Raw genomic sequence first — 56,193 nt, forward strand, 5'->3', positions numbered from 1 at the left:
CAATTTCGCTTTCGCCATCGCCGCGCGCGTGCTTGGCCTGCGTGACATCGGCCCGGCGATTTCGCCGTTCAATGCCTTCCTGATCCTGACCGGGCTGGAGACCTTGCCACTCAGGATGCAGCGCCATTGCGACAATGCGATCACCGTAGCCGGCTGGCTGTCCAACCACCCCAAGGTCGCCTGGGTCAACTATCCCGGCCTGCCCAGCGACAAGAACAACGCGCTGCAGAAGAAATACTCGCCGCAAGGCGCCGGTGCTGTCTTCACCTTCGGCCTGAAGGGCGGCTACGACGCAGGCATCAAGTTCGTCGAGGCGCTCGAACTGTTCTCGCACCTCGCCAATGTCGGCGATACCAAGTCGCTGGTCATCCATCCGGCCTCGACCACGCATCGCCAGCTTTCCGACGAGCAGAAGGTCAAGGCGGGTGCCGGACCGGACACGGTCCGGCTTTCCGTCGGCATCGAGGATGTCAACGACATCGTCGCCGATCTGGAACAGGCTTTGACCAAGGTTTGATTTTGAGCGAGTAGTGAGTAGTGGTCGGTATTCACTAGTTAGCAGTGACTAGTGATTAGCCACCCGTTCGAGGGAGCGCTTTCCGCTCACTACTCACTACTCACTACTCACTGCACTACTCACTACTCACTAATCTGTTGGAGGCAAACCCTGTCCGCGCATTACTTGGCAATATCGACCGACAGCGTCGACGCCGAACATGGCGCCCCGGCGCCGGATCGTCTGATTGCGGGCGATCCGAAGTTCCGCACCTGGAATGTCGAGGAGCGCGATGGCCGCCTCTATGCCGGCATCTGGGAAGCGACGCCGGGCAAATGGCGCATCGAATATGACGAATGGGAGTTCTGCCACATCCTGTCCGGCGTCTCGGTGGTTGCCGAGGATGGCGGCGAGGCGCGCACGGTGCGCGCCGGCGACAGCTTCGTGCTCAGGCCAGGCTTCAGGGGCAGTTGGGAAGTGCTTGAAACGACCCGCAAGGAGTATGTGATCAAGCTCTGACCGCTCGGTCGCGCTTGGACTTCACAAAAGCCGATCGATGTCAGTGTCGGAAAAGCCGTATCCGCTCATCATCTCCCTGTGCCAGGGACTTCCAAGCAAATCACTGAGACATAAATCAACGCGCTGGAGCAGGGTGGCACTGCCTTTGGCGAGAGCGAAAGCGCCGGGCGCTGGCTGTTTTTCGACTGCCGGGACGTCGACGACGTCGAGAGGCGCGTCGGGTCGCCGGCTCAGATAGCCGCGATGCGCGAGCGCTACACTCGCATAGGCATGCACCACGCCGGCCGCGACGGCGTTAGCTGCTTCGGCCTGGGTGGCAAATATCCTTAGCCGTTCGGGCTGAATAGCGTTTTGCAGGGCCGTCCGGTGCTGGATCTGGCCCGATATGACGCCGATCAGCGCCGTCCGATCATTGGCGACGGACCGATAGCCATCAAAGGCGCGGGGATTGTCTTTCGCGACCAGCAATCCATCCGCCAGCATCCAGATCGGCCTTGTGAAGTCGACCAGCTTCCGGCGGTCTTCGGAAATGAACAGGCCGGTGGTCATGTCCCACCCCTTCGGCAAGCCCAGGCAGCAGCTCGGCAAACTCGGTCTCGATGGGCAAAAGTTCCAGCCCGAGCGTCAGGCAGACCCTCTTGGCCAGTTGGGCATCGCTGCCGCCCAGACGTCCCGATCCGTCGATAAAGCAGAAGGGTGGTTCCTGTAGAAAGGCGAATCTCATTTTCTCGGGCATGCGTCGGCTCCGCCGTCCTCACAAGCTCACAGTGAGCTTTTCCAGCCCATGGAAATGATAGGTGTCGCGGAAGCGCGGCTGCTCCGCAAGATGGAGTTGCGGCTGCCGCTCGAACAGGGTTTTCAGCGACACCTGCAACTCCAGCCGCGCCAGCGGCGCACCGATGCAGAAATGGATACCGGCGCCGAACGAGACATTCTTCTGGTCTAGTCGGCCGGGCCGGAAGGCGCCAGGTTCGGCAAAGGCAAGCGGATCATGATTGGCCATGCCGAGCAGCAGGCCGACCGTCTCGCCCGGTTGTACGACAACCCCCGATGTCACCTCGACCTCCTGATAGGCGTAGCGGGTGAACATGTGCAGCGGCGCGTCGAAGCGCAGGCACTCCTCGACCGTTGCAGCGGTTGCTTCCGGCGAGGTGAAGAAACGGCCGGGGTCGCCGCCTTGCGCCAGCAACGTGCGCACGGCGTTGCCGGTTTGATGGACGGTCGCCTCGTGGCCTGCATTGAGCAACAGGATGGCAGACGAGACCAACTCGTCTTCCGACAGCTTCTGGCCATCCTCTTGTGCCGCGATCAGCAGCGATAGCAGGTCGTCGCCAGGCTTCTTCCGCCGCTCGGTGACATAGCCGCGCAAAAAGTCGGAAAAATCGTGCGCGGCGCGATTGGCCGCTTCCTCGGTCTCGCGCGTCCGGCCATGCATGTACATGGCCACCATCCGGTGCGACCAGTCGAGCAGTTGCGGCCCCATTTCGACCGGCACACCGAGCATTTCGGCAATGATGGTGATCGGCAAAGGTGCGGCGAAGCTGGGCAATAGATCGACCTGGCGCGGTTCGAAACGGTCGATCAGCTCATTGGCCAGCGCCTCCACGCGCGGCCGCAGCCGCTCGACCTGGCGCGAGACGAAGGCGCGGTTGACCAGGGTTCTGAGCCTGGTGTGCACCGGCGGCTCCAGCTCCAGCATCGAATTGCTCTCGATGCCGTCGAAAGCGGCCAAATGCGAGCGATCCTCGCCGATGCCGCGGCTGTCGGGAATGCCGGCCGGGTTCTGGCGACCGAAGCGGCGGTCGCGCAACAGCCGGTTGACGTCGTCGAAGCCGCCAAAGCACCAGAAGCCGAATTCCTCCCAGAAGAAGGCATTCGATGCGCCATGCAGGACGGCATAGGCGTCGTAGGGGTTCTGGAAAAACGCCGGTTCGTGCGGATCGAGCCGCAGGCGGCGCGTGGCTGGATCAAAGGCGAGGTAGGGCGGCATGGATGTGGTCATGCCAGACCATTACCGCGGCTTGCCGGCTTGGTGCCAGACTGGATGTTGGCACCCGACGGCCCTATGGATTGAGCCAACCGAGGCGGACCTCGGCGAAGTACCGAAGTCTAATCCTCGCAATGCCTGGCAATATGCACGCGGCGCCAGCTGGTCGAGCCTTCCTGCACCACCACCCGGCGCGCCATCCTCTGGTATGACGGCGCTATCTGGGTGACGTGCCGCCGCTCGGGCCGCACCAGCACTTCATGGGCGACGCTCTCATATTCGGCCGGCAGCACAACCCGGCGGGTGCGCTCCGGTTCAACCACCATCGTTTCGGCCACATGCGCGTAGCGGGCCTTGCGCCACACCTTGCACAGCACCTTGCGGCCGTGGATGACGCGCCATTCCCAGGCATAGCCGCCATCGTCGACCTGGACCGTGCGGTAAACGGTGCGGGTTCTCGCCGGTACGATGTCATAGGTGACTCGGGGCGGCGCGATCTGCTCGACGCGCTCCATGGTGCCATAGATCGGCGGATCATAGTCGACCAACTGCCCGCCGGGACTGACCATGACGTCTTCATAGACGGTGTCATAGAGCGCCGGCCTGTGCACCGGCTCATAGCATTCGGCGGCCCGGCCGTCGGCAACCGCATCGGACACCATGCCGAGACCGGCAAGGCCGGAAATGGCGAGGCAAACAGTTTTCCTGATCATGGCACTCCCCCTGTTTGAACGCGAGAAGGTGAGGTTCAACGTTGAACTGTAGGGGATGGTTCTCCGGGGGAAAGCGGTTTCGCCGCGTTTCGTTAAGCGACGGGGTTAAGGAATTGCTACACCGCAAAAACGCCGTTGGCCGCCTTCGGGCTTCCCTTGCGCGGAAACCTTGATTCGACTTAACCAGATGGCTAGGAGAGGCGGCCTTGCGCTAGGGTGAGCCGGCATCCTATTTACATTCTAACCATCAAGAACCGATTCTGCCCGATTTCCCGGCGCCGGAATCCCCATCTCCAAAAAGGGTAGTCCATGAAGAACCCCGTCGAAACCTACATGAACCTCGTTCCGATGGTGGTCGAGCAGACCAATCGCGGCGAGCGGGCCTACGACATTTTCTCGCGCCTGCTGAAAGAGCGCATCATTTTCATCACCGGCCCGGTCGAAGACGGTATGGCGACTCTGGTTTGTGCACAGCTTTTGTTCCTCGAGGCCGAGAACCCGAAGAAAGAGATCAATCTCTACATCAACTCGCCGGGCGGCGTGGTGACCTCGGGCATGGCGATCTACGACACCATGCAGTTCATCAAGCCGGCGGTGTCGACGCTGTGCATCGGCCAGGCGGCGTCGATGGGCTCGCTGCTTCTGACCGCCGGCCACAAGGACATGCGTTTTGCCACGCCGAACGCCCGTATCATGGTTCACCAGCCTTCCGGCGGTTTCCAGGGCCAGGCCTCCGACATCGAGCGGCACGCGCAGGACATCATCAAGCTGAAGCGCCGCCTCAACGAGGTCTACGTCAAACACACCGGTAAGAGCTACGAAGACATTGAAAAGACGCTTGACCGCGACCATTTCATGACAGCCGACGAAGCCAAGGATTTCGGCCTCATCGACAAGGTCATTTCGTCGCGCGAGCCGGTCGAAGGCGCTGCGGCATAAGCGCTGCATGGCAGTTGCGTGGCTGGATAACGCGCTTTTGCTGGGATTTGCGGCATTTCGGCCACAATTGGCTGTTCCCTCGGTGGATGGGATTGCCTACGTTAAGGCTATGTTGATTTTCGACGGCTTAGCTTTGTGCAGGGTTGGCGCGAATCATTGCGACGTTTTCTGATTTGTGTTTCGTACGGAATGCGTTGCGGGAGCCGGGACACTGGCGGCGGCGAATTCCCGCGATAGATAGAATATGCGCCCTTTCAGCCAGACCATCGGCGGGCGGCCATGAAAGGACAGGAAAATGAGCAAAGTCGGCAACAACAGCGGTGATTCGAAGAACACGCTTTATTGCTCGTTTTGCGGCAAAAGCCAGCACGAAGTGCGCAAGCTGATCGCCGGCCCAACGGTGTTCATCTGCGACGAGTGCGTCGAGCTATGCATGGACATCATCCGCGAGGAGAACAAGACCTCGATGGTGAAGTCGCGCGAGGGCGTGCCGACCCCGCAGGAGATCCTGAAGGTTCTCGACGACTATGTCATCGGCCAGCCCTACGCCAAGCGCGTGCTGTCGGTGGCTGTCCACAACCACTACAAGCGCCTGGCGCATGCCGGCAAGAACAACGACGTCGAATTGGCGAAGTCCAACATCCTGCTGATCGGCCCGACCGGTTGCGGCAAGACGCTGCTTGCCCAGACGCTGGCCCGCATCATCGACGTGCCCTTCACCATGGCCGACGCGACGACGCTGACCGAAGCCGGTTACGTCGGCGAGGACGTCGAAAACATCATCCTGAAGCTGCTGCAGTCGGCCGACTACAATGTCGAGCGAGCCCAGCGCGGCATCGTCTACATCGATGAAATCGACAAGATCTCGCGCAAGTCCGACAACCCATCGATCACCCGCGACGTGTCGGGCGAGGGCGTGCAGCAGGCGCTTCTGAAGATCATGGAAGGCACCGTTGCCTCCGTGCCGCCGCAGGGCGGCCGCAAGCATCCGCAGCAGGAGTTCCTGCAGGTCGACACCGCCAACATCCTGTTCATCTGCGGCGGCGCCTTCGCCGGGCTGGACAAGATCATCTCGGATCGCGGCAGGAAGACTTCCATCGGCTTCGGCGCCATCGTCGCTTCGCCCGAGGATCGCCGCACCGGTGACGTGTTCCGCCTGGTCGAGCCCGAGGATCTCTTGAAGTTCGGCCTCATCCCCGAGTTTGTCGGCCGTCTGCCGGTCCTGGCGACGCTGGAAGACCTCGACGAGCCGGCGCTGATCCAGATCCTGACCGAGCCGAAAAACGCGCTGGTCAAACAGTATCAACGGCTGTTCGAGATGGAGAGTGTCGACCTGACCTTCCACGAGAATGCGTTGTCGGCGATCGCCAAGCGCGCCATCGAGCGCAAGACCGGCGCCCGTGGCCTGCGCTCGATCATGGAAGCAATCCTGCTCGACACCATGTTCGAACTGCCCGCTCTGGAAGGCGTGCGCGAAGTGGTGATTTCGGAAGAAGTGGTGACCGGCAGCGCCCGGCCGCTCTACATCTATTCCGAGCAGAAGGAAAAGAAGGGCAACGTCAGCGCCTGATCTGGCATCTGGCCTAACCTTTTTATGGAACGGCGCCCGCGGGGCGCCGTTTTGCTGTGGTGAGGTACCGATCCTTGTAACGGAGTGGATGAACGGACCGTGTCGACCCTTGATCTTTGCCCACCGTGCATCCAACTAACACTGGAAGGCCGAGGTGCCGAATTCTGTGCTGTAAAACTCCCGTCACAAACGGTGGTAGGCGGAACGATCCCCGGTCGTTAATATGAGATTCGCGGTTGGCTCAATTAGCGGCCGCGACATGAAAGGTTGGACAATGGCCAAAATATCCAAGGCTCCCAGCGACGGCGTCTTCGCAGTCCTCCCACTGCGCGACATCGTGGTGTTCCCGCACATGATCGTTCCGCTCTTTGTCGGGCGTGAAAAGTCGATCAAGGCGCTGGAAGAGGTTATGGGTCAGGAAAAGCAGATCCTGCTTGCCACCCAGATGAATGCCGCCGATGACGATCCCGAGCCCGATGGGATCTTCGACATCGGCACGCTCGCCAATGTGCTGCAATTGCTGAAGCTGCCCGACGGCACCGTCAAGGTGCTGGTCGAAGGCGCTTCGCGTGCCAAGATCGTCTCGTTCACCGACCGTCCGGACTTCCACGAAGCCACCGCCACGGCGCTGGTCGAGCCGGAGGAGGAAGAGGTCGAGGTCGAGGCGCTCGCCCGTTCGGTCGTCACCGACTTCGAAAACTACGTCAAGCTGAACAAGAAGATCTCGCCTGAAGTGGTGGGCGCCGCCAGCCAGATCGACGACTATTCCAAGCTCGCCGATACGGTTGCCTCGCACCTCGCCATCAAGATCCCCGAGAAGCAGGAGATGCTGGCCACGCTGTCCGTCAAGGAACGGCTGGAAAAGGCGATGGGTTTCATGGAAGCCGAAATCTCCGTCCTGCAGGTGGAGAAGCGCATCCGCTCGCGCGTCAAGCGCCAGATGGAGAAGACGCAGCGCGAATATTACCTCAACGAGCAGATGAAGGCGATCCAGAAGGAGCTCGGCGAAGGCGAGGACGGCCGCGACGAGGCCGCCGAGATCGAGGCGCGCATCAAAAAGACCAAGCTCTCCAAGGAGGCCCGCGAAAAGGCGGAAGCCGAGTTGAAGAAGCTGCGGACGATGTCGCCGATGTCGGCGGAATCGACCGTTGTGCGCAATTATCTCGACTGGATCCTGTCGATCCCGTGGGGCAAGAACTCCAAGGTCAAGCAGGACCTGGCGTTTGCGCAGAACGTGCTCGACACCGATCATTTCGGCCTCGACAAGGTCAAGGACCGCATCGTCGAGTATCTCGCCGTGCAAAGCCGCCAGAAGAAGCTGAAGGGGCCGATCCTGTGCCTCGTCGGCCCTCCCGGCGTCGGCAAGACCTCGCTCGGCAAGTCGATCGCCAAGGCGACCGGCCGCGAGTTCATCCGCATGGCGCTTGGCGGCGTGCGTGACGAGGCCGAGATCCGTGGCCACCGCCGCACCTATATCGGCTCGATGCCCGGCAAGGTCATCCAGTCGATGAAGAAGGCCAAGAAGTCCAACCCGCTCTTCCTGCTCGACGAGATCGACAAGATGGGCCAGGACTTCCGCGGCGATCCGTCATCGGCTTTGCTCGAGGTGCTCGATCCCGAGCAGAACTCGACGTTCATGGACCATTACCTCGAGGTCGAATACGACCTGTCGAGCGTGATGTTCGTGACGACGGCGAACACACTGAACATCCCTGCGCCCCTGATGGACCGCATGGAGATCATCCGTATCGCCGGCTACACCGAGGACGAGAAGATCGAGATCGCCAAGCGTCACCTGATGCCCAAGGTGATCCGCGATCATGCCCTGCAGCCGAAGGAATTCTCCGTCGGCGAGGACGCGATCCGCGGCATCATCCAGACCTACACCCGTGAAGCGGGCGTCAGAAGCCTGGAGCGCGAGCTGATGAAGCTCGGGCGCAAGGCGGTGACCGAGATCCTGAAGACGAAGAAGAAGACGGTGAGCATCACGGCGGCGAACCTCGCCGATTACCTCGGTGTTCCGCGCTTCCGCTTCGGCCAGGTCGAGGCTGACGATCAGGTCGGTGTCGTCACCGGTCTTGCCTGGACGGAAGTCGGCGGCGAGCTGCTGACGGTCGAAGGCGTCATGATGCCCGGCAAGGGCCGCATGACGGTGACCGGCAATCTGCGCGACGTGATGAAGGAATCGATCTCGGCGGCGGCCTCTTATGTCCGCTCGCGGGCCATCGATTTCGGCATCGAGCCGCCGCTGTTCGACAAACGTGACATCCACGTCCACTTGCCCGAAGGCGCCACGCCGAAGGACGGTCCGTCTGCAGGTGCTGCCATGGCGACAGCCATCGTGTCGGTCATGACGGGGATTCCGGTCCGGGCCGATGTGGCGATGACTGGCGAGATAACGCTTCGCGGCCGCATCTTGCCGATCGGCGGCCTCAAGGAGAAGCTGCTCGCAGCACTGCGCGGCGGCATCAAGAAGGTGCTGATCCCGGAAGACAACGCCAAGGATCTGGCGGAGATACCGGACAATGTGAAGAACGGTATGGATATCATTCCGGTCTCACGTGTCGGCGAGGTTCTGAGACACGCGCTGGTGCGCATGCCGGAGCCAATCGAGTGGGTCGAGCCAGTCAATCCGCCGGCTTCCACCGATACCGTTGACGATGCTGGAAAGTCGCTTGCACATTAGAAACTACTAAAGTTGCAGTGCACAAAGAGAGAGCCGGGCCTTGAGCCCGGCTTTTTCATGTGAAAAACCCACCTTTTCCGGGCTTTTTTCAACTTATTTCCGGCTTTTTGACTTGGGTTTGCGAGCGCTTCTTTCTAAAGTCCCTCTCCTGCCGGATGAGTCGAAAGTTCCGGTTTTCTCATGGAAGGGAATTTTTATGAACAAGAACGAACTGGTTTCCGCTGTCGCTGAATCCGCGAGCATTTCGAAGGGTGACGCACAGTCGGCGGTTGAGGCGGTGTTCTCCGTCATCACTGGCGAACTGAAGAAGGGCGGCGATGTACGGCTCGTCGGCTTCGGAAATTTCACCGTCTCCAAGCGTGCGGCATCGACTGGCCGCAACCCGCAGACTGGCGCGGAAGTGAAGATTCCGGCGCGTACCGTGCCGAAGTTCTCGGCCGGCAAAGGCCTCAAGGACGCGGTCAACTAAAAATTTTTCAGAGAATGTTGGAAAGCCGGGTTCGCCCGGCTTTTCTTTTGCCTCGATCGCGGCAAGCCGTCAGCCCGCTGAGGCGCGCCTTCAGCCCACCGGCGCATCCGCGCGCATCAGGCCTTCCTGCTTGAGGTCCGCCCACAGCGCCGCGGGCAGCTTGGCATCGAGCAGGGCGCGGTTGCTTTCGACTTCGCTCGGCCGCTGGCCGCCGGGGATGACCGACACCACGGAAGGGTGCAGCAGCGGAAACTGCAGCGCCGCCTCGATCAGCCTGACGCCATGGCGCTCGCAGACGGCCTCGATGCGCCCGACGCGATCCATGATGTCCCTTGGCGCCTCGGAGTAATTGTAATAGGCGCCTGGCTTCGGCCCGGTCGCCAGGATGCCGGAATTGTAAGGACCGCCGAGAACGATGCCGATGCCGCGTTGCTCACAGAGCGGCAGGAAGGTGGCAAGCGCTTCCTGTTCCAGCAGCGTGTAGCGCCCGGCCAGCAGGAACAGGTCGAAGTCGCCACGCTCCGCCAGCGTCTGGCAAACCTCCCATTCGTTGATGCCGCCGCCGAAGGCCTTGATCACGCCCTGGTCGCGCAGCGCAACCAGTCCGTTGTAGCCCGAGGCCATGAATTCCTCGATGCGCTGGTCTGACGCCTCCTTGCTACCATGGGTGAAGATGTCGAGGTCATGGACGAAAAGGATGTCGATGCGGTCGACGCCAAGCCGTTCCAGCGACGTCTCGAACGAGCGCATGACGCCGTCATAGCTGTAGTCGTAGACCTCCTTGCGCGTCGGTGTGTCGAAGAACTTGCCGATGCCGGTTCGTTCCTCCGGCGGGCAGGCGCGCAACAGGCGACCGACCTTGCTCGACAGCACATAATCGTCGCGCTTCCTGCCGCGCAGGAAGGCATTGAGCCGTGTTTCGGCAAGGCCCAGGCCATAGAGCGGCGCGGTGTCGTAGTAACGGCAGCCGGTCGCCCACGCCGCCTCCAGCGTGGCGTTGGCATCCGCGTCGGGGACGGCGCGGTAAAGGTTGCCGAGGGGCGCGCTGCCGAAGCCAAGCTCGGTGAAGTCGAGGCCGCCATTGCCGATGCGGTCGAAATGCCGTGTCTTCATGTCGTGCTGATTTCCTGGATTGATTGTCTGACATGACACTATCACGCCGCTGGCTCAGCAAAAGCCGCCATGGCCGTTGGACAGGCATTTTCGCGGTGATAGCATGAACAAAAACAAGCCTTTTTGCGAAAGCGCGCAACCCGAAATCACCGGCCACAAACCCAGCCGGACAGATGGGACTCTCATGACGAATGCCGGCTCGGATATGTTTTCGACCGCCCTGCAAGAGCTGGGCGCCGTACTGGCGCGCGTCGACGAAGCCGGCATCTACACCGCCTGCGAAACCCTGGCCCGCGCGCAAAAGATCGTCGTCTATGGCTGCGGCCGCGAGGCCTTGCAGCTCAAGGGTTTCGCCATGCGCCTCTATCACCTCGGGCTTGAGGTGTCGGTGGTCGGCGACATGAACACGCCACCGCTTGGCGCAGCCGATGTCTTCCTGGTCAGTTCCGGCCCGGGCGAGACGACGACGGTGCTCACCTTGATGCAAGTCGCCCGCAAGGCCGGCGCCACCGTGCTTTTGCTCACCGCCGAGGCAGGCAGCAGTGCGGTCGCGCTTGCCGACTTCACCTTGCTGATCCCGGCGCAGACCATGGCGCGCGACCAGGGGCCGCAAAAGACATCGCTGCTGCCGATGGGCTCGGTCTTCGAAGGGGCGCTGTTCCTGCTGTTCGAGGTCATGGTGCTGAAGCTCAAGGCGCTGACCGGCCAGTCGTCCGAGGCCATGCGCGCCCGCCACACCAACATGGAATAGATCATGCGCTACGAACTGATGCTGCCGCACCAGATCCGCAAGGCGATCGCCGAGAACTGGCCGGTCGCTCTCCCGCTCGGCGTGCTCGAATATCACGGCGAGCACATGGCTGTCGGCATGGACACGCTGGCCGTCATCAAGACGCTGGAGCTCTACGAGAAGGAGGCCGACATCGTCATTCTGCCGGCTTTCTACTACGGTGCGGCGAGCTATGTGGTGGCAGCACCCGAAGGCAACGGCTCGGTGCAGGTCGGCGGCAACCAGCTGGCGCCGTTCGCCGAAGAATTGTTCTACAGCCTGCTGCGCATCGGCTTTCGTAACATCAACGCCATCATCCACCACCAGACCGAGAACTTTGCCGCCGGCATGCCGACCGATCTCGCCTTCAAGGCCGCCGGCCGCCAGGCGATCTTCCGCTTCCTCGAGAAGCAGCGCGGCGAGGGCTGGTGGGGCTCAGACGGGATGGCCGATTATTATGCCGGGCACGCCGCCGGCGAGAATTTCTTCAACTGGGTGCAGGTGCACCCGCTAATGTCGGCTGCCATGAACGGGAAGTATCCGTTCGATCACGCCGGTGTTGGCGAGACATCATTGATGCTGGCACTGTGTCCGGAAGCGGTCGATGCCGGGCGTTTTGGCGAGAATACCGCGTGGTATACGGCCAGTGCGCCGGAGGCCTCGGCGGAGCTGGGGCGAAAGGGTGTGGCGATGATCATGGATCACCTGAGGGCGATATTGGGGCGCTAGCAGACAAAGTCGCTCTGTAGCGATCCTTCACACCCCCCTCTGTCCTGCCGGACATCTCCCCCGCAAGGGGGGAGATCAGATGTCATTTCCGCTTTCGCCAATCACCTACGTCGCAAGAAAAGCGATGCAGCCAAAGCTGCCGATCTCCCTCCTTGCGGGGGAGATGGCCGGCAGGCCAGAGGGGGGTGCTGTCCCGCCGAGGTCAACAGTAGAGGGGCACGCCGCCTCTCGCCTACTTCACCGCCCCCGCCGTCATGCCCATGATCAGATACCGCTCAAGCGCAATCCCGATGACCGCCAGCGGTGCGATCGCGGCGGTGGCAAGCGCCGCCATCGACCACCAGTTGATGCCTTGCGAGCCGGTCTGGCTCGCCACCATGACCGGGATGGTCTTGGCGTCGGTCGAGGTCAGCAGCGCGGCGAAAAAATACTCGTTCCAGCACAGCACCATCGCCAGGATGAAAGCGGCGACCATGCCCGGCAGCGCAATCGGCATGACGATGCGGAAAAAAGCGCCCCAGATCGACAGGCCGTCGACCAGCGCTGCCTCCTCCAGTTCGACAGGGATCGAATTGAACTGGTCGCGCATGATCCAGATGACGATCGGCAGCACCATGAGCGTGTAGAGCAGGATCAGGCCGATGCGTGTGTCGAGCAGGCCGACCTCGCGGTAGAGCACCAGGAAGGGCAGGGCGAGCACCACCGGCGGCAGGATCAGCTGCGACAGGAAGAAGAAGGAGATGTCCTCGTTCTTGAACCAGGCGAACTGATAGCGATACCGGGTCAGCCCATAGGCGGCGAGGCTGCCGATGACGATGGCGAGGCTCGATGCGCCGACCGAGGTGATGACCGAATTCATGAAGCGCTTGAAAAACTCCTCCCGCACCGTCGAGGTCTGGAAGATCGAATCCGGCGACAGGCCGAGCGAGCGCCAGCCCTTCCAGTCCGGTTGGAAGTCGACGAACGGGATGAGGTGTCCTTGCGTGACGTCGACCGCGGTCTTGAAAGAGGTGGTGATCGTCCAGTAGATCGGGAACAGGCAGATGAAGGCCCAGAACGCCAGCGCGCCATAGATGAAGATGCGATTGGCCAGAAAACCTAGCGGTGAGCGGATTTCCGAGGCAGTATAGTCGGTGGTCTGGACGCTCATTGTGCCTCGTCAGTTCACGTTGCGCACGAAGCGATTGGCGAATTTCAACAGCCAGGTCACGAACACGACGATGATGACGAGATAGGCCATCGCCAGCATGGTGCCGTAGCCGACATTCGAGCGGTCGCGGTATTCCCGGTAGATGAAGCTCGACACAGAATCCGTGGCGCCGCCGGGCCCGCCGGAGGTCACGGTGATGATGATGTCGGCAAGCTTCAGCTTGAAGATGATGCGCAGGATCACCGCCGTCACCGACACCGGCAGCATCAGCGGGAAGGTGACCTGCCAAAAAGTCTGCCATGGCGTGGCGCCGTCGACGCGCGCTGCCTCCAGCACGTCGCGCGACATAGCCTGCAGGCCGGCAAGCAGCATGATCATCATGAACGGGATGAAGGTCCAGGCGTCGAGCACCATGATCGAGATGCGGGCGGTGATCGGGTTGGAGAAGAAGGCGGGGTTCTCCCAGCCGAGATGGCGCGCCAGCGTCGCCGCCGGCCCGAAACGGTATTCCATCAGCGATTTGCCGATCATCCAGGATACCGCGACCGGCGACAGCATCAGCGGCATCAGGAAGACGACTCGGAAGAATTTGCGCGCCCGGATCTGCGCGTTGAGCAGCAGCGCCAGGCCGAAAGCGATGACATATTCGACCAGCACGGCGAGCACATAAAGCACCATGTTGAACAGCGCGTTGCGGTAGTAGGGATCGGCCAGCATCTGCCAGAAATTGTCGAGCCCGTTGAACTTGCGGCCGGAAAAGGACGACAGGTTCCAGTCGGTCAGCGCGATATAGAAGCCGAACAGCGTCGGGAAGATCACCATGGCGATGGTGAACAGCAGCGCCGGCAGCAGGAACAGCGCGCGCTGGCCGTCCTCGCCGCGCGTCAGCACCTGGCCGATGCCGAGCGCCACCCCCCACAGAACATAGGCATAGACGATGGGACGCCAGGTCTCGAAGCCGAGCGTGGTGATCTCGTTCTTGTAGAGGATCTCAAACGCGATCACCGCCAGCAGGCCAAGCGTGGCGGCCGCCATCAGGGCAAAACCCGCCCGCTTGCGGGCCGGCGAGATCAGATCGGCTGGGCCGGCGTTGGCCGGCCATGCATTGGTGGTCTGGTCAGCCACGCGTCCCCGTCCGTTTAAAAAATCAAGCCTGCGACCGGCCCGAGCCGGTCAGGTCCGGCGGCTTGCACCGCCGGACGTGTTGTCACGATAGGATCAGCCTACACGCCGAGCGAGGCCTTGTAGAGCTTGATCTGGTTTTCGCGGCCGATCTGGTCGGTCAGCTTCTCCCAGGCCGCGGCAATGGCGTCGGCGCCTTCCTGCGCCTTCATCTTGCCGGCGAATGTGTTGGCCAGAATGTCCTCGGCAGCCGAATAGTACTGGAAGATGCCGGGGATGCGCGGCTCGATCGCCGCGTTCGGATGGTTGTAGCTGTCGGCTTCCGACTTCAGATACGAGGTGATGAACGCCTCGTCGTAGCCTGCCGCCACCCATTCGGGAATGTCGAAATGCGAGTTGCGGTAGGGCTGGAAGCCGGACGGATACATCGCCGTCCAGATTGACAGGTCCTTGCCGCCGAGATGAGCGGCGGCCGACCATGCCGCTTTTTTCTTCTTTTCGTCCGTATCGACGCGGGCCATGACGTAGACGCCCCAGCCGAGATAGGCGCAGTTCGGCGCATAGTTCGGGCCGCTGGCGAGTTTGTCCCAAGCGCCGGTCTTGGCATTGTAGACGTCGTCGGACCCCGGCAGGATCGAGAAGCCGGTGACGTCGCCGATGACCGAGCTATCGTTGGTCTTGACGTTGGAGCCGACGTCGCCCCACCAGGTGACCATCGAACCGGTGCCGGCCAGGAACTGCTGGAAGGCTGTCGTGTTCGGGTCGGCGTTGATCTGGTCGGCGGGCTCCGACGGCAGCGCGTCGATGACGTCCTGGATGGCGCGCACCCAGGCCGGATTGTTGATGCGCGGCTTCATCGTGTCGGCATCGAACAGCCAGGCCTTGTCGTCGGGATGCTTGGCATAGGCGGTGGCACGGCTGCCGAGGAAGTAGAAGCCGAAACCGCCCCAGGCCTTAGGCGCATCGAGATAGCCAAAGACGTCCTGGCCCTTGAACTGCTTGCCCTTGAGGAATTTTGTGACGGCCTGGACTTCCTGCCAGGTCTTCGGCACGCCCCACTCGGTGGTCGCGCCGCCGTCCTTCCACGCCTTGGCGAGGTCGGCATCGGCAAACACGTCGGTGCGGTAATTGAAGTTATGCGCATCGCCGTCGACGGTGATCCGGTACTGCTTGCCGTCCCAGGTGCCGACCGGCGGCTGCAGATAGGCCACGACATCCTTCATGTCGATCTGCTCTTTGACCCAGTCGGGCATCTCGGACGTCAGGCCCTTGCCGCAGACATCGCCTTCGAAGGGCGCGCCCATCTCGATGATGTCGAAGTCGACGGTGCCGGTTGCGATCGACTGCTGCAGGCGGGCATTGTAGTCGGCCTGCGCCAGGTCGATCCAGCTGATCTTGGCGCCGGTATAGGCCTCCCACGGCTTCAGGAAGCCGCGGAACAGCACATTGTGCAGGTTCTGGTTGTTGAGGCCCATGAAGGTGAGCTCGACGCCGGCGAATTCGCCTTCCTTGACGTTGGCCTTGGTGGCTTCCAGGCAGAGTTCGCCGACCTTCTGGAAATCGGCATCCGTCGGCTGACCCTTGCCGACGCCGGGGATCTGAAGAATTTTGGAGCGTAGCTCGCTGGCGGCTTCAGCCGGGCGGGTGAAAGCGCCGAGCCCAGCGCCCGATGCGGCGGCGATCGCGGCCATTGAGGCCGCGCCCTTGAGTATGTCACGCCGGGTGGCACCCGCGCGGACGAGTTTTTCGTACAGACCGACTCTCATCTATTCCTCCCAGAACAACAGTCGTGAATTAAAATGCCAATCCCTCCGACGCCGAAACGTCGGCGGTTCTCCTTTATCATACGGGGACGTGGGACCCCACCCTGCGTCGCCTGGAGCTCCGATTTTCGGATAAAAATCCGACTGCCGGATTGGCAACAGCTAATATTTGCGTAATCGATTACCTTGTCAACACGAATGGCTTTTTATCGATAACATACCGACTTGCCCTTGCCGTTGGCAATGGCTAGCTTCACCGCGAGAAAAGGGGGGACGATGGCTCAAGTCGCGATCAGCAATGTGGCCAAGGCGTTCGGAACCGTCAAGGTCCTGCACGAGGTCAGCGTCGATATCGCCGATGGCCAGTTCGTGGTGTTGGTCGGCCCGTCGGGCTGCGGCAAGTCCACGCTGCTCAGGATGGTGGCCGGGCTGGAGACCGTCTCCGGCGGCACGATCGCCATTGGCGAGCGCATCGTCAACAATCTGCCGCCGGCCAAGCGCGACATCGCCATGGTGTTCCAGAACTACGCGCTCTATCCGCACAAGACGGTGGAGCAGAACATGGCGTTTGCGCTGAAGCTGCGCAAGACCGATCCAGCCGTGGTCGCCGAGCGGGTCAAGCGCGCCGCCGACATTCTCGACCTCAATCCGTACCTGAAACGTTATCCGCGCCAGCTATCCGGCGGCCAGCGCCAGCGCGTCGCCATGGGCCGCGCCATCGTGCGCAATCCGCAGGTCTTCCTGTTCGACGAGCCGCTCTCCAATCTCGACGCCAAGCTGCGCGTGCAGATGCGCACCGAGATCAAGGAACTGCACCAGCGGCTGAAGACCACCACCATCTACGTCACCCACGACCAGATCGAGGCCATGACCATGGCCGACAAGATCGTCGTCATGCGCGATGGCCGTATCGAGCAGGTCGGCGCGCCATTGGAATTGTTCGACCGGCCGGCCAATCTGTTTGTCGCCGGCTTCATCGGCTCGCCGTCGATGAACCTGCTCAAGGGCGTGGTGCGCAAGGGCGACAAGGTCGAGATAGCGGGCACGCTGTTCCCGATCGCGGCCGGCAGCGCCGCCAAGGAGGGCCAGGCCGTGGTCTATGGCGTGCGGCCCGAGCATCTCGAAATCCATGCCGACGGCGTGCCAGCAAAGATCTCGGTGGTCGAGCCGACCGGTTCCGAAACGCTGGTCTTCGTGCGTTTCGGCGAGGGCGAGATGGTGGCGCTGTTTCGCGAGCGCCACGACTTCAAGCCCGGCGACACGCTCAATCTCAAGCCGCGCCTCGACCAGGTCCATCTCTTCGACGCCGAGACCGGCAACCGGCTCTGATTTCCAATCGACTTTGACCAAACCTGTTTGACGAGGACTGCCATGCTCAAAGGGATCAACCCATTGCTCAATGCCGATGTGCTCCAGGCGCTCAGGGCAATGGGACACGGCGACGATCTGGTCATCGCCGACACCAATTTCCCCGCCGATTCGGTGGCAAAGCAGACCGTGCTCGGCAAGCTGCTGCGCATCGATGCCTCGGCGGCCGATGTCGCCAAGGCGGTGCTGTCGCTCTATCCGCTCGACACATTCGTCGACGATGCGGCCGCGCGCATGGAGATTGTCGGCAAGCCGGACGAGATTCCGCCGGTGCAAAAAGAGGTGCAGAAGGAGATCGACAAGGCCGAGGGCAAGGCCTGGCCGATGATCTCGGTCGAGCGCTATGCCTTCTACGAGCGCGCCAAGAAAGCCTATTGCGTCATCCAGACCGGGGAGCGCCGCTTCTATGGCTGCTTCGCCTTTCGCAAGGGCGTCGTGCCGCCGGATGCCGAGTAGGGCCATGGCGTCGGGCAAACCTGTCGTCATTCTGGGCGTTTTCGTCGCCGACACCGCTTACCGGGCCGATCGACAGCCGCGCATGGGTGAAACCATTCTTGGTAATTCCTTCAAGCTGGGACCTGGCGGCAAGGGCTCGAACCAGGCGGTGGCGGCAGGCAAGCTCGGCGCGGACGTCACCTTCCTGACCCGGCTTGGCGTCGATGCTTTCGCCGACATGGCCAAGGCGACCTGGGCAGAGGCGAGCGTTAAATCCCCCGTGATCGACACGCCGCAAAGCTATACCGGCGCGGCCTATATCTTCATCGAGGAGACAACCGGCAACAACGCCATCATCGTCAGCCCGGGTGCAGCGATGCTGATCTCGCCTGAAGACATCGAGGCCAACGCCGGCCTGATCGGCGGCGCCGGCGTCTTCGTCACCCAGCTCGAACAGCCGATCGACGCGGCACTGCGCGCACTCGAAATCGCGCGCGGTGCAGGGGTGACCACCATCCTCAATCCGGCGCCGGCGGCCAAGCTGCCGGACCGCATCTACACGCTGTGCGACTATGTGACCCCCAACGAAACCGAGGCCGAGGAACTGACCGGCATCAAGGTTTCTTCGATCGACGACGCTCGCCGCGCCGCCGACAGCCTGCTCAAAAAAGGCGTCGGCTCGGTCATCATCACGCTCGGCGAAAAAGGCGCGCTGCTGCACACGGCCGCTCGGTCCGACCATGTCCCGGTGGTCAATGCCGGCGCAGTGGTCGAAACTACCGGTGCGGGCGATGCCTTCAATGGCGGCCTGGCCGCCGCACTCGCCAAAGGCGTGGAGCCGCTGCAAGCCGTCCGCTTCGCCTGCGCCGTCGCCGGCATTTCGGTGACAAGGCCGGGTACGGCGCCATCCATGCCGACGCTGCAGGAGGTCGAGGCGCTGCTGGCCGAGGGGTGAGGTCGTTGCGGGAGAGATCGAGTTCAGATCCGACCGGATCTTAATTGCCTCATGCAAGACCATGATTCTAGACGATTATGTCACATTTCTCCTGAGGAGAAATGGCGCGAGTGACGGGGCTCGAACCCGCGACCTCCGGCGTGACAGGCCGGCGAAAACGCCTGATTAATCAACGACTGATTCAATTCCTTACGCTCTCGAATTTGCGGGAAAAAGCGCGAAATTGAAACTTGCCTATCAGAACTCCTCGTCAACTCCGCGAGGTATTCACTTTGATCGACGCCTCCGCTGCTGCCAGCCTAGCGGCTGGACCGGGACAGACTGCTCCCGGCGACTTCTGGATCGGCTGGAGACGGCAGATCGATGCGCTCGCTTCCGCCGGATTCCGGGTCATCGTTCCCGACCAGAGGGGCTACAACACCAGTGACAAGCCGAAAGCCATCCGTGAATACACGCTCCCCAAGCTCGTCGGCGTGTCGTTGCCATCGCCGACGCGCTCGGCATCGGAAGGTTTCACCTCCTCGGTCATGACTGGGGCGGTATCGTCGCCTGGGCGGCAGGCGCAAAGCTGCCGCACCGCCTGGAAAGGCTCGTCATCCTGAACGCGCCCCATCCCGAGGTGCTGCTTGCCCATTCCTTGCGATCTCCGACCCAGTTCCTGCGGAGCAGCTATGCGGCCTTTCTTCCAGTTCCCCTTGCTGCCGGAGGCTTTTCTGGGGGCGGGGCGCTCGGCTCTGCTGGCACGGGCGCTCATCAAATCCAGCCGAACAGATGCCTTCACGGCGGAGGAAATCGCAGAGTATCGGCAGGCCTGGGAACGGCCGGGGGCGCTGACCGGCATGCTCAACTGGTATCGGGCGCTGCGCTTCCGCCCAAGCCTGAAGGAGCGGATCACGACGCCGACCCTTGTACTGTGGGGGATGCAGGACCAAGCTCTGGAATATGGCCTGGCCGAGCGCAGTCTGGCCCTTTGCAACGATCGGGGCCTGCAGACGTTCGAGAAGGCGACGCATTGGGTACAGCGCGAAGAGGCCAGCGCGATGAATGCCGCGCTTCTGGCGTTCCTGGACGGCTGAGATGCCGTTCCGTTCTGCAGGTGGCCTGACTCGCCGTGATCTCCTGACCGTGCTCGCTGCCGCGGTCACAACCCACCACCTTACCTCCTCTGCTGATGCAGCATTGGCAGAGGCCTCAACGGAGCATCCGATGCCACACGTCGTCCTTCTCGGGGATTCGATCTTTGACAACGCTGCCTATGTCGCGCGCGGGCCCGACTTAGTGCGACAGCTGCGGGAGCGCTTGCCGGAGGGGTGGCGTGCAACGCTAAACGCCGTCGACGGCGCCGTCACAAGCGGCGTCGAGCGGCAGCTTGAACGGCTCCCCCAGGATGCTAGCCATCTTGTCGTCAGCGTCGGTGGCAATGATGCTCTTCGTCATGCAGGGATTCTGGAGCAGGGGGCCCGTTCGGTGGCCGAGGTTCTGGACAGGATCAGCGATGTCCGGGAGGAATTCGAGCACGACTACTGTACGATGCTCGAGGGGGCGCTGGGCCAAAACCTACCCACCGCTATCTGCACGATCTACCAGGCGCGCTTTCCCGACCCACAGCGTCGTAGACTTGCCGCAACTGCCCTGACGGTCCTCAACGACGTCATCACCCGGGCGGCGTTCTCGCGCGGTTTGCCGCTCGTCGACCTGCGCTTGGTATCGAATGAGGACGCGGACTTCGCCAATCCTATCGAACCGTCAGTGCAAGGCGGCGCGAAGATCGCGGCAGCCATCGCGGCACTTGTAGTCGAGCACGATTTAGCCGGACGTCGGTCGGTGGTCTTCGTCGGCTGAACGGCGTAATCCCGCCCGACCGTCTGCACTCTCGATGGTCGGGCGACTGAAAGCAACAATTCAGACGGCCAGCACGATCTTGCCTTGAATACTGCCGTCGGCGGCGCGCTCATGTGCGCGCGATGCCTCGGCCAGCGGTAATGTGCTGTCGATGACGACACGCACAAGGCCCTCGTCGAGCAGGCGGGCGGCTTTTGCCAACTGCGCGCCATTGGATCGAACCTGTGTGGATGAGACCGTGATCCCCAGCCTCTCTGTCTCTTCGTGACCAGCGAAGCCCAGTGGGTTGACCAGGAACAGCGCGCCGCCCGGCTTCAGAACATGGAAGAAGCGCTCCATGTCCGCGCCGCCCACCGCGTCGAGGACAAGGTCGACGTCTCGGACGACATCTTCCGCCGCGGTTGTCTTGTAGTCGATGAATTGATCCACGCCGAGATCGCGCATCAGCGCCTCGTTCTTGGCCGATGCCACCGCGATGACGCGAGCGCCCCGCCATTTCGCCAACTGGACGGCCAGATGCCCGACACCGCCTCCGGCACCATTGATGAGCACCGTCTTGCCGTCGAGGGGCACCGGCTCATGCGGTAAGGGCTGGAACGGATTCGGCTCGTCGTGGCCAAGTTCGATCAAGAACTGCCATGCCGTCAGAAGCGACATCGGCGCACCAGCCGCATGAATATGGTCGATGCCGGCTGGTTTCAACGCCACATGCGATGCCGGCACACTGACATAATGCGCGTAGGCATTGCTACCCGTCATCAAGTTATCGGGGAAGCGAACCATTGCGTAGACCTCGTCACCGATGCTGAAATCAGCGACGTGAGCGCCAACCGCTTCAATGACGCCCGACACGTCCGTGCCGAGAATCAGTGGGAAGGACGCGTTGGGTCGCCATTCTGGCGGCAGTGCGCGATAGCCATCCCGCAGATACCAGTCTGGCGGATTAAGCCCGGCCGCCTGGACTCGGACAAGCACCTCGCCGGGCTTCACACCCGGCCTAGGCGCGTCTTCGTACACCAGCATCTCGGGACCACCGAATGCGTGCAGACGGACTGCCTTCATCTTATCGCTCATTGGTGAAATCTCCGCTCATCCATGTCATTGGAGCGAATCTAGCGGCATGACCGCCGGTTGATAATCGGTGCCGATGGCGGTTAAGTAATGCCATGGCGGAACATATCACTTTGGATCGGCTCACTGGCATCATCGCCTTCGCGCGTGCGGGATCGCTGGGCAGCTACACGGCAGCGGCGCGCGCGCTGTCGATTTCCCCGTCGGCGGTCAGCAAGAGCGTCCAGCGGCTCGAGCGGCATTTAGGAGTGTCGCTGTTTACCCGTACAACGCGCTCGCTCACCTTCACGCCCGAAGGGCGCGACCTGCATGAGCGCGCGCTGCGTCTGCTACGCGAGGCGGAGGAAATAGAGCAGGCGGCAATGACCGCGCGCTCCGAACCATCGGGCACGTTGCGCGTGGCCGCGTCGCTGCCGATCGGACTGCATCTGATCGCTCCGGCTTTACCGGCTTTCCGTCGGCTCCATCCGAACCTGATCGTCGATCTCAGGCTGGGTGACCAGATGGTGGACATGATCGAGGAAGGGATCGATGTCGCCATACGCATCGGTGATCTGGCTGACACCCGGCTACTATCACGCAAGCTCGCACCCCATCGGCTTTGCTGCTTCGCCTCGCCAGCCTATCTCGAGGAACGCGGCACACCGACCCATCCCGATCACCTGGAAGGGCACGACACCGTCAACCTTCGATATCAGAGCACAGGCCAGGCCTTTCGCTGGCCCTTCCGGATTGGCGACCGTGAAATCGAGATCGTGCCCAATTCCGGTGTGGTCGCCGATGCCAGCGATGCCGTGCTCATCATGCTGGCAGCCGGCGGTGGGATAGGCATAGGCGCCTCCTTCATGGCGGCTCCCTATGTGAAGCGCGGCGAACTGGTCCCAGTGCTGTCCACGTTCGCGGTCGAGCGAAACAATGTCACCGTGCTCTGGCCGGCAAGCCGACGCGCCAACCCCGCCGTGCGCGCCTTTCTGACCATGCTCGACGCCGCTTTCACTCTGCGAATGGCAGCTTCAAGCATCGACTGATCTGGCGCGGAAGGGTCGCTAAAGGGCGAAAGCGGTCAATCACTGCTGATTGGCTGAACGGCAGCTATTCTGGGCACAACGTCCAAAAGCTGCTATTCCGTTTCGGCCCCACTACAGGCCGCCCCTCCTCGTCGAATAGCATTAGACTAGTTGATCGGCTACAACGACCTAGAGTGCTAGCACGGGGAGGGCACATGTCGGCGAGTGCTTACGCATTGACTGGCTTCATCTCGTGGGCGCTGGCCCTGCTGATCGTGATGGAAGTTATCCGGAGCTACCTGGTGATCTCTGGGCAAGTCCCGGCAAACGGCTTTACGCCAGATAACGGAGCCCTCTCCCCGTTTATGCGGAGGTTAGCCCGTGCCCACGCCAACTGCATTGAAGGGCTTCCAATCTTCGGAGGTCTGCTCGGAGTCGCGATCATCATTTCAAAGACAGATGTCACGGATCCCTTGGCCTCCACGATGTTAGGCGCACGTATAGTGCAGTCGGTGATCCACCTCGTCTCAACCAGCCAACTCGCGGTCAGTCTCAGGTTCACCGCGTTCGCTGTGCAAATGGTGATTGGTGCGTATTGGTGCTGGTTGCTGTTGATCTGAAGAGTGGCGGAGCCCCGACGCAAAAGTGGGCCACCTCGATTCCGGGAGCCTTGGCAAACCCACTCCGGATCGTGACCCGAAAGACTGTCCCTTTTGACAGGCGAGCGAACCGCAAAACTGGCAGTGGCAAAACCGCCGTTGAGGCATGATATTGCCGTTGGATTTTGGGGCTACTCCCCAGCTTCGGAGAAGGATCGGCGTTCAGAGAGCAATTTGCACGCCTGGGCGCTGCGGCGCTCCCCAGCTTTTGGCCACACGCACGCCCTGCAAACGCTCGGGCTCAAGAGCGCCTGGCAGCGGAGCAGAGAATTGTTGGACTTTGTGAGTGTTAGAGGGAGAGGAACTGAGATTCAACCTTCTCCACCTGCACTTGTTCCTTGCACGCTGGCCTCAGCAGCACCTAATCCTGCCACCCAACCTGGAGGAGCAAGCCAGTGCTACCGAGCTGTGTAGACACCGATCGGCTCGCGCTGTAGCCATAGGCCTCCGCCCGTCGGGGTTCACCGGCGCCGGGGTGGGGGGCCGGCCTAGTGGGGGCCCAGCAACGCGCACGTCAGCCTGGCTATCTTTCGAGTCGCCGGGTCCGGTGACCGCCAGATCGTCAGGCTGGATTATACCCGACAAATCTTGATAGTCTGCCGTTCTGGGGGTCGCACGATGAACGAGGTTGAAAAGCTGGCCGTCGAGGTTGTCGCGACCGGCCTTGGCTGGCCCGAGGGCCCGACGGTGCTGCCCGATGGCCGAATTGTCATCGTCGAAAGCTATCGCAGCCAGCTGACGGCCATAGATCGCGACGGAAGTGCTCGCCAGTTCGCGTATGTTGCCGGAGCGCCCAACGCCTGCGTTCTCGGATCGGATGACCTGCTCTATGTCTGCCAGAACGGCGGCACGACCGGACCTTGGCGGGCCGCGGACATGACGACGCCATCGATCCAGCGGGTTGCCGAAGGCGGAAAGCCGGAAATCCTGCTGAGCGAAGTCGCGGGCATTCGGCTCAATGGGCCAAACGATCTTGTATTTGCTGCTGACGGTCGGCTCATCTTCAGCGATCCCGGCACATACAACCCGGGGAATCCGGACCCAAGCTACATCTTTGCCGTCAACCCCGACGGCAGTGCGTACCTTGCTCTCGGCTTCGACAAGCCGACCTTCCCCAATGGTGTGGCGATCGAAGCCGACGGCTCGATCATTTGGGGGGAGTCCTATACGGGGCGCGTCAAGCGGCAGCGTCCGGATGGTTGCGTCGAAGACCTGGGCCGCTTGCCTGGGCCCAATCCGATTCCGGACGGGCTGAAGGTCGGAGCCGATGGCCGCCTTTATGTCACGGATATTGCCGCCAACGGCATTCACGTTCTGAAGCCCAACGGCACAGCGGAAGGTTTCTTCGTCTGCGGCAAGGCAACGACCAACTGCGTCTTCTCGGGCGAGATGCTTTGGGTGACAAATGCCGGCGTGCTGGCGACCGGCAGCGATCCCTCCTTTGAGGGAACACTCTCCTGCGTGCGTGTTCCGGGAGGCGGTGGACCGACGCATCATGGTCGCATCGGCGGAAAGCAACCGTGAGTAGCTCCTCGTCCGCCTCAAACACAGGCGATGACCGCGGTGCCGGCGGTGCGGCATCGTCTGCTCCGATGGCGGCGTTGAAGCGCCTGTACAGCGTGGCCGCGGTCCGCGTCGCCGCGCGGCGGACTTTGCCACGCCCGGTGTTCGACTTCGCCGATGGCGGTGCCGAGGATGAGCGAACGCTGCGCCGGAACGAGCAAGCTTTCAACGAGGTTGCCATTCTGCCGCGACCACTCAACGGTGCAACGACGCGAGACCTTTCCCTTGACCTCTTCGGCGCGAAACTTGCCATCCCGCTGGGCATCGCGCCAACCGGCCTGGCTGGGCTGTTCTGGCCCGACGGCGAGCGCGCAGCCGCCCGAGCCGCAGCGGCCGCAGGGACATTCTACTGCGCCAGCCACGGATCGGTCTGCACGCTGGAGGATATAGCAGCCACCGGAAGTAGCCCACGGTGGATGCAGGTGTTCGTCTATACCGATCGCGGCTTCACCCGAGAAATGGTGGATCGGGCGCGTGCCTCAAGCTACGACGCGCTGGTGCTCACCATTGATAACCAGATGCTTGGCAACCGTGAACGCGACATCCGCAACGGTTTTGCCATCCCGCCGCGCTTCGGTGTGGCCGGAACCCTCGCGGCCGCCACCAAGGCGGCGTGGCTTCTTCGTATGCGCACCCGACTCCCGAAACTGACTTTCGGCAACTACGCGCGCCCCGGCGAGACGGCGACGGTCGGTGCACTGGCGGGCCGAATGGCCGCAATGCTCGATCCCGGACTCTCCTGGGCCGATGTCGACTGGCTGCGCACTGTCTGGTCCGGACCGTTGTTGCTGAAAGGCGTCCTGCATCCCAGCGAAGCCGCCGAGGCTGTAGCCCGAGGAATCGACGGCATCATCGTATCCAATCATGGGGGACGTCAGCTTGACGGCGCCGCCGCATCCCTGGACGCGTTGACGGCGGTTGTCGCGGCTGTCGCCGGCCGCGTACCAGTGCTTATCGACGGCGGCATCAGGCGAGGCTCTGACGTCGTCAAGGCCCTGGCGCTCGGCGCCTCGTGCTGTCTGATTGGGCGGCCGCAGTTGTGGGGGCTCGCGGTCGCCGGCGAGGAGGGGGTACGCCACGTGCTCGAACTCTACCGCAAGGAGATCGACCGCGTCATGGGACTGATGGGCGCGCGGAGCCTGCGCGACCTCGGGCCGGACTGTATTTCGTTCGTTCAGGGAATGGGGCCGCTACATGATTGAAGACCCACCACTGCTCACCATCAAGCGCCGTTTCGAACGGCCCGCAGCAGAAATCATCAGTGCTTTTGCGGGCGTGCCGGTTAGCCAGGTCGTAGACGCGATGGGGGGACGCGGCGCCTTGCATTATGCGATCAAGCCACTGTCGCCAGCTACTGCGACGATGGTCGGCGTCGCCGTGACCTGTCACTGCGGTCCCGCCGACAACCTCGCCCTGTTTGGAGCACTGGATGCCGCAGCAAGTGGCGATGTCATCGTCGCGGCCACCGACAGCTTTGCCGGTACCGCGGTAACTGGCGATCTCGTGCTCGGCATGGCGCGCAACAAGGGGGTCGCCGGCTTCATCACTGACGGCCTGGTGCGCGACGTTGTCGGGATCGAGGCGGTCGGGTTGCCGGTTTACTGTGCCGGGGTCATTGCGAATTCGCCTGCGCGAAATGGTCCAGGCACGGTCGGATTCCCGGTGGTGGTGGGAGGAGTGACTATCTCGCCGGGAGACATACTGGTCGGCGACCGCGACGGTGTCGCCGTGGTGCCTCGCCTGGAGGCTGAGACTGTGCTGGCCCGGCTCTCCGCCATCAGGGCGGCTGAGAAAACTCTTGATGGCCTGGTGCGGCAAGGTCTCGAGATGCCCGACTTCGCCAAGGTCGTCCTCAAATCGAACAGGGCGCGCTTCGTTGACTGAGATGTGAGCTTCTCTAGCTGCGGGACATATGAAGCGCAACACGATTTCGTCCTTCCGATTTGGCACGAAACAGAGCCAAATCGGCGGCATTGACGAAATCGTTTGGCGTCTCGTTCTCGGTGGGCACCGCTGTTGCGACGCCGACGCTGATGGTCACGCGATCCGGGCCGTGGGGTATGTTCAACTCTCGCACGCTCTGGACGAGCCGCTCGGCGATCGCACTGGATTGTTCCAGTATGGTGTCGACCAGCACGATGACGAACTCTTCGCCTCCGTACCGCGCAGCGAGATCGGTGGAGCGGCCGGAACCGCTCTGGATTACGCGGGCGATTTGCTTCAGCACATCGTCGCCGGCCATATGGCCATAGGTATCGTTGTATCGTTTGAAGTTATCGGCATCGATCATCAACAGCGACAGTGGGGACTGTGCGCGAAAAGCGCGTTTCCATTCAGCCGCCAGATATTCGTCAAAATAGCGCCTGTTACCGAGACCTGTCAGGCCATCGATCCGCGTCAGACGTTCAAGCTCTAGATTTGCACTGATCAGCTGTCGCTGGCTTTCCCTCAGCGCTCGGTGTGCCGAGTCTCGCTGGACGTGATCCAGATAGGCCCGCGTGTGATATCGAATGCGTGCAATCAACTCGATACGATCCGGCAGTTTGACGAGATAGTCGTTCGCGCCCGCAGCGAAGGCTTCGCCCTTGGTGGCTGGATCTTCCTTGCTCGACAGCACAATGACTGGAACCGCGCGTGTCGACGCATGCTTCCTGTATTCTCGCACCAGATGTAGCCCATCCACCCCGGGCATGACGAGATCCTGCAGGATGACGGTTGGCTTTACCTCATCCGCGACCGTCATCGCTCTCAACGGGTCGGTGCAGAAGTGTAAGGAAATATCGGGCTCGTTGGCTAGGGCGCGCCTGACCGCCTCGCAAACCATGATCTGATCATCGATGAGCAGAACCATGGATGAATAGTTATCTGCGAGTGGCGGGACCAACTCTGGTTCTTGCGTCATCGGAAGGGGCCTTTCACGTGGAGCGCTCGCAGGCTTCGATTATACGTGAGCCGATCGCACCCAAAGGAAGAATATCAACAGCCGCGCCGATGTCGGCGGCGGCCTTCGGCATGCCATAGACGGCACTGGTTGCTCTATCCTGCGCGATTGTGAGATGTCCCTTGTCACGGAGCTGTCTCAGCCCGCGCGCACCATCTCTGCCCATGCCTGTGAGCAGAACACCAATCACCGAGCCAGGCCACCATTGCGCCGCACTTTCGAAGAACACATCTACCGACGGCCGATAAACATTGTCCTTGGGGCTGGGCGTATAGCCAAGTTGCTGAGCTGACTTGAAAACCAGATGATCCGCAGAACTGGCAACGAGAACGGTGCCCGCTTGTGGACTATCCCTTTCCCCCGCCGGACGGATCGGGAGACGCGTATGCTGCCCTAGCCAATCAACAAGGCCTGGAACGAACTGAGCATCGAGATGCTGGACGAGCACAATCGCGCCGCGAAAATCAACGGGAAACGCGCTCAGGACTGCGGCAACGGCAGCCGGCCCGCCCGCAGAGGCGCCGATTGCTATCACGTGTCGAGTTGACGGCTCAGCCGCACGTGACATCCGCCTTTTTGCCTGGGTAGGCGCATCGCCGATCAACTTGCCTATCGTTCGTATCTTGTTCGTCAAAAGCCGGGCGGATTGCGAGGACGCGTTGCCTTCGATGCCCACTGACGGAATATCGACTGCGTCAAGCGCGCCATGACCCATTGCTTCGTAGACGCCGGCGAGGTTGGCTTCGATACTGGCGGTCACCAGCAAGATTGAGCACGGGGTTTCCGCCATGATTCTGCGGGTCGCTTCCACGCCGTCCATCTCTGGCATCGCTAGATCCATGAGTATCAGATCCGGCAGATCACGTCTGCAGACCTCGACCGCCTCACGCCCATTAGTCGCGATCCACGCGACCTGATGTTCGCCGGTCAACAGAACCAGTCGACGCAGAAGTTCAACCGCCATCGGCATGTCGTTAACTACGCCGATTCTCATTCGCTGGCTTCCAATCTCGATCTCATTCAGCCGCCTCGCCAATCATGTCCACGACGGCATGGATCAGCGCCTCGTCCTGAAAACTACTCTTGGTCAGATAATAGTCCGCACCTGCGTCGAGCCCGCGCGCGCGATCTTCTTCCCGATCCTTGTATGAAACGATCATAATGGGTGTGTTCTTGAGATCAGCGTCCTTTCTGATCAAACTCACCAGCTCGATGCCATCCATGCGAGGCATGTCGATGTCGGTGACGACGAGATCGAAAGGACCAGACCGGACGGCATTCCACCCGTCCATGCCGTCTACCGCCACTTCGACCTCATAACCGTAATTGCCGAGCATCTTGCGCTGGAGTTCGCGAACCGTCAGTGAATCGTCAATCACGAGCACGCGCTTGCGCCTGCTCGCTTCGGGACCGCCCGCGGCGCGCCGAAGAGCTCGAAATCCGCTGGACGATGCAAGCTTTTCCACCGATCGGATCAGATCGTCGACGTCGAAGATCAGAACAGGCGAACCGTCTTCCATCAGGGCCGCTGCGCTGATGTCCTTGATCTTGGCAAACCGTGGATCGAGAGGTCTGATCACTAACTCGCGTTCCCCGAGAAAACGGTCAACGATCAGGCCGTACGCATCGCCCCGACCCGCATCCACGACGACGACCGATAGTTCGTTCGGTTCCGATCCGGGCTCACCTCGATCGAGCACCTCGCGAGCGGTGACCAGCCCGATCTGTCGATCGTTCAATCGAAAATGCGGCCGGCCCTGCAGGACGTTGATCTCCGTCCGCTGCAGTTTCAAAGTCTTGGAAATGGCAGCGAGTGGAAAAGCATAGGGCTCTCCATCGACATCGACGAGCAGCGTGCGCAGGACCGACAATGTCAGCGGCAATTGCAGTTGAAATCGGGTTCCGTGGCCAAATTCTGAGGAGACGCTTGCGACTCCCCGGACTTCCTTCGTCATGGCTTGCACTGCATCGAGCCCCACACCGCGACCTGAGACGTCGGTAAGGCCCGCTTTCATGGAAAAGCCTGGCAGAAACAGAAATGCGAGCAATTCGCTTTCGCTGAGTGTTTCAGCACTTTCCCTGGTTGCAAGTTGCCGGGCGACGACGGTCTCGCGCAGCTTCGAGAGCTCTATCCCCCTGCCGTCGTCCACCACGGCTATCTGCAGCAGCCCGGCATTGTGCCTCGCTTCGAGCCTGATGAGCCCCTCTTCGGGTTTGCCCATCGCGAGGCGCTCCTCAGGCGGTTCAAGCCCATGGTCTACAGCGTTGCGCAGAAGGTGCCCCAAAGGGGCATCGAGCTGCTCGAGGATATCGCGGTCGATGCCGGTCGAGCCGCCTACGATCTCCAGTCGCACCCGCTTGCCAAGGGTACGGCCGAGGTCGCGGATCATTCTCGCATAGTGTCGCACGCCGTCCTCAAAAGGCCGCATCCGGCTCGCCAACGTTTCGTCGTACAATCTGTTGGCAAGATCGGTCGCTTTCCGATCCACTGAATCCAACTCATCGAAACGCTCCGCCAGGAACGCTTGGCTCAACCGAAGCTTTCGCTGCGCTTCAGCCAGCGCCTCCACCACCGCCGCATCGTTTGAAACCGGCGGCAGCACTGCATGAAGATTGTCGAATGCACTTGCGAGGTCCGATTGAAGTCGCTTCAGCCGTAGCAGCCCGTCAGCGAATGGCCTGAGCCGCCGAGCTTCCATCAGCGACTCGCCAGCCAGCCCGAGCAATCGGTTCAGGCTGTCTGCCGTCACCCGAACCATTCTATCAGAGCTGATGCTGCCGTGGGCTTGCGGCACCGCCCCAACGAGGAGGTTCGCTGAAGAGGTCGTCGCCAGTTGCTCCTGGGCATGATCTGGAGTTGCGAAATCAGCTGCAGAATCTTGGGGCCCGGGCTTTGCCTGGGGGAGGGACAACCCCTCGAACTTCGCGAGAAAGGTTTCGACTTCTGAGTTGGCGCTCTCGCTCGATGATCCCGATGCGATCAATTTCAAAAGGTCAGAACCTTGCAGAAGCGCGTCTATATGCTCCCGTCGCACCCTCAGATGCCCGCGTTGCGCTGCGACCAGGCAGTCTTCCATCGCATTTGCAACTTTGACTGCGGGCATCAGGTCGATGATGCGGGCAGCTCCTTTCAGGGAATGCGCGGCACGCATGCATGCTTCCAGGGCGTCGGCGGCGATAGGATCGCGTTCGAGTGCCAGAAGTCCAGAGGTCAGAGCCCGTGACTGCGTCTCCAGTTCGGCCTGGAAGAGGCTGAGCATCGAAACCTGGCTGAAGTCTTCATCTGTCATGCGATGCTCCGATCCAGCATCGTGAGCAGTTGTCGTGGATCGAGACAGCCAACGGCTCGTCCTTGCCATGGCAGCACGGCAACCGTAGCGGCAGACAGTGCCTTCCCAATCATGGCCGGAACAGCGAGAGTGTCGCGTTCCTGGTACCGATGTAAGCCGTGGATCTCATCAACCATAAAAGCAACCCGCTTGTCGCGCTCGCCTACCACGACAAGGCGGCGAAATACCTTGGTTCGCGTGCCTTGTTCCCCTTCCTTGCGCTCGTCTATCCCGAGCAATTCGGCCAGGGAAAGGCAAATGAGCAATTCACCACGGACATTCGCAATGCCGAGCAGTGCACTGTTCCTGCGATGTGGAAGTGAATGAACGCGACGAGACTCAGCCACTTCATGAAAAATACCGACTGGAAGTGCCAGCCATTCCTCCCCCAAACGGAAGAGAACGGCCGTCTGCAGCGCGTCGTTGTCTGCCGAATCGATCCCTGCACGACCAGCGTTGTCAGGCCATTCGTCGCGAGATGCCGAGGGAGCTGCACGGTCGAGGAGGCGTCGTGCGATCTTCTTGTAGGTCGGGCAATTGCGGCAGTGGAGATGCTGCTCTAGTAGCGGACATGACTTGTCACCCCGTACGCCTATTTGCCGCCAGCAGTCGTTGATTTCGATCTGCTCCACCGGCTGAGCGATCCTTGTCGAAGCCGCCATCAACTGCCGCTCCTTTTCTGGACCCGACCCAGCCGGCCGGCCAGCGCCTCGGCGCCGTTATGGTCGCCTTGCTTGCTAAGCAGCAAGGCCAGATGGACAAGAGCTTCTCGATGATTTGGCGCGAGATAGAGCGCCTTGCGATAACTTTGCGCGGCTTCGGGTGCAGAACCATCCGCATCCTGGACGAGGCCCAGCAGGTAGAAGATTTCTGCGGAAGGACCGAACTCCCTGAGATGCGCCAGGGCGACCTCCTGTGCCTCCTTTACGCGTCCTGCATTGGCGATCCGTTCAACCGCGATGAGGCTTTCCGAGGCGCGTGCAAGCGGCTTGGCCGGAGCCTGCCCGCGGCGTTCATTGCCAATTGTCGGTCGGAACGGACGAAGAGGCTCGTTCTTGTTGACCTTAGGGCTTGGCGTCCGCACCGGGACGGCGGCCGAAACCTTCGGTGCCGTGGTCTTGACGGGCTCCGATTTCAGAAAGGCGAAGGCCAATGGCCATTCAGCGGAAAGAAAGCCATGCACCCTTGGAAGAGCTGCTTCCGCCGGACCGACCAGAAGAAGTCCGTCTTTGGCCAGCAGGTCCTTCAGGCAGATCAATGCGCGATCCTGCAGCTCTCGATTGAAATAGATCAGCAAATTGCGGCAAAGCAGGATGTCATAGACCTCTTGCCCGAAAGGCGCGTGAGAACCGAACAGGTTTCCTACCATGAACCGAACCTGTTTCAGCACCCCAGCAACAGGCCGCAACCCGCCCTCGGCCGCTTCGAAATAGCGATCCTTGAATTCTAAATGGCTGCCGCGAAACGAATTGCGGCCATAGATGGCGTGTTCAGCCGTCGCGATATTGCGGCTGCTGACGTCCACGCCATCGATCTTGAACTCATGCGCCTCAAAGCCGGCATCGAACATGGCCATGGCGACCGAGTAAGCCTCTTCGCCGGTTGAACATGGCAGGCTCAGGATTCTTATCGGCTGAGCAGGCTTGTGCGCGCGCGCATGCCGCGCCAGCATCGTGAACGCTTCTCGGTCGCGAAAGAACCAGGTCTCTGGGATCACCACCGCATTGATCAGCTCCTGCAGCTCCTGCGAGGAACCGGCCAAGTGTTGCCTATAGGCCTGAGGGTTGGTTATCCGGCATGCTTCCATCCGTTCTCTGACCGCCTGACGAACCACTGTCGGACCAACGCTGGCACTGTCCAGTCCAATGGTTTCCGTCAGGAGCTTTTCTATTGCTCCGGTCATTGATCACCTATTGCCGCCTGGCGGAGCAAAGCGGTACGAATCTCTTCCGAAAGCAGCGCTTCCACTTTGACCCACTGAATGATCTCCAAACCATCGGAAGCCACCGGCCCAAGATAGGGCGGGGTTCCTGGTTCCAGTCCGAACGGCGCGAAATCGGCCGGGTCTCGCTCGATCGTATCCGTCACCCGTTCCGCGATCAGCCCCAGCAGGCGTCGCTCGCCATCATCCGCCGGATAGCGCGTCACAACGATCCGGGTGCTCAACAGGCGCTCCGATGGTCGGCCAAGCGCAAGAAGGGTGACATCGATCAGGGGGATGGGTATTCCGTTATAGCTGACCAAACCCACCACACCAGTTGGCGCACCCGGAAGAACTTTCACGTCGATATAGGGCAGCACCTCTTCAATTTTGTGGACATCGATCAAGTAGCGATCCGGACCCATGCTGAAGGCGAGGAATAGCATTGTCACCTCCTACTGCCGGCTCGCTATGCTCGTAGCTTGAACCTCGATATGCTACTTCGCATGCCGCCTGAGACTTGATTGAGCTCGTCGATCGCGAGCGTCGATTGCTGAAGGGACTCGACTGTTTGCTGAGCTGCCTCGCTTAGCTGGGTTAGCGTGTCGCTGATCTGCCCCGCGCCGGTCGCCTGTGCTTGCATGCCTTCATTGGCGACTTCGAAACGTGGCACCAGCCCCTGAACCTGCTGAATGATCTCGAAGAGTTGCCCGCCGACCTGCTGGATGTCCTGCATACCCCGACGGACCTGCTCGGAAAACTTGTCCATGCCCATCACCCCGGCCGCGACTGCCGACTGGATGTCCTTGACCATTTGCTCGATATCGTAGGTGGAGACAGCTGTCTGGTCCGCGAGCCTTCGGATTTCCGTCGCCACCACTGCAAAACCCCGGCCATACTGGCCTGCCTTCTCCGCCTCGATGGAAGCGTTGAGCGACAACAGGTTCGTCTGATCGGCCACTTTGGTGATGGTCGTCACCACCTGATTGATGCTGCCGGCTTTCTCGCTCAGGATCGCCAGTTTGGAATTGATCGCGCCAGCCGCTTCCATGACCTGCTGCATGGTTTCTTCCATACGGGTCAGCCCCGCTTGCCCCCCGCCAGCCACGGCAGCGGTTTGTTCGGCAACTGTGGAGACCTCGTTCATCGTGCGGACCAGTTCGTTTGATGTGGCGGAGATTTCCTTGGCTGTCGCTCGGATTTCTGTTGTGGTCGCTGCGATTTCAGTCGCAGTTGCCTGCTGTTGCTTGGAGGTGGCGGCGATCTCAGTTATCGACGTGCCGACCTGTATGCTGGACCTTTGAACCTGACCAATGAGGGTTGTGAGATCGTCCGCCATTGCGTTGAAGCCGTCGGCAAGCACGCTGAATTCGTCTCGGCGCCTCAGATCGAGCCGTTCGCTGAAGTCGCCTTGCCGCATCAATTGAACCGCGTCGACCAAACGGGTGAGCGGACCTGTAATGGCGCGAAACAGCTGGTAACCCAAAAGAAGGGCTAGCCCGAGGGCTATCAACAAGCCAACGCTCAAACCGACTTCGGCCGTTCTGACGATCGAGCTGATCCGCTGCGTCGCGCTGTTTGCCTCGCCTCTGTGATCCTCAACCATGGCCTGCAGAGCGGACTGCAATTTTACAAAGATCGGCTCTACTTCGTTCTTGATAGCTGGGCTTTCATTGGGAGTTTCACCTTTCGACAAGGCAGCCCGGCTTGTTTCCAGCACAGCAGTTTCAGCCAGACGGAATTGGTTGGCGAGTTGTTTGACGGCTGCATAATTCTGCTTGTCGATATCGGAGACGATCGTTGCCTCATAGTCGTCCATCGACCGCTGCACCTGGTTGCGATTGGTCGTGATCGCGTTTTCAACCGTGCTTCTGTCTGACGGGTTGTCCTGAAGGGCATATTCCTGAAGCAGACTATGGGCCGCCATCTGGCCCGTCATGATCTCGGTACTGTGATAAAGGTCCGGAAGGATGCCCTTCTCGACCTCAGTCGCCTCCTCCCCCGCCTGAAGAAACCAGGCGTACGCGATGAGGGCTATCACGGACATGACCACCAGAACGGCTGCGAAACTGACGAGGATGCGGTGGCGTATTGTCAGACTCTTCATGGAACCGGTTCACCAATGGGGGGCATCGTGGGCTGCGCGACAAGCGCTCGTTCCGACATATTCGAAAAGGTGCGTCGAAAAGCGGTAGTCTGATGCTGAATGGTTTCTTTTCCGTTCCATAGCTAATGATGGCGAGGCGGCTCGCCAATCGGCGCCGCCAGAAGCGGTGGTCAAAGGACGACTGCCGTCCACGCACATCAGCCCGAGATCGGCTGGATGGCACGCCGCGTCAGGAGGAGCGTGGACGAGCTGCTTGAGGCCACGAATTGAATGACTGCTTAGGCCAGGTCGAGGCAAGAAAGCCGACGTCCTGCTTGCTGCCCCTAAGCTGCCAGGCGGGAACGCGCCTCATATCAGCCGTCCAGCATGATCGTCGCACTGAAAGCGGATCGCCGAAACCACATGTCGCAAACTGGCCAGCGCGTAGATTGGCGCCGAGTACGGGTTCGACATGCGCAGGTGACGATAACTAAATGGCAAGCGCCCCCGCCTGAGGCCCCTCAGGACTAAAATGATCTTGAGACAGTTTCAAATGCGCATCCTCAAGCGGCGGCCGCCAACCGCACAAGGATGAGCACAACGTGACGAGCGCTCTGGAGCGTAGAGGGGACTAACCCGACAATCCCTTCCTTTGCGACATTGCGGCGGGGAAAAAGATTACGAGATGGAGCAGGCGTATTGCCAAAGGGGTCCAGCAGCGAGAGTTCGCGTTTTCCGCCTCGGCTGTGAACCCGCTTCCATTCGCTGATCTTGCTCAGGTCGAGGTCTACTTGCCATCGAGGGCTCATGTCCCAGCTCATAAGCAGGCGGTTGGGTAGGTCTCGGCCAGCACACGGCCCGGTGGCACTCCTGGGGTCCACACCGCAGGTTCAAACTGACCACCGACCCAGGGTTCGAAGACGTTCCCGATCGGAACACCGAGCAGATTGTGCTCGCTCTCCCTCAAGTTACTGAAATCTTCGTGAAGACATTGAAGGCGTCGCAAAGGACGCCTCGACAACGACGGAGTCGCTTTAAGGGCCCGGCCACCGGATGCTTAGATCTCGTTGACAAGGGGTGCTATGGGATCATAACGTACCTAATTGGTATAACAGGTATGCCACATGATCGGAGTTCTGATCAAACAGCGGAAGCTTTCGGACGAGGTGGCAGCGCACCTCGAGCGGATGATCCGAGAGGGAGAGTTGGCCGAAGCCGACCGTCTCCCATCTGAACGGGAACTCATGCGGCAGTTCGGGGTAGGGCGGCCTTCCATCCGTGAGGCCCTGCTGCATCTGAGCAAAATGGGCCTTGTCGAGATAAAATCGGGGGAGCGTGCCCGCGTCACTCGACCCACTCCTCAATTCGTGATCGACGCCCTTTCAGGGCCGGCTCGGCACATGATTTCGGCGCCGGGAGGGGTTCACGACTTCCAGAGCGCGCGGCTGTTTTTCGAGGTCGGTCTTGCCCGCAACGCCGCTGTGCATGCTACCCCGGAAGACGTTGAAAGCCTCAAGGAGGCGCTCGAACTCAACCGGCAGTCGATCGGCGATCTGGCGCGCTTCGAGCGCACGGACGTAGACTTCCATTACGTGCTGGCGGTAATCACCCGCAATCGGATCTTTACAGCTATTCACGCGGCCTTAGCTGAATGGTTGCTCGAACAGCGTCGCACCACATTGGCCAAGGGTGAAGACCGCAAGGCTTACCAGGCTCATCGCGAAATCTTCGAGGCCGTCGCCGCGCGCGATCCAGACGCGTCAGAGGCGGCCATGCGCAGCCATCTCGAATATGTGGCCAAGCGGTATCTGCAACTTGCGAGGCCCAAGTGATGACCGGATTTGTCGTCTGGGTCGATTTCCGCCTGAGGCCTGGTGCCCGGGACAGATTCCGAGAACTTGTCGACGCCAATGCGACCGCCTCGATGCGCACCGAGGCCGGCTGCCGCCGCTTTGACGTGACGGAGGCGCGCGGCGAACTGGATCGGGTCCTGCTCTATGAGATTTACGATAGCGAGGCCGCATTCGAGGACCACTGCCGCACCGCTCATTTCGACGAATTCAATACGCAGAGCGCGCCGCTCGTCGTGACCAAGTTGGTGACGACCTGCGACCTCGTTCTTGAAGCCACGCATTGAGGCGAACATAGGCGGATTGGCCCATTGGGGCGAACGGGAGGAAGTGCATGTCGGAGCCAAGTCTCAGGGCGTTAGTTTCTCACAGGCGGGTCAAGCTCGGCACGCTCGTCGCCGAGTTCGCCACGCCGGGAATCGGTCACATCCTGAAGTCCGCTGGCTGCGATTTCGTCTTTTTCGACATGGAGCATTCGGGATTTAGCTTGGAAACGCTGAAGAGTGCGATCCGTTATTTCGAGGCGGCCGATCTGCCGGTCATGGTGCGTGTGCCGTCGCAGGACTACCATTTCCTCGCCCGCGCCATGGACATGGGCGCCGAAGGCCTGATCGCGCCGATGGTGAGCAGCGTCGAACAGGCGCAGCACATCATCAACTCCATGAAGTACCACCCTGCCGGCGCCCGCGGTGTGGCGCTGCAGATCGCTCATGACCGCTACCGCCCAGGCTCGGTCGCTGATAAATTCGAGGCCGCCAACAAGCGCTCCACGTTCATCTGCCTGATCGAGACCGCCGACGGCGTCAAGAACATTGACGGCATCGCGGGACTGGACGGGGTTGATTGTCTTTGGGTCGGACATTTCGATCTGTCCGTCTCGCTCGGCATTCCTGGCGACTTCGCCCACCCCACTTTCACTGCTGCAATGGCCAAAATCGTTGCCGCCGCCAAGAAGCACAACAAATCGCTTGGACGCTTGGTGCCCAACGTCGCCCAGGGACACGAGTTCTACGCACAGGGCTTCGATTTCATTTGTTATTCAGGCGACGTTTGGGTCCTGCACGACGCGATCGCCGACGCGGTTTCCAAGATCCGGGCCGGGTGCCAATAGGAGCGGAGGAGACGATGGACAGCGTGAAATTCAGGGTGGCGCTTTCCGGTGATTTCCGCAGGCCGGACGGCTCGCCGACCTACCCAGATTTCGATCTGGAACCGCTGCGCAATGCGACAGGTGTCGAGATGGTGTTCCTCGAGTCAAACAGTCCGCTTCGCGCCGACCAACTTGAGGATTTCGATGCGCTGATCCTCCTCGCCCATCGTTTCGATGCCACGAGTGTCCCCAGGAGCGGCCGCCTGGCCGTCGTTGCCCGCTTCGGGGTCGGCTACGACACTGTCGACGTTGAGGCATGCACCGCAGCCGGTATTGCCTTGGTCATCACGCCCGATGGCGTGCGACGGCCCGTCGCCGTATCCGTCATCACCTTCATGCTGGCGCTGACCGGCAAGCTGCTGACAAAGGACGCGCTCACCCGCAAAGGGTCTGTTGGTTTTGAGAAGCGCTCCGAACATATGGGGGTCGGCCTCGTCGGGCGTATGCTTGGGTCGCTGGGCATCGGCAACATCGGTGCCGAGGTCTTCCGCTTGGCGAAGCCCTTTGACATGCAATTCATTGCCCATGACCCGTTTGCCGACAAGGGGGTCGCTGCCGACCTGGGCGTCGAGCTGGTCGGGCTGGAGGATCTGTTTCGCTGCGCCGACGTGCTGTCGGTGAGTTGCCCCCTGTCGCCCCAGACCCACCACATCGTCAATGCGGAGCGGATCGCGCTGATGAAGCCGACAGCTTACCTGATCAACACCGCGCGCGGCCCGATCGTCGACCAGAAAGCGCTGACGCAAGCGCTGCAGGAGCGCCGCATCGCCGGCGCCGGTCTCGACGTGCTGGAACAAGAGCCTCCCGAGGCAGACGATGCGATCCTCAAACTCGACAATGTCATCCTGGCGCCGCACGCGCTTTGCTGGACCGACCAGTGCTTTGCCGGCAACGGTGCCGCCGACGTCAAAGCGGTAATGGAGGTGCAGCGTGGTCGCGAGCCGCGCGGCGTGGTCAATCGCGAGGTGCTTTCGAGCGAGCTGTGGAAGACCAGGCTGTCTGGGCTCGCCGCCCGCTTTGGAACCTAGGAGGACACTGATTTTCGGCGCGCCGCCGCGGCCTGTTTGCGGCGACCTTACGGGAGGAAATGCTTGACCGCTGCGCCGGCGGACGAGTGAAGCAAAAGGAAAATGGGAGGACCAAGCACTATGAACGATCGTGAAAAACGTGACTTTCAGGCAGGTCTCGAAGCAGAGGTCGACGCCTTCATGCGCGGCGAAACCACCCGCCGAACTTTCATCACCCGCTTCGGTCAGATGACCGGCATGTTGGCCGTGTCCGGCCCGCTGCTGGGGATGATGACCGATTGGGCGCTGGCGCAGCAAACATTGGAATTGGCGGACGGCACGTCGCCGCTCGGCCAGGCGCAGGCCGCAGCCCTGAAAGCATCGAAGGAAGGGCCTGCGGACGGTTCCGCCTTTCGCGCGGCGGAGGCGGCCAAGGCGCATTCGGGCGTCACCCTCAACATGACCTACGAGGCTGGCCTGCAGGCACTCGACCCGCGCAATTTCAGTGGGCCGATGTGGGAGCAGCTTACCGGGATGAAGTCGAATGTCGTCGAGCTGTCGAACCCGGACCAGTACTCCAAGGCGGTCGCCGAGCACATCGCCGGCTCGGGTGCCTATGACGTCCTCGACATCTCGCCGGCCTGGACGCCGTCGCTTGCCGATGGCGGCGTCATCGCCCCTCTAGACGACTACATCGCCAAATACATGAACCCGGCAGACCTCGAGGACTATCATCCCCTGTACAAGGCGCTGCCGACCTACAAGGGTAAGATCTGGGGGTTCTTCGACGACGGCGACATGTTCGCTCTCTACTACCGCAAGGACATTTTCGAGGACCCTAAAATGGTGGAGGCTTACCAGGCGAAGTTCAACGCCAAGCTTGGACCGCCCAAGACATGGGAAGAATATGCCCAGATCGCCCAGTTCATCACCGACCAGATGGCGCCAAAGGTCTATGGCGCGGGACATTTCCGCAAGGCGGGCAGCCCCGGCAATCAGTTCGACTTTCTGCAGCAGTACCGGGCCAACGGCGGAAAACTCTTCGGCGACGACATGAAGGCAGGTTTGGTTTCGGATGCCGGCGTCAAGACGCTGACAAACATGCTCGCCGCAAACAAGGCCTCGATCCCCGGCAACAACGAGCTCGACGCCGTCTCCTTGTGGGCGGCTTTCCTGACCGGCAAAGTCGCGATGATCTATTCCTGGCCTCCTAGCGGCCGTATGGCGGCCAACTATTCGCAGTCGGCCACGGCAATCAACTTCATTCCGCAGTCCCAAATCGCCGGCAAGGTCGGCTATGCCGTGGTTCCGGGAAATCCGGAACATGCCACCGGCTACAACAAGGCACTGTCGGCCGACTCGCCCAACGCTGAGGCGGCGTATCTGTTCATGCAGTGGGTATGCTCGCCACCCGTCTCGCTGGCACGTTGCATGCTGCCCTACGCGCTACGCGACCCGTACCGCATCTCGCACTTCAAGTCCGAGCTCTACGGCGCGCTCTTCCCGAGTGCCAAGGAGTACCTTGCCAACCTCAACAACTCGGCAAATGTCGGTCTGCTCGACCCGATCATGCCAGGCGCGCAGGACTACTTCTTGAGCATCGATCGCATGTGCACGGCGGTGTGGGCTGGTGCGGATCCGAAGGCGTCGCTTGAAACGGCGGCCGCCGAGTGGAACGAGACGACCGACCGACTGGGTGTGGATTCGCAGAAGGGCTTCTACACCGAGTTCTTGAAACTGCCTGGCGCCACCGCCGACAACACGGTGGAAAAACTTGGCATGGCGGTCACCCTCTGAAGGGAGGCGGACTCTCTGGAGCAATTGGTGTTGCGGGCGCTTGGCTCGCAACACCTCCCCGCTAAGCGGCGATTGGATACGCCTATGCAGCCCACAGCCACGATCCGCCATTTGAAGGCCGCCGGCGCACCGCCCCGGCTGTCTGCCTTTGCCCAATGGGCTGACCGTCATTTCAAGTGGCTGCTGGTCGCCCCCGCTGTGCTGCTGATATTGGCACTGTCGATCTATCCGCTTCTGTTCTCGCTGGTGGTATCCTTCATCAACTACGACTTCCAGGTGCCGGGCCACGCCTTTGTCGGATTGAAGAACTTCGAGCGGGTCGTGTTCGATCCCGTAGCACGTTGGTCCCTGTTGCTGACAGCATCGCTGTCGGGCATCAGCGTCGCTATAGAATTCGTTCTCGGCCTCTTGGTGGCGCTGACAATGGTGCGCAGCTTTCCGGGCCGCGGTGTGATCATGTCGATCCTGATCGTGCCGCTGTTCATCAGTCCGGTCATCGTCGGCCAAGCCTGGACGCTGCTTTTACAGCGGCCTTTCGGACCGACGAACTATATCCTGACGCAACTATTGGGGCAGGAGGTTACGATCGGCTGGATGACGGAGCGCCCGTGGCTCTACGTCTCGCTGATCATCGCCGATGTCTGGCAGTGGACGCCGTTCATGTTCGTCATCCTGCTCGCCGGGCTGACCGCAATCCCACCCAATCTCTATGAGGCGGCAGAACTCGACGGCGTCAACGCCTGGCAGGTTTTTTGGGCGATCACGCTCCCGCATCTCGGGCCGATGATGCTGCTGGCGCTGACCTTCCGTCTGCTCGACGCAATCCGTATGTTCGACACCATTTTCATCATGACAGGGGGTGGCCCGGGAACACAAACCTACACGGCCTCCTATTATCTTTATACCATCGGCTTCACACAGTTTCATCTGTCGCAGGCAACAGCAGGAAGTTGGCTGTTCCTGATCTTTACGGCGCTCATCGTGACGTTGCTGGTGCGTCGGCTCTTGAAGGTAGAACCGGTCTGATGGCCGCCGTCGCGCCCGCCCGCCGCAGGAAACGCCGGTCGTTGCCGATCGGCCGAATTCTGCTGCTGGGGTTCTTCCTGGTGTTCGTGCTGTGGCCGCTCTACTGGATGTTCAACACCTCCATCAAGCCCAGCGACGACTACCTCACCGTACCGCCTGTCTGGTTCCCCGCCGCTCCGACGCTTGTCCACTACAAAGCTGCGCTGTTCGCCTATCGTGGTCTCGACGGGCTCATCAACAGCCTGATTATTTCGCTTTCGGCCACGGTGCTTTCGGCGCTGCTCGGCACGCTGATGGCCTATAGCCTGGCGCGCTACGACACCGGCGGCAAGCATCTGTCTTTCTGGGTGCTGTCGCAGCGCTTTTTGCCGCCGATCGGGATCGTGCTGCCGGTGTTCCTGATCTATCGCCAGGTCGGGCTCTACGACACTCATGTCGGCCTGATCATCGCCTATACGGTCTTCACGCTGCCGGTCTCGGTGTGGATGATGTTCGCCTATTTCCGCGGCATGCCGAAGTCGATGGAGGAGGCGGCCCTCGTCGATGGCTGCACGAGATGGGAGGCGTTCTGGCGCGTTGCCGTGCCGCTCGCAGCACCGGGCATCGTCGCGGCGGCTGTGTTCGCCTTCATTGCATGCTGGACGGAGTTCTTCTTCGCTCTGATCTTGACCAGCCGAACTGCCTTTACACTGCCAACGGTCTTCCGCGCCTTCATCGGCTTCCAGGGCGCGCAATATGGCGAAGCCGCGGCCCTTGCCATCGTCTCCCTTGTGCCATCGATCGCCCTTGGGGTCCTTGCTCAACGTCATCTGGTGCGCGGGCTGACGCTCGGCGCCGTTCGCGGTTAGGAAAGCTCCCGCATGGCCGAAGTCAGAATTACCGGCTTGCACAAGCGCTACGGCGCATTCCATGCCGTGCGCGGCATTGACCTCCACATCCGCGACGGCGAGTTCACGGTCCTGGTTGGGCCCTCCGGTTGCGGCAAGAGCACTCTGCTGAGGACCATCGCAGGACTGGAGGAGAGCTCACAAGGCACGATCGAGATTGGCGGCGAGGTGGTTAATGATTTCCGGCCGCGCGATCGCGACGTGGCAATGGTGTTTCAAGATTATGCGCTCTATCCGCATATGAGCGTGGCCAAGAACATTGGCTTTGGCCTCAAGGCTCGCAAGATGCCGAAGCCAGAGGTCGAGTTGCGCGTCGCCGAGGCGGCACGCATGCTTGGCATCACTCCGTTGCTGGGGCGTTTTCCGCGCCAATTGTCAGGTGGCCAGCGCCAGCGCGTCGCCATCGGCCGCGCCATAGTCCGCAACCCCCGCATTTTTTTGTTCGACGAGCCGCTGTCCAACCTCGACGCACAACTTCGCGACGAAATGCGCGGCGAAATCAAACGCCTTCACCAGGACATTGCGACAACGATGATCTACGTCACCCATGACCAGATCGAAGCGATGACGTTGGCTGACCGCATCGTGCTGATGCGCGACGGGTTGATAGAGCAGCAGGGCGCGCCACTCGAGTTGTTCGAGCACCCGGCCTCAACGTTCGTCGCTGGGTTCCTGGGTTCGCCGCGGATGAGCTTCCTGCCAGGTACCCTTGCCTTGGACGCAGGCGCCGCTGCCATCCGGCTCGCGGATGCACTGCTGCCTTTAGCGCCCGGCAGGGGGCTGAAGGGCGTCGCGGACGGACAGCAGGTGCTGCTCGGGTTGAGGCCAGAACACCTCACTCGTGCGCACACTGCAACGCCGGAGCAGGGCACGTTTCGCTATGAGGCAACGATCGACCTGCTGCAGCCGACCGGCTCGCGCAGTTACGCGACATTCCGACTGGCCGGCGCGCCGGTGATGGCTGAGCTGCAGGCGCACGATGTCAGCCGTCCGGGCGAGAAGCTTGCGATCGACATCAACATGAACCGGGCCTCGATCTTCGACGCCACGACGGAGCGCGCAATTTGACCTCGGCAGCTTCCCTGGCAGTCCGCTTGTGTGGCACCGAAGAGCTCGAGGCACCGCTGCGCACGCTGCGCGCCGGATCCTTGTCGGTCGCGTTCGACAATGGGGCGTTGCGTTACATCCACGTTGGGACGATCGAGGTTTTGCGCGGAATCTCGTTTCTTGTACGGGACGAAAACTGGGGAACATGTACCACCGTTCTCGATGATCTGCGGATCGACGAGAGGCCGGATGCGTTCGCCATTGAATACCGTGCAACATGTGCTGCAACATCCGGCCGCCTGATTTACCGGGCGCGCGTCTCAGGCCGTGGCGATGGTGCGCTGTCGTTTGTGGCGGAGGCAGAGCCCGAGACTGACCTTTTGACGAATCGGACCGGCTTCGTCGTCCTTCATCCGATCGAGGGCTTAGCCGGCAAGCCGATAAAGGTGCTGCATGAGGATGGTCACGACGAGCTATCGTTCTTTCCGGACCACATCGATCCAAAATGTCCGTTCACCGACATCCGGGCGTTGTCGCACGAGATCGCGCCTGGGATCTGGGCGACATGCACCATGGAGGGTGATGCCTTTGAGATGGAGGACCAACGCAATTGGTCTGACGCCTCGTATAAAACATATGTCCGCCCTCTGCGTCGCCCGTGGCCTTACAGACTGCCCAAGGGCCAGAAATTCACGCAGGCCGTCCGGCTTCACGTGTCAGGAACGCTCCCTGCCGGGACGTCTGAAAATCGCAATCCACTCATCAACCTGACGATCGGCGGACCGGTCGGCCGAGTGCCCCGCACTGGCGTCGGCGTCGCCGCCGACGAGGCAAAGCACGCGCTCGAAGCCCCCGAGCTCCTACGACGAATGTCTCCCCAGTGGATGGTCTGCCAGGTCGATCTCCGGATCGCACACGGCCAGGACGAACTAGAAAGCTACGCCGCGCTCGCACGGCTGACCGGCGCTGGAGTGGTCCTCGAGATTATCACCAAGGGCACGCGCGATCCATTCGGCGAATTGGCGCCGGTCGCGGATGCTGTCCACTCACTCGGCCTCAAACTAGAAGCTGTCTCCGTCTTTCCGGCGCAGGACATGACATCCGTACAGCCGGGAGCACCGTGGCCGACTATGCCCAGCTTCCACGAAAGCTACTCCGCCGCTCGCCGGGCTTTCCCGGGCATCGCGCTGGGCGGCGGCATGGCCGCTTACTTCACCGAACTCAACCGCAAGCGTCCGCCAGCCGAAGCGCTCGACTACGTGACCTTCACCACCTGTCCCAGCGTGCACGCCGCAGATGATGTCTCGGTGATGGAGACACTTCAGGCAATCCCCCATCTAATCCGCTCCGCGCATGCTTTCATGGGGGAACGCTTGCCACTGCGTATCGGTCCCATCCAGCTCGGCTGCCGTGAGAACCCATACGGAAAATCCACTACGCCGAATGAAGCGAACGCTCGCGTCTGTCTATCGCGCATTGATCCTCGTCAGCGCGGGCTGTTCAATGCGGCTTGGACTGTCGGATATTTCGCGGCCTGCGCTCGCGAAGGAATCGAGGCCGTCGCGTTCGGTGACTTCGCCGGCCCCTTTGGCCAAATCCATAGGAAGGCTGATTTCGTGCAGCCATGGTATGATCAGCAGGATGGCCCAACGGTCTATCCCGCTTTCCATGTCTTGGCTGGTCTCTCAAAGCTCGGCGGAGCCACCTTGCTGTCCGTAGGAACTTCCGGCGCTGACGGCGTCGCCACGATCGCGGCTGAAAAAGATCGCCGCGTGACCCTGTGGGTCGCTAACCTTACCGCCAAGACGCAATCTGTGCGGCTTTCGGATTCGCCGAGCAGCGCCCGCATTGCTCTTCTCGGCGCCGAGCAGTTCGAGCGGGCGGCAACCGATCCCGACTTCATGGAAAGTTCCGCAAGACCGCTGGATGATCAAAGCATCTCGCTTGGCGCCTACGCCGTCGCGCGAGTCGACCTCGATCGATCGTCTTAGGCCTAGCCGATGTTCGCTGTTTGGCCAAACCCCCGTCAAAGATGAGGGTGGTAGTTCCATACTCTAAGGCAGCGCGTGGAATCCATCTCGCTTATACGTTCTACTATCGCCACGGCGACCAGGCTCGCTAGGTTCCGCCTGCCGAGACGCCAAGTTTTGAGGCCGCTCGCGCCGAAGCGATCCGTTGCGGAATCGGCCTGTTGGCTGATCTGGGCGATGACGATATGACCGGATGGTTAGTGCGCATGCGCGATCAGGCAGGCAACGAGCTTCGCACGATCAACGTCTGCGAGGCCGAAGCCGCACCGCAAACGGAAACAAGCCGGTTAGGCAGCACCGCTCACGTCTGTGTCGATACGCCAGCCCTTATTCAATTAGATCGTCGCCAGTCGGAACTTTTGTGATGTTGAGCCCTTGTCCATTGAACAGTGGAGGTACCAATGGCTAACCTGGGAAAATTGGCGATCGCGATGCTCGGCGTCTTGGCATACCAAAATCGCGACAAGATCGGCGACATGATCCGTGGAGCGGGTGATCGCAACCCAAATGATCCGCAAGGCGGGATTCTGGATCAGCTTTCAAAAGGCGTTTCGGGGACCGCGCTTGGCGATATTCTCGACCGGTTCAGAGGGGCAGGCGCCGGATCGAAGGTCGATTCGTGGGTAGGCACCGGGCCGAACGAGCCGATCCAGCCAAGCGAGGTGGAAGCAGCCATAGACGAAGACACCCTGACTTCCCTCTCGATGCAGACCGGCCTTTCGCGCGAGGAGCTCATAAGCCGGATCACGCGAGATTTGCCTGAGGCCGTCAGCAAAATGACGCCTACTGGTGAATTGCCCGTTGAGGCGCCGAAAAGCTCCGGTGAGACGACCTTGCTCGACGACGTGCCATCGCACAGGACGCAAGCGAATTCAGGCGGCCAAAGCGATATCTAAGGTGACGGCTATCCATCAGGGAGAGATACTAAATCGTACTGGCGCGCGAGTTGGCATGATCGGGCAGGGCGGTCACGGTGGTCATACAGCAAACGTACTTGCCGAGTTGGATCTATTGGCCGCGCTACTCGATTCCCGCTGGCGCATTCCAGGCACATCAATTCGTTTTGGACTGGATGCGCTCGTAGGTCTGGTCCCCGTACTCGGAGATGCGGCAACGGGCATTGTCTCGGCCTACATCGTCTTGCGAGCTCGAAACGTCGGTGCCGGAAATGGGTTGGTCGCCCGCATGCTAGGCAACGTGCTGCTGGATACGCTCGTAGGAAGTGTCCCAATTCTCGGCTCGATCTTCGACGTCTATTTTAAGGCGAACAATCGCAACATCACTCTGCTGCGCCGCCACATCAACAAGTGAGGCGGATAACCAATCGTCGCGATGCAATTCTTCTAAAAGGCTCGGAACCGACAGGGGCGCTGGGGCTTGAGTCGCGATTCCTGGAGTCGCGAGCATATGACCAGTGCCATTGACCGGCTTTCGTTCATTGAGTTCCAATCGCCCACACTGGTCGAGAAAGCTCCCGAAGGCGGAGATTGGCTTCACGAGATCAAATATGACGGCTACAGGACGCAGCTGGTCGTTGAAGGCGGAAAGGCGCGAGCATTCACGCGTCGCGGCTACGATTGGTCCCACCGTTACAAGAGGATTGTTCAGGCCGCGGCAAGCTTGCCGGTCAAATCCGCTATCATCGATGGTGAAGCTGTCGTCCTGGGCGACACCGGCCTGCCGGACTATCAAGCCCTGGAACGTGAGCTGGGCAACCCAAGTTCGCTGCGGATGACTCTCTACGCTTTCGACCTCCTGTACCTCGATGGCCGTGATCTACGGGAACAACCGTTAGTGAAGCGCAAGGCTGCGCTGAAGAAGCTGCTGACCGAAACCGAGCCAACCCTGACTTATGCCGAGCATCTGGAGGTGAACGGCAAGGATATGTTCGACCATGCCTGCCGGATGGGCATAGAGGGAATCGTATCGAAGCGAGCGGATGCTCACTACCGCTCGGGCGTCCAGACCAGTTGGGTCAAGGTCAAATGTGTCAAGAGCGACACTTTTCCAATCGTGGCTTTCGTCGAGAAACTTGGCGCGCAGCCGCGCCGCATCGCATCGTTGTACATCGGCAGGCGAGAGGGCGACCGGCTGCTTTATGCCGGGAAGGCCCAGACCGGCTATACGCTGGACGCAGCCCGGCGCGTTAGGGAGCGGCTTAATCCGCTTGTTGTCGCCAAGTCACCGCTGTCGGAGCCGATCAAGAAGCCCAAGGCGACATGGGTCAAACCAGACGTTCTTGCCGAGGTACAATTCAGTGGCGTGTCTGACCGCGGCATCTTGCGGGAGGCGGTCTTCAAGGGACTACGCGAGGATCTTAAGGCAATCCCGCCCAAGCCTCCATCGCCCTCCAAGCGGAGGTCGGAAGGACAACACGGCGTCCCGCGCGAGAACATTCTCCAGCTGCTACCCGATGCGGTTGCACCTTCCAAGGAAGAGCTGGCAGACTATTGGCGCCGGGTCGCTGATCAAGCTCTAGTTCATCTGGTTCGGCGACCGCTGAAGCTGGTCCGCCACGCCTCCGGCGCAACCTTCTATCACAAGGGACCGCTACCTCGGATACCGTCGTCCGTGCACCAGCTCCGCGTTCAAAAGCGCGAAGGCGGCGAAGGCATTCGGGTATGGATAGATGACATGGATGGTCTGCTTGGCTTGGTCGAGATGGATGCCGTTGAGCTTCATCCTTGGAACGCGACGATTGAAGACATCGAACATGCGGACCGGCTCGTCCTCGACCTCGATCCCGGAGAAGGCGTGCCATGGGACGCTGTGATCGAGGCCACGCTGGCGCTACGGGGCATCTTGGAAGCGGCAGGCTTGGAGAGCTGGCCAAAGGTCACTGGCGGCAAAGGCATCCACTTGATGGCCCCGCTCGTTGCGAAGATGACCCATGACAGCGCCCGGAAACTGGCCAAGTCGCTCGCCCACCGTCTGGTTGATACCGATCCTGACCGATACCTGTTGTCAGCTGACCCCGCAGCCCGAGGAGGCCGGATCTTTCTCGACTATCTCCGCAACGGACGGGGCAATACCGCAATAGGCGCTTTTTCCCCGCGAGCGCGGCCCGGCTTCCCAATTGCCCACCCGGTCACATGGAAGCAAGTCGAGGCGGGCATCCGGCCAGACGTTTTCACGCTCGCGCAGCCTTTCAGACCCGCTCGTCGAAAAGCCGCGTGATGCGTCGCGACCATCAGCCGATATCAGCCCGTTTTCTTGCCTCGCGTTCGAGCCTCTTCCGGTCGTTGCCGTGTTCTCTGATTAGCTCGCGGACCTGTTCTGGCGTGATACGATGCTGTTTGGCGAAATAGCGAACCTCATAATCTTCATCGACTGGTACACGATTGCGATCTCGAAAATCACGCTTGCTCTTATCGTCTGCCATTATCTTTCCTCCTGATCAGAGAAACAACGACCGACGTTGTATGTTCCCGGCGCCTCACTTCGGCCGCCAGAGGCGCGGGCTGTCCGACCGTACTGGGGCCGCAGGCATTGCGAAAGTGATCTGGCGAAAGTTGGTTGGCCAAAGGCGAGGGTGATTTCGTTTGCTGTTCGGGATAGCTGACCGTCGATCGAGCCTGCCTGCGGGCCTCTTGTTTTTTTACGACGCCAGTCGGAACCCCGACGGGTCGCAGATGGTTCAGATGCGCATCCGGGCTATCAACGAGGATCGTGAGCAAAATGGCGGGGGGTGACCACGAAGGCGACAAAGCTGCGCTCCGGGAAAGCCCAAAGTTTCGTCTAGGACGCATGACCCGGGTCACAGTGCCGCGGCACGTGTTCGACTTCATCACCAAGGTCGGCCGCATAGACCACGCCGGAGCTCTCGCAATGTTGCAGAGGCATATGGGAGATCGAGAGGCGGTCTTTTCGGAACTGATGGCTCGGCCAGAGCGCTAGACCAGCCTGCCGAGTGACGCTCAGTTAATCCCTATCGCGGCGCCCAGCCTGCCTTTCCGTTGCCGCTCAGTAAGCCGGCACAAGGCGCGTGTTTCGCAACGGCAAGGCCATGGTGAACTGCAAGCCGTCACGATGGTAGTTCAATTCGATCTTTGCGTTGCATTGCACGGTCACGACTTTTTCCAGAAGTGTCGTGCCAAACCCCCGGCGACTGGGCTGCTCTACTTTCGGCCCATCTCGTTCCCGCCAGTCAAGATTGACGATCTGTGTATCGCCGGACCCGCCTAACGACCAGCGGACATCAAGGCGGCCTCCCGTTTGCGAAAGCGCGCCAAACTTCGACGAATTGGAGGCCAGTTCGTGGAAAGCCATCCCGACGGGGACCGCAATGTCGGCGACTAGCGCTACGTTCGGGCCTTCCATAACGATACGCGGCCTGTCGCGCGTCTCATAGTGGTCAAGCTCGCTTTCGAGCAGCTTGTGCAGGGAGGCAGTCTGCCAATAATCGTCGGTAAGCATCGAATGGGTCTGGGCCAGGGAAACGAGCCTGGCTGAAAAATCGCGTACGAAATCATCGACGTTGCCGCTCGACTTGGCCGTCGCGCCCATCATGGCGCGAACGTTGGCCAGCGTGTTCTTGACGCGGTGATGCAGCTCGCGGATGAGCAATTTCTGCCGATCGGCGACCTCCCGCTTCTGTTCGATGTAGGACTGGACCTCACGCTGGCGGGCGCGGGCACGCAAGGCGGAGCGCACCGAGTTGGCGAGGCTCGAAGCCAGAAATGGCCGTTCAAGCACGATCAGATAGCGGTCCAGAAATGCCATCCGCGTGTCGACTTCGTTCCCCCGCATCGTCAGAAGCACGATCGGAAAATCCGACCATGCGGGTTGGGCTTCAAGCCAGGCCGCAAACTGCGTTCGATCGGAACTGAGCAGGGCCTCCTCGGCCACGACAAGGCACTGAGCCTCGTCGAGAAGCTGCACTGCCTCTTCCAAGCTGCCGCACACACGCGAGGCAATCTGGTTTGTAGCCAGGATGGAGGCCGCGATCCTCGCGTCACGGCCAAGCGGCGCCAGCACGAGAACGGCGGGGCTGGACGACATCACAGCGCCTTATCCCTCAGAAGGTCTGTCGGCTTGCCTTCAAATTCCGGAGATCCCATCAGGATGCCGCGGAATTGTTCCAGTGGCTCACCTACGGCCACGCCGTTACCGCCGATTTTAAACTCACGAATCGTCTCTTCGTGGGGGCCGACACGTTTCTTGACAACGGAAATCGCGCGTCTCAACTGACCTGCGTTCTCGAAGAAGCGCAGAAGCATGATGGAATCGCAGAGATAGGTCATGTCGACCGGCGCTGCCGTTTGCCCAAACAGCCCGTGATTGGCCAACAGCAGGATCGTCGCCACTGCCTTCTGATTGAGATAGGTGAGGATCTCGTGCATCTGAAGCACCAGATGTTGTTCTTCGGACATGGCATTGAGATAGCCAGTTAGGCTGTCGATCACGACGATCCGCACATTGGATTCTTCGACGGCCGCTTGGATGCGCGAAGACAATTCGCCTGGTGAAAGCTCAGCCGGATTGACAGATTCAAGCATCAGCGTGCCGTCCTCGGCAAACGGCTCCAGGTGCATGCCGAGCCCGGCGGCGCGCGCCAAGAAGATGCGCTTTGTCTCGTCAAACAACAGCACCAGCACACGCTCGCCACGCTCGAGTGCGGCATAGCAATAGGTGCAGGCAATGGTAGACTTGCCAACGCCAGACGGCCCCATCAGCATCGTGCTGGTACCACGGGCCAGCCCGCCGCCAAGCAGGGTGTCGATCCGGTTGTTGCTCATGGCCGGCGTATCATGCTCGGCCACCTCATGCTCGGCTGCAACGAGCCGCGGATAGGCGATAACGCCGCCTGGGCGAATGACGAAATCGTGAAAGCCGCCCCGGATCTGCACGCCGCGCATTTTGATCACGCGTAGCCGCCGGCGCTCTCCACCATAGACGGGCGACAGCTGCTCCATCCGAATGACGCCGTGACTGATCGAATGCAAATTGAGATCATCCTGCTCAGCGGTCAGGTCGTCGAGCATAAGCACCGTCACATTGTTGAGCATGAAGAAGCTCTTCAATGCCAACACCTGGCGCCGATACCGCAGTGACCCTTGCGATAAAAGTCGAATTTCAGAGAGCGAATCGAACACCACGCGATCGGGTCTGACGCGTCCGATCTCGGCCATGGCAGACTGCACGGTTTCGCCGAGTTCCAATTCCGAGGAATGGATCAATGTCTGTAGCTGCGCCGGATCGAAACTGAGCTCCGGCGGCACAAGTTCAAGAATTTGCACCCCCTTCAGGTCCCAGCCGTGACGGCCAGCAACCGAGAGCAGTTCGCGCTTGCTTTCTGACAAAGTGATGTAAAGGCATGTCTCGCCTTTCTTGGCGCCCTCGATCAAAAACTGGAGGCCAAGAGTGGTTTTTCCAGAACCTGGTTTCCCTTCGATGAGATGGGAGCGGTTCCTGGCGTAGCCGCCACGAAGAATGTAGTCGAGCCCGCTAACTCCAGTTGCGATCGCTGAGGCGTCGTCTCTGTCCAACTAATCCCCCAATGTAATTTCGAGAACCAGATAACGACGGGCACCTTTGGCGGTTCCACGTCTCTCGGTGAGCGCTATTGTCGTGAGACGAAAAGGCGACAGAAGCGCAGCAAAAAAGGGCGCCGTACCTCTCGGAGCCCTTTTTCAAGTTCAGTTTGGAACCGGCGACCTACCAGCCTTGCCGGCCATACCAGTCATCGATGTCGCGCTGAGCGCGGTCCTTCTCAATGCCGTAGCGCTCCTGAATCTTGCCTTCCAACTGATCGCGGTTACCGGCAATACGGTCCAGATCATCGTCTGTGAGTTTGCCCCACTGTTCCTTGACCTTGCCCTTTACCTGCTTCCAATTGCCTTCGACACGGTTCCAGTCCATGGCACCTATCCTTGTTTGTTTCGGACTGAGAAAAACGCCGTAACGCTACCGGAGTTCCCGTCAAGTTTGAGCAGATCGACCGATCGAAGCGTGGCGAGGTAGGCGGCCCCGAAGCAACCCGCTCTGGAACGCGATGATTGGCTTGCCGCGCCGGCTGTGTTCTCCACAGTCTTGGCCACAGTCGCTCGCGAGACCAGCTTCGTTGGACAAACAGCGACAGGGATAGCGTGAAGCCAACTATGCTGCGTTGGTCATCCAAGCCTGGCGTCAGATACTAATTCTTGCTGTTGGGAGCCATGTTCCCTGCGGCTTTTGCCCTGAAGCGCCTTACCCGGCTGCGTGTGCCGCAGCTCTCATCCGAGCACCACCGCCTGCGCCCGCCACGCGAGGTGTCGATGAAAAGCCAACCGCAGTTCGGCCCGGTGCACTCGCGCACGCGGCGGCGGTCATTCCTGGACACCAAAAACTCGGCTGTCTCAAAGGCCACGCGGTGGCCGATCGTGTTCAGACTGGCTGCGTCGGTCCACTGCCAAGCGAGGCGGTCGCCGGACGGGAAAAGCGAGCGCTTCGGCAGGGCTAGGGCGACTGCATCGCGCACGATTTGCAAGGCATCGTCCGGCACCCGGGCGCCTGCCGCCTCGGCCTGGAGAGCCGCGTAAACGGCCTCGCGCAAAATCTTGGCCTTTTCCAATGCCGCCTCCGCAAGGAGCGGGCGGGCGGAAGCCTCCGCGAGCAGTGCTCGCGCCTCATCGACGTCGATCAAATCGGCACGTCCAGCCCAGACGACCAGGTCGGCATAGGTCTGCAAGAGGTCTGGGCCCCATACATCGCGTCGCGCGTCGACCGTGTTGACGAAGTCCAGGCAGGCGTGACCGCCAACCATGCGCATGTCGACGATAGTCTTCGCACAATCCATCCCCGAAAACATCGGTTGGCGGAACCGTATTGGCAAGAGGCCGTTGTAACGAAATAAACGTCTTTTGGCCGTTACGACGAACCAACAACGCCCAGCGAAGGCTGCTTCCGATGAACCGCAACACAGCGACATTTTTGGTTTTATGTGTGATCTGGGGCACCACGTGGATCGGTATCAAGGCAGGGATCGCCACCGTGCCGCCTCTGATGTTCGCAGGCACGCGTTTTACAGTAGCCGGCTTGCTGATCCTCAGTGCGACGCGCCTAAGGGGCGCTGCTCTACCACGGGTGGCGAAAAGGAGTTGGCCGCGCCTTTTCGTTGTTACGTTGTTTATGATTCCGCTTTGCTATGGCCCACTCTTTTGGGGCATGCTCTACATCGATACGGGCACCGCGGCTGTTCTTGAGCTTTCGCTGACCCCCGTCACGCTGCTTGGGTTTGCGTTGCTTCTGGGGGACGAACGCTATGACGGCCGCAGGCTCTTTGCGATTTTGCTCGGTGCGGCCGGTCTGTGCGTCCTGTTCGAGCCCGAAGCCTATGCTAGTTGGACACACGCAGACCAGCAGGGCAGGGGGCTCCGGCTGCTGGCGATGACAGCGGTGGCGTCGGCAGCTGTAATCTATGCATGGGGTTCGGTGCTCGCGCGGCCGCTTCTTGAGGTATATTCATCGGACTTCATCGCCGGCTTCACCACCCTTTTCGGGGGCGCATTCCTAATTCTCATCTCACTCGTTGTGGAGCCAGGCGCGGCCGCGGCTCTAAAAGGCGATTGGGGCTGGCCGGCCTGGGCCGGGTGGCTGTTCCTCGTGCTGTTTGGTTCGTTCATAGGCTACACACTCTTTATCCGGCTCCTGCACGAAATCGGCGCCTCGCGCGCCGGAGCATTTGCCTTCGTCTCACCCGTGATTGCCGTCGTGCTTGGCATCATCACCTACGGCGAGGAGGTTAGCCTGATCGACATCATCGGCATGGCTATCATGCTCTTCGCAGCGTTTCTTGCGCTACGCGAGCGCAAACAGGAAACATCATCCGCTTCCCCGCCGTTGATTCCACGCTCCGCGCGGGCCGATGGCAGAACATGAAAGACGGCGCGCGCATCCAGCCGCCAATCAGCCTTGAGATGGAAAAGCACAAGGTTCTCGTCTATGCGAAAAGAGGGCTCTCCCGGCAGCGTATCCCGCCTACCACCGGCGGCGAGGAAAGCTCCAGCCCATACGACAACACTAGTCGGCGAGGGATTTTGCCGAGTTGCTGTCAAGATTGCAGGCGGGATTTGATGGAAAAATCGCGAGGCTGCAATCAGCGACTTATTCGTTCCGATGGCGATGCAGGCTATCCGCCAACGCGTCGACAAACTGTCAGCCGCATCGCTTCAGTTCCGCCACCTGAACCCCGAGACGGAATGCCTGACCATCGGCATAAGAACGTGCATAGCTTTCGGCTTCGAACGGAAACGTCAGGGTGCTGCCGTAGGCGGTGACGCGGACCGTCCACTTCTTGTCGCGAACGAGTTCGACCGAATTGTCGGGCGACGTCATGATTTCCTCCGGCACCAGCAAGGCGAAGGCACGGATAACGTCGCAAAGGTCGTTTGAATGCAAACAATCCGACATGCTCATGTCGCTTGTTCTATACGCCCAGACTTTCTCTCGATTAGAGCAGCGCCACGGCTGCAATGTCGGTGGCGTTAAGTCCCCTAGCTGCCAAGACCTTTCCCATCGCGTTGGTCCCCTTGCGGCGTCACGCAGCGACCTTTCTGAACCCAACCGCCGAGATTGTCAGCCCGCAGTGTCCCGAGAGAATAGCCGGCAAGCCGCACGGTGCGAATGGCAACTCTGCGACGACTGCTTCAACAACTTTCGCGACTGGCTCATGTGAACGTCGACCACCTGGGCGCTCACACTGGCTTTCTGCGACCAGCCAGCTGCGATGAATTCATCACGGCTGATCACCTTTCAGGATTCTCGAGCCATGTGGCGCAGCAACTTGAACTCGATCGGCCCAAGAGGAATTTTCCCCGGTGCTGCAAACACGGTGGTATCGAGCTCCATCTCGACGTCGCGATATGTCAGTGGTCTGCGCTTCTGCGCCAATTTCGTGACGGTAGCCCAATCGCGAGCCTTCGCAGGTGGTCGAGGAGCTATTGCGGCGCAAATGGTCTGATGAAGCGTTCGTCGACCCGGGCTGCAACAGCCTGTGCTGACCTTCAGCGCCTGGGGATATCAAGGCGACACAGGGCAGGGAATTGGTCCGGGCATCCCGCTTCAGCCGGCCGCTCCCCGTCGCCAGCTCATTGTCTGGCCGACAGTCCAGCACAATTCCCACGCACCGGCCTTTTCGCGGCAAGACCTAGCGCGTCATCGATCGAGCGGGCCAGCTTGCTGCCGAAACCATCCACCTGCAGAATGTGGCCTCGGAGC

General features: G+C 60.9%; 55 protein-coding genes and 1 pseudogene (1 of these 56 cut by a window edge). 33 read left to right on the top strand and 23 right to left on the bottom strand.

The features are described 5' to 3' along the window. Both NKJ78_RS02000 and NKJ78_RS02005 read left to right on the top strand, forming a co-directional pair. Positions 1-517 carry the end of an O-acetylhomoserine aminocarboxypropyltransferase gene (locus NKJ78_RS02000; RefSeq protein WP_023693295.1) on the top strand. The gene continues 764 nt to the left of window position 1, outside the view, so the window shows 517 of its 1,281 coding nt (coding positions 765-1,281); the start codon falls outside the window, past its left edge; the stop codon is at positions 515-517. A gap of 165 nt (positions 518-682) precedes the next feature. Continuing rightward, positions 683-1,015, top strand: a complete 333-nt coding sequence (locus NKJ78_RS02005) for a cupin domain-containing protein (RefSeq protein ID WP_488505273.1) — start codon at positions 683-685, stop codon at positions 1,013-1,015. A 21-nt stretch (positions 1,016-1,036) separates the two neighbouring features. Here NKJ78_RS02005 and NKJ78_RS02010 read toward each other — a convergent pair whose 3' ends face one another. The 4 genes from NKJ78_RS02010 to NKJ78_RS02025 form a co-directional block, all read right to left on the bottom strand. Then, positions 1,037-1,564 carry a type 2 periplasmic-binding domain-containing protein gene (locus tag NKJ78_RS02010; protein ID WP_280790547.1) on the bottom strand — a complete coding sequence of 176 codons (528 nt, stop codon included), beginning with the start codon at positions 1,562-1,564 and terminating at the stop codon, positions 1,037-1,039. After that, positions 1,449-1,751, bottom strand: coding sequence for a transporter substrate-binding domain-containing protein (locus tag NKJ78_RS02015; RefSeq protein WP_348625504.1), 303 nt, complete (start codon positions 1,749-1,751; stop codon positions 1,449-1,451). The genes NKJ78_RS02010 and NKJ78_RS02015 overlap by 116 nt, the downstream gene beginning before the upstream one ends. 18 nt (positions 1,752-1,769) lie before the next feature. After that, positions 1,770-3,017 carry a cytochrome P450 gene (locus NKJ78_RS02020; protein ID WP_023693297.1) on the bottom strand — a complete coding sequence of 416 codons (1,248 nt, stop codon included), beginning with the start codon at positions 3,015-3,017 and terminating at the stop codon, positions 1,770-1,772. Positions 3,018-3,124: 107 nt separating this feature from the next. Then, a complete protein-coding gene (locus NKJ78_RS02025) occupies positions 3,125-3,715 on the bottom strand; it encodes a hypothetical protein (RefSeq protein WP_352460137.1) in 591 nt (196 codons plus the stop codon). Between the two features lie 309 nt (positions 3,716-4,024). On the opposite strand from NKJ78_RS02025, the gene clpP reads away from it, so the two are divergent. The 4 genes from clpP (at position 4,025) to NKJ78_RS02045 (ending at position 9,379) form a co-directional block, all read left to right on the top strand. After that, positions 4,025-4,654 (top strand): ATP-dependent Clp endopeptidase proteolytic subunit ClpP, encoded by a 630-nt coding sequence (gene clpP, locus NKJ78_RS02030; protein WP_023682306.1) that lies wholly within the window; start codon positions 4,025-4,027, stop codon positions 4,652-4,654. A gap of 295 nt (positions 4,655-4,949) precedes the next feature. After that, entirely contained in the window at positions 4,950-6,224 is a 1,275-nt protein-coding gene (gene clpX / locus NKJ78_RS02035) for an ATP-dependent Clp protease ATP-binding subunit ClpX (RefSeq protein ID WP_023682305.1), read from the top strand. Positions 6,225-6,498: 274 nt separating this feature from the next. Beyond that, positions 6,499-8,910: an endopeptidase La gene (gene lon / locus NKJ78_RS02040; protein WP_352460138.1), complete on the top strand. Its 2,412-nt coding sequence runs from the start codon at positions 6,499-6,501 to the stop codon at positions 8,908-8,910. A gap of 196 nt (positions 8,911-9,106) precedes the next feature. Continuing rightward, entirely contained in the window at positions 9,107-9,379 is a 273-nt protein-coding gene (locus tag NKJ78_RS02045) for an HU family DNA-binding protein (RefSeq protein WP_023669423.1), read from the top strand. 90 nt (positions 9,380-9,469) lie between these two features. Here the strand turns inward: NKJ78_RS02045 and NKJ78_RS02050 are convergent, their stop codons facing one another. After that, a complete protein-coding gene (locus NKJ78_RS02050; protein ID WP_023739333.1) occupies positions 9,470-10,492 on the bottom strand; it encodes an aldo/keto reductase in 1,023 nt (340 codons plus the stop codon). Between the two features lie 184 nt (positions 10,493-10,676). On the opposite strand from NKJ78_RS02050, the gene NKJ78_RS02055 reads away from it, so the two are divergent. Both NKJ78_RS02055 and NKJ78_RS02060 read left to right on the top strand, forming a co-directional pair. Then, the gene (locus NKJ78_RS02055) at positions 10,677-11,243 is read left to right on the top strand and encodes an SIS domain-containing protein (protein WP_023739334.1); all 567 of its coding nucleotides are present in this window, start codon (positions 10,677-10,679) and stop codon (positions 11,241-11,243) included. Positions 11,244-11,246: 3 nt separating this feature from the next. Then, positions 11,247-11,990 carry a creatininase family protein gene (locus NKJ78_RS02060; protein WP_023739335.1) on the top strand — a complete coding sequence of 248 codons (744 nt, stop codon included), beginning with the start codon at positions 11,247-11,249 and terminating at the stop codon, positions 11,988-11,990. Positions 11,991-12,222: 232 nt separating this feature from the next. Here NKJ78_RS02060 and NKJ78_RS02065 read toward each other — a convergent pair whose 3' ends face one another. From NKJ78_RS02065 to NKJ78_RS02075, 3 genes are all read right to left on the bottom strand, one after another. Beyond that, positions 12,223-13,140 (bottom strand): carbohydrate ABC transporter permease, encoded by a 918-nt coding sequence (locus NKJ78_RS02065; protein WP_023739336.1) that lies wholly within the window; start codon positions 13,138-13,140, stop codon positions 12,223-12,225. Positions 13,141-13,149: 9 nt separating this feature from the next. Continuing rightward, the gene (locus NKJ78_RS02070) at positions 13,150-14,265 is read right to left on the bottom strand and encodes a carbohydrate ABC transporter permease (protein WP_023689462.1); all 1,116 of its coding nucleotides are present in this window, start codon (positions 14,263-14,265) and stop codon (positions 13,150-13,152) included. A gap of 98 nt (positions 14,266-14,363) precedes the next feature. Next, positions 14,364-16,028, bottom strand: coding sequence for an ABC transporter substrate-binding protein (locus tag NKJ78_RS02075; protein WP_023739337.1), 1,665 nt, complete (start codon positions 16,026-16,028; stop codon positions 14,364-14,366). Between the two features lie 273 nt (positions 16,029-16,301). Here NKJ78_RS02075 and NKJ78_RS02080 point away from each other — a divergent pair, with 273 nt between their 5' ends. From NKJ78_RS02080 to NKJ78_RS02105, 6 genes are all read left to right on the top strand, one after another. Beyond that, positions 16,302-17,354, top strand: coding sequence for an ABC transporter ATP-binding protein (locus NKJ78_RS02080; RefSeq protein WP_023711517.1), 1,053 nt, complete (start codon positions 16,302-16,304; stop codon positions 17,352-17,354). Between the two features lie 42 nt (positions 17,355-17,396). Continuing rightward, positions 17,397-17,849, top strand: coding sequence for an RbsD/FucU family protein (locus NKJ78_RS02085; protein WP_023739338.1), 453 nt, complete (start codon positions 17,397-17,399; stop codon positions 17,847-17,849). A gap of 4 nt (positions 17,850-17,853) precedes the next feature. Further along, positions 17,854-18,783, top strand: a complete 930-nt coding sequence (rbsK, locus tag NKJ78_RS02090; protein ID WP_023739339.1) for a ribokinase — start codon at positions 17,854-17,856, stop codon at positions 18,781-18,783. 272 nt (positions 18,784-19,055) lie between these two features. Continuing rightward, complete coding sequence (locus NKJ78_RS02095) at positions 19,056-19,385, top strand: alpha/beta fold hydrolase (RefSeq protein ID WP_352562332.1); 330 nt, start codon at positions 19,056-19,058, stop codon at positions 19,383-19,385. Continuing rightward, a complete protein-coding gene (locus tag NKJ78_RS02100) occupies positions 19,286-19,888 on the top strand; it encodes an alpha/beta fold hydrolase (protein WP_352562374.1) in 603 nt (200 codons plus the stop codon). The genes NKJ78_RS02095 and NKJ78_RS02100 overlap by 100 nt, the downstream gene beginning before the upstream one ends. Positions 19,889-19,989: 101 nt before the next feature. Further along, entirely contained in the window at positions 19,990-20,625 is a 636-nt protein-coding gene (locus tag NKJ78_RS02105) for an SGNH/GDSL hydrolase family protein (RefSeq protein ID WP_023819366.1), read from the top strand. Between the two features lie 60 nt (positions 20,626-20,685). On the opposite strand, the gene NKJ78_RS02110 is transcribed toward NKJ78_RS02105, so the two are convergent. Beyond that, complete coding sequence (locus NKJ78_RS02110) at positions 20,686-21,699, bottom strand: NADP-dependent oxidoreductase (RefSeq protein ID WP_352460140.1); 1,014 nt, start codon at positions 21,697-21,699, stop codon at positions 20,686-20,688. A gap of 92 nt (positions 21,700-21,791) precedes the next feature. Here NKJ78_RS02110 and NKJ78_RS02115 point away from each other — a divergent pair, with 92 nt between their 5' ends. From NKJ78_RS02115 to NKJ78_RS02135, 5 genes are all read left to right on the top strand, one after another. Beyond that, positions 21,792-22,724 (top strand): LysR family transcriptional regulator, encoded by a 933-nt coding sequence (locus NKJ78_RS02115; protein ID WP_023689456.1) that lies wholly within the window; start codon positions 21,792-21,794, stop codon positions 22,722-22,724. Between the two features lie 194 nt (positions 22,725-22,918). Beyond that, a complete protein-coding gene (locus tag NKJ78_RS02120) occupies positions 22,919-23,323 on the top strand; it encodes an MAPEG family protein (RefSeq protein WP_023682292.1) in 405 nt (134 codons plus the stop codon). Between the two features lie 657 nt (positions 23,324-23,980). Then, positions 23,981-24,886: an SMP-30/gluconolactonase/LRE family protein gene (locus tag NKJ78_RS02125; RefSeq protein WP_023713489.1), complete on the top strand. Its 906-nt coding sequence runs from the start codon at positions 23,981-23,983 to the stop codon at positions 24,884-24,886. Between the two features lie 68 nt (positions 24,887-24,954). Continuing rightward, on the top strand, positions 24,955-26,127 hold the full coding sequence (locus tag NKJ78_RS02130; RefSeq protein WP_352459456.1) for an alpha-hydroxy acid oxidase: 1,173 nt from the start codon (positions 24,955-24,957) through the stop codon (positions 26,125-26,127). Further along, positions 26,120-26,809 (top strand): RraA family protein, encoded by a 690-nt coding sequence (locus NKJ78_RS02135; protein WP_352459455.1) that lies wholly within the window; start codon positions 26,120-26,122, stop codon positions 26,807-26,809. Before NKJ78_RS02130 ends, NKJ78_RS02135 begins: the two co-directional genes overlap by 8 nt. A gap of 13 nt (positions 26,810-26,822) precedes the next feature. Here the strand turns inward: NKJ78_RS02135 and NKJ78_RS02140 are convergent, their stop codons facing one another. The 7 genes from NKJ78_RS02140 to NKJ78_RS02170 all read right to left on the bottom strand — a co-directional run bounded on the left by NKJ78_RS02140 (position 26,823) and on the right by NKJ78_RS02170 (position 35,223). Next, positions 26,823-27,776 (bottom strand): response regulator, encoded by a 954-nt coding sequence (locus tag NKJ78_RS02140; protein ID WP_023669440.1) that lies wholly within the window; start codon positions 27,774-27,776, stop codon positions 26,823-26,825. 64 nt (positions 27,777-27,840) lie between these two features. Then, positions 27,841-28,860 carry a chemotaxis response regulator protein-glutamate methylesterase gene (locus tag NKJ78_RS02145; protein WP_023682287.1) on the bottom strand — a complete coding sequence of 340 codons (1,020 nt, stop codon included), beginning with the start codon at positions 28,858-28,860 and terminating at the stop codon, positions 27,841-27,843. Between the two features lie 22 nt (positions 28,861-28,882). Further along, entirely contained in the window at positions 28,883-31,156 is a 2,274-nt protein-coding gene (locus NKJ78_RS02150) for a hybrid sensor histidine kinase/response regulator (RefSeq protein WP_023742810.1), read from the bottom strand. Next, on the bottom strand, positions 31,153-31,857 hold the full coding sequence (locus NKJ78_RS02155; RefSeq protein WP_081725531.1) for a chemotaxis protein CheW: 705 nt from the start codon (positions 31,855-31,857) through the stop codon (positions 31,153-31,155). Before NKJ78_RS02155 ends, NKJ78_RS02150 begins: the two co-directional genes overlap by 4 nt. Further along, positions 31,857-33,098: a CheR family methyltransferase gene (locus NKJ78_RS02160; RefSeq protein ID WP_352459454.1), complete on the bottom strand. Its 1,242-nt coding sequence runs from the start codon at positions 33,096-33,098 to the stop codon at positions 31,857-31,859. The genes NKJ78_RS02155 and NKJ78_RS02160 overlap by 1 nt, the downstream gene beginning before the upstream one ends. Further along, on the bottom strand, positions 33,095-33,562 hold the full coding sequence (locus NKJ78_RS02165; protein WP_023700505.1) for a chemotaxis protein CheW: 468 nt from the start codon (positions 33,560-33,562) through the stop codon (positions 33,095-33,097). The genes NKJ78_RS02160 and NKJ78_RS02165 overlap by 4 nt, the downstream gene beginning before the upstream one ends. Before the next feature lie 23 nt (positions 33,563-33,585). After that, positions 33,586-35,223: a methyl-accepting chemotaxis protein gene (locus NKJ78_RS02170; RefSeq protein ID WP_023689447.1), complete on the bottom strand. Its 1,638-nt coding sequence runs from the start codon at positions 35,221-35,223 to the stop codon at positions 33,586-33,588. A gap of 1,103 nt (positions 35,224-36,326) precedes the next feature. Here NKJ78_RS02170 and nanR point away from each other — a divergent pair. The 13 genes and pseudogenes from nanR (at position 36,327) to ligD (ending at position 49,173) form a co-directional block, all read left to right on the top strand. Then, positions 36,327-37,034 carry a transcriptional regulator NanR gene (gene nanR / locus NKJ78_RS02175; RefSeq protein ID WP_023693327.1) on the top strand — a complete coding sequence of 236 codons (708 nt, stop codon included), beginning with the start codon at positions 36,327-36,329 and terminating at the stop codon, positions 37,032-37,034. Beyond that, positions 37,034-37,339 (top strand): putative quinol monooxygenase, encoded by a 306-nt coding sequence (locus NKJ78_RS02180; RefSeq protein WP_023669450.1) that lies wholly within the window; start codon positions 37,034-37,036, stop codon positions 37,337-37,339. Before nanR ends, NKJ78_RS02180 begins: the two co-directional genes overlap by 1 nt. Before the next feature lie 47 nt (positions 37,340-37,386). Then, a complete protein-coding gene (locus tag NKJ78_RS02185; protein WP_023749392.1) occupies positions 37,387-38,163 on the top strand; it encodes an HpcH/HpaI aldolase family protein in 777 nt (258 codons plus the stop codon). 14 nt (positions 38,164-38,177) lie between these two features. Then, entirely contained in the window at positions 38,178-39,230 is a 1,053-nt protein-coding gene (locus tag NKJ78_RS02190; protein ID WP_352459453.1) for an NAD(P)-dependent oxidoreductase, read from the top strand. Between the two features lie 120 nt (positions 39,231-39,350). Beyond that, positions 39,351-41,006: an extracellular solute-binding protein gene (locus NKJ78_RS02195; protein WP_023739346.1), complete on the top strand. Its 1,656-nt coding sequence runs from the start codon at positions 39,351-39,353 to the stop codon at positions 41,004-41,006. Between the two features lie 84 nt (positions 41,007-41,090). Further along, a complete protein-coding gene (locus NKJ78_RS02200) occupies positions 41,091-42,032 on the top strand; it encodes a carbohydrate ABC transporter permease (protein ID WP_023682275.1) in 942 nt (313 codons plus the stop codon). Next, entirely contained in the window at positions 42,032-42,880 is an 849-nt protein-coding gene (locus NKJ78_RS02205; protein WP_023827582.1) for a carbohydrate ABC transporter permease, read from the top strand. The genes NKJ78_RS02200 and NKJ78_RS02205 overlap by 1 nt, the downstream gene beginning before the upstream one ends. Positions 42,881-42,892: 12 nt before the next feature. Continuing rightward, a complete protein-coding gene (locus NKJ78_RS02210; RefSeq protein WP_352459452.1) occupies positions 42,893-43,987 on the top strand; it encodes an ABC transporter ATP-binding protein in 1,095 nt (364 codons plus the stop codon). After that, a complete protein-coding gene (locus NKJ78_RS02215) occupies positions 43,984-45,957 on the top strand; it encodes a D-apionate lactonase family protein (RefSeq protein WP_352562333.1) in 1,974 nt (657 codons plus the stop codon). The genes NKJ78_RS02210 and NKJ78_RS02215 overlap by 4 nt, the downstream gene beginning before the upstream one ends. A 155-nt stretch (positions 45,958-46,112) precedes the next feature. Continuing rightward, positions 46,113-46,361 (top strand): annotated as a pseudogene (locus NKJ78_RS02220) (hypothetical protein); the annotation flags it as partial. 36 nt (positions 46,362-46,397) lie between these two features. Continuing rightward, positions 46,398-46,892 carry a YidB family protein gene (locus tag NKJ78_RS02225; protein ID WP_023682271.1) on the top strand — a complete coding sequence of 165 codons (495 nt, stop codon included), beginning with the start codon at positions 46,398-46,400 and terminating at the stop codon, positions 46,890-46,892. A 55-nt stretch (positions 46,893-46,947) separates the two neighbouring features. Next, on the top strand, positions 46,948-47,307 hold the full coding sequence (locus NKJ78_RS02230; protein ID WP_032998960.1) for a DUF4112 domain-containing protein: 360 nt from the start codon (positions 46,948-46,950) through the stop codon (positions 47,305-47,307). A 96-nt stretch (positions 47,308-47,403) separates the two neighbouring features. Beyond that, positions 47,404-49,173 (top strand): DNA ligase D, encoded by a 1,770-nt coding sequence (gene ligD / locus NKJ78_RS02235; RefSeq protein WP_352459451.1) that lies wholly within the window; start codon positions 47,404-47,406, stop codon positions 49,171-49,173. Between the two features lie 13 nt (positions 49,174-49,186). On the opposite strand, the gene NKJ78_RS02240 is transcribed toward ligD, so the two are convergent. From NKJ78_RS02240 to NKJ78_RS02260, 5 genes are all read right to left on the bottom strand, one after another. Continuing rightward, a complete protein-coding gene (locus NKJ78_RS02240; protein ID WP_084014408.1) occupies positions 49,187-49,378 on the bottom strand; it encodes a DUF3606 domain-containing protein in 192 nt (63 codons plus the stop codon). A 581-nt stretch (positions 49,379-49,959) separates the two neighbouring features. After that, entirely contained in the window at positions 49,960-50,997 is a 1,038-nt protein-coding gene (locus NKJ78_RS02245) for a sensor histidine kinase (protein WP_023740290.1), read from the bottom strand. Beyond that, the gene (locus NKJ78_RS02250; RefSeq protein WP_023742796.1) at positions 50,997-52,484 is read right to left on the bottom strand and encodes an ATPase domain-containing protein; all 1,488 of its coding nucleotides are present in this window, start codon (positions 52,482-52,484) and stop codon (positions 50,997-50,999) included. Before NKJ78_RS02250 ends, NKJ78_RS02245 begins: the two co-directional genes overlap by 1 nt. A gap of 169 nt (positions 52,485-52,653) precedes the next feature. After that, complete coding sequence (locus NKJ78_RS02255; protein ID WP_023682266.1) at positions 52,654-52,857, bottom strand: CsbD family protein; 204 nt, start codon at positions 52,855-52,857, stop codon at positions 52,654-52,656. A 274-nt stretch (positions 52,858-53,131) separates the two neighbouring features. Next, a complete protein-coding gene (locus NKJ78_RS02260; protein WP_031198225.1) occupies positions 53,132-53,746 on the bottom strand; it encodes a CGNR zinc finger domain-containing protein in 615 nt (204 codons plus the stop codon). Positions 53,747-53,883: 137 nt separating this feature from the next. On the opposite strand from NKJ78_RS02260, the gene NKJ78_RS02265 reads away from it, so the two are divergent. Beyond that, on the top strand, positions 53,884-54,855 hold the full coding sequence (locus NKJ78_RS02265) for a DMT family transporter (protein WP_023749390.1): 972 nt from the start codon (positions 53,884-53,886) through the stop codon (positions 54,853-54,855). Positions 54,856-55,131: 276 nt separating this feature from the next. Here the strand turns inward: NKJ78_RS02265 and NKJ78_RS02270 are convergent, their stop codons facing one another. Together NKJ78_RS02270 and NKJ78_RS02275 are read right to left on the bottom strand one after the other, a co-directional pair. After that, complete coding sequence (locus NKJ78_RS02270) at positions 55,132-55,311, bottom strand: hypothetical protein (RefSeq protein WP_031197092.1); 180 nt, start codon at positions 55,309-55,311, stop codon at positions 55,132-55,134. A gap of 240 nt (positions 55,312-55,551) precedes the next feature. Beyond that, positions 55,552-55,725, bottom strand: coding sequence for a winged helix-turn-helix domain-containing protein (locus NKJ78_RS02275; protein WP_084014410.1), 174 nt, complete (start codon positions 55,723-55,725; stop codon positions 55,552-55,554). Between the last annotated feature and the right edge of the window lie 468 nt (positions 55,726-56,193).

It is taken from the genome of Mesorhizobium sp. M0037 (assembly GCF_040323635.1).
Lineage (GTDB): Bacteria > Pseudomonadota > Alphaproteobacteria > Rhizobiales > Rhizobiaceae > Mesorhizobium.

Excerpts from the sequence above, each read along its gene's own strand:
- NKJ78_RS02010 (WP_280790547.1), bottom strand. The coding sequence starts at position 1,564 with ATGACCACCGGCCTGTTCATTTCCGAAGACCGCCGGAAGCTGGTCGAC.
- NKJ78_RS02015 (WP_348625504.1), bottom strand. The coding sequence starts at position 1,751 with ATGCCCGAGAAAATGAGATTCGCCTTTCTACAGGAACCACCCTTCTGC.
- NKJ78_RS02020 (WP_023693297.1), bottom strand. The coding sequence starts at position 3,017 with ATGACCACATCCATGCCGCCCTACCTCGCCTTTGATCCAGCCACGCGC.
- NKJ78_RS02025 (WP_352460137.1), bottom strand. The coding sequence starts at position 3,715 with ATGATCAGGAAAACTGTTTGCCTCGCCATTTCCGGCCTTGCCGGTCTC.
- clpP (WP_023682306.1), top strand. The coding sequence starts at position 4,025 with ATGAAGAACCCCGTCGAAACCTACATGAACCTCGTTCCGATGGTGGTC.
- clpX (WP_023682305.1), top strand. The coding sequence starts at position 4,950 with ATGAGCAAAGTCGGCAACAACAGCGGTGATTCGAAGAACACGCTTTAT.
- lon (WP_352460138.1), top strand. The coding sequence starts at position 6,499 with ATGGCCAAAATATCCAAGGCTCCCAGCGACGGCGTCTTCGCAGTCCTC.
- NKJ78_RS02045 (WP_023669423.1), top strand. The coding sequence starts at position 9,107 with ATGAACAAGAACGAACTGGTTTCCGCTGTCGCTGAATCCGCGAGCATT.
- NKJ78_RS02050 (WP_023739333.1), bottom strand. The coding sequence starts at position 10,492 with ATGAAGACACGGCATTTCGACCGCATCGGCAATGGCGGCCTCGACTTC.
- NKJ78_RS02055 (WP_023739334.1), top strand. The coding sequence starts at position 10,677 with ATGACGAATGCCGGCTCGGATATGTTTTCGACCGCCCTGCAAGAGCTG.
- NKJ78_RS02060 (WP_023739335.1), top strand. The coding sequence starts at position 11,247 with ATGCGCTACGAACTGATGCTGCCGCACCAGATCCGCAAGGCGATCGCC.
- NKJ78_RS02065 (WP_023739336.1), bottom strand. The coding sequence starts at position 13,140 with ATGAGCGTCCAGACCACCGACTATACTGCCTCGGAAATCCGCTCACCG.
- NKJ78_RS02075 (WP_023739337.1), bottom strand. The coding sequence starts at position 16,028 with ATGAGAGTCGGTCTGTACGAAAAACTCGTCCGCGCGGGTGCCACCCGG.
- NKJ78_RS02080 (WP_023711517.1), top strand. The coding sequence starts at position 16,302 with ATGGCTCAAGTCGCGATCAGCAATGTGGCCAAGGCGTTCGGAACCGTC.
- NKJ78_RS02085 (WP_023739338.1), top strand. The coding sequence starts at position 17,397 with ATGCTCAAAGGGATCAACCCATTGCTCAATGCCGATGTGCTCCAGGCG.
- rbsK (WP_023739339.1), top strand. The coding sequence starts at position 17,854 with ATGGCGTCGGGCAAACCTGTCGTCATTCTGGGCGTTTTCGTCGCCGAC.
- NKJ78_RS02105 (WP_023819366.1), top strand. The coding sequence starts at position 19,990 with ATGCCACACGTCGTCCTTCTCGGGGATTCGATCTTTGACAACGCTGCC.
- NKJ78_RS02110 (WP_352460140.1), bottom strand. The coding sequence starts at position 21,699 with ATGAGCGATAAGATGAAGGCAGTCCGTCTGCACGCATTCGGTGGTCCC.
- NKJ78_RS02115 (WP_023689456.1), top strand. The coding sequence starts at position 21,792 with ATGGCGGAACATATCACTTTGGATCGGCTCACTGGCATCATCGCCTTC.
- NKJ78_RS02120 (WP_023682292.1), top strand. The coding sequence starts at position 22,919 with ATGTCGGCGAGTGCTTACGCATTGACTGGCTTCATCTCGTGGGCGCTG.
- NKJ78_RS02125 (WP_023713489.1), top strand. The coding sequence starts at position 23,981 with ATGAACGAGGTTGAAAAGCTGGCCGTCGAGGTTGTCGCGACCGGCCTT.
- NKJ78_RS02130 (WP_352459456.1), top strand. The coding sequence starts at position 24,955 with ATGGCGGCGTTGAAGCGCCTGTACAGCGTGGCCGCGGTCCGCGTCGCC.
- NKJ78_RS02135 (WP_352459455.1), top strand. The coding sequence starts at position 26,120 with ATGATTGAAGACCCACCACTGCTCACCATCAAGCGCCGTTTCGAACGG.
- NKJ78_RS02140 (WP_023669440.1), bottom strand. The coding sequence starts at position 27,776 with ATGGTTCTGCTCATCGATGATCAGATCATGGTTTGCGAGGCGGTCAGG.
- NKJ78_RS02145 (WP_023682287.1), bottom strand. The coding sequence starts at position 28,860 with ATGAGAATCGGCGTAGTTAACGACATGCCGATGGCGGTTGAACTTCTG.
- NKJ78_RS02150 (WP_023742810.1), bottom strand. The coding sequence starts at position 31,156 with ATGACAGATGAAGACTTCAGCCAGGTTTCGATGCTCAGCCTCTTCCAG.
- NKJ78_RS02155 (WP_081725531.1), bottom strand. The coding sequence starts at position 31,857 with ATGGCGGCTTCGACAAGGATCGCTCAGCCGGTGGAGCAGATCGAAATC.
- NKJ78_RS02160 (WP_352459454.1), bottom strand. The coding sequence starts at position 33,098 with ATGACCGGAGCAATAGAAAAGCTCCTGACGGAAACCATTGGACTGGAC.
- NKJ78_RS02165 (WP_023700505.1), bottom strand. The coding sequence starts at position 33,562 with ATGCTATTCCTCGCCTTCAGCATGGGTCCGGATCGCTACTTGATCGAT.
- NKJ78_RS02170 (WP_023689447.1), bottom strand. The coding sequence starts at position 35,223 with ATGAAGAGTCTGACAATACGCCACCGCATCCTCGTCAGTTTCGCAGCC.
- nanR (WP_023693327.1), top strand. The coding sequence starts at position 36,327 with ATGATCGGAGTTCTGATCAAACAGCGGAAGCTTTCGGACGAGGTGGCA.
- NKJ78_RS02180 (WP_023669450.1), top strand. The coding sequence starts at position 37,034 with ATGACCGGATTTGTCGTCTGGGTCGATTTCCGCCTGAGGCCTGGTGCC.
- NKJ78_RS02185 (WP_023749392.1), top strand. The coding sequence starts at position 37,387 with ATGTCGGAGCCAAGTCTCAGGGCGTTAGTTTCTCACAGGCGGGTCAAG.
- NKJ78_RS02190 (WP_352459453.1), top strand. The coding sequence starts at position 38,178 with ATGGACAGCGTGAAATTCAGGGTGGCGCTTTCCGGTGATTTCCGCAGG.
- NKJ78_RS02195 (WP_023739346.1), top strand. The coding sequence starts at position 39,351 with ATGAACGATCGTGAAAAACGTGACTTTCAGGCAGGTCTCGAAGCAGAG.
- NKJ78_RS02200 (WP_023682275.1), top strand. The coding sequence starts at position 41,091 with ATGCAGCCCACAGCCACGATCCGCCATTTGAAGGCCGCCGGCGCACCG.
- NKJ78_RS02205 (WP_023827582.1), top strand. The coding sequence starts at position 42,032 with ATGGCCGCCGTCGCGCCCGCCCGCCGCAGGAAACGCCGGTCGTTGCCG.
- NKJ78_RS02210 (WP_352459452.1), top strand. The coding sequence starts at position 42,893 with ATGGCCGAAGTCAGAATTACCGGCTTGCACAAGCGCTACGGCGCATTC.
- NKJ78_RS02225 (WP_023682271.1), top strand. The coding sequence starts at position 46,398 with ATGGCTAACCTGGGAAAATTGGCGATCGCGATGCTCGGCGTCTTGGCA.
- NKJ78_RS02230 (WP_032998960.1), top strand. The coding sequence starts at position 46,948 with ATGATCGGGCAGGGCGGTCACGGTGGTCATACAGCAAACGTACTTGCC.
- ligD (WP_352459451.1), top strand. The coding sequence starts at position 47,404 with ATGACCAGTGCCATTGACCGGCTTTCGTTCATTGAGTTCCAATCGCCC.
- NKJ78_RS02240 (WP_084014408.1), bottom strand. The coding sequence starts at position 49,378 with ATGGCAGACGATAAGAGCAAGCGTGATTTTCGAGATCGCAATCGTGTA.
- NKJ78_RS02245 (WP_023740290.1), bottom strand. The coding sequence starts at position 50,997 with ATGTCGTCCAGCCCCGCCGTTCTCGTGCTGGCGCCGCTTGGCCGTGAC.
- NKJ78_RS02255 (WP_023682266.1), bottom strand. The coding sequence starts at position 52,857 with ATGGACTGGAACCGTGTCGAAGGCAATTGGAAGCAGGTAAAGGGCAAG.
- NKJ78_RS02260 (WP_031198225.1), bottom strand. The coding sequence starts at position 53,746 with ATGCGCATGGTTGGCGGTCACGCCTGCCTGGACTTCGTCAACACGGTC.
- NKJ78_RS02265 (WP_023749390.1), top strand. The coding sequence starts at position 53,884 with ATGAACCGCAACACAGCGACATTTTTGGTTTTATGTGTGATCTGGGGC.
- NKJ78_RS02270 (WP_031197092.1), bottom strand. The coding sequence starts at position 55,311 with ATGACGTCGCCCGACAATTCGGTCGAACTCGTTCGCGACAAGAAGTGG.